Annotated in this window: 48 protein-coding genes, 1 tRNA gene and 1 pseudogene; 30 read left to right on the forward strand and 20 right to left on the reverse strand. The window is 69.0% G+C overall.

Annotated features, from left to right (window positions below):
- The coding region (locus GQ56_RS41090; RefSeq protein WP_152601723.1) for a transposase at positions 1-321 on the reverse strand (321 nt) is incomplete at its 3' end.
- On the opposite strand from GQ56_RS41090, the pseudogene GQ56_RS47035 reads away from it, so the two are divergent.
- The 3 genes and pseudogenes from GQ56_RS47035 to GQ56_RS39290 all read left to right on the forward strand — a co-directional run.
- Positions 282-962 (forward strand): annotated as a pseudogene (locus GQ56_RS47035) (RHS repeat-associated core domain-containing protein); the annotation flags it as partial. The gene GQ56_RS41090 and the pseudogene GQ56_RS47035 sit on opposite strands and share 40 nt — an antisense overlap.
- A 6-nt stretch (positions 963-968) precedes the next feature.
- A complete protein-coding gene (locus GQ56_RS44155; RefSeq protein ID WP_152601724.1) occupies positions 969-1,766 on the forward strand; it encodes a hypothetical protein in 798 nt (265 codons plus the stop codon).
- 921 nt (positions 1,767-2,687) lie between these two features.
- Positions 2,688-2,909 (forward strand): SymE family type I addiction module toxin, encoded by a 222-nt coding sequence (locus GQ56_RS39290; RefSeq protein ID WP_043301285.1) that lies wholly within the window; start codon positions 2,688-2,690, stop codon positions 2,907-2,909.
- 86 nt (positions 2,910-2,995) lie between these two features.
- Here the strand turns inward: GQ56_RS39290 and GQ56_RS41100 are convergent, their stop codons facing one another.
- Complete coding sequence (locus GQ56_RS41100) at positions 2,996-3,619, reverse strand: hypothetical protein (RefSeq protein ID WP_075122917.1); 624 nt, start codon at positions 3,617-3,619, stop codon at positions 2,996-2,998.
- A gap of 799 nt (positions 3,620-4,418) precedes the next feature.
- Between GQ56_RS41100 and GQ56_RS0111035 the strand changes: the two genes are divergently transcribed.
- The 5 genes from GQ56_RS0111035 (at position 4,419) to GQ56_RS0111055 (ending at position 9,402) form a co-directional block, all read left to right on the forward strand.
- Positions 4,419-5,537, forward strand: a complete 1,119-nt coding sequence (locus GQ56_RS0111035; protein ID WP_031398709.1) for a branched-chain amino acid ABC transporter substrate-binding protein — start codon at positions 4,419-4,421, stop codon at positions 5,535-5,537.
- Positions 5,538-5,721: 184 nt separating this feature from the next.
- On the forward strand, positions 5,722-6,648 hold the full coding sequence (gene livH, locus GQ56_RS0111040; protein WP_031398710.1) for a high-affinity branched-chain amino acid ABC transporter permease LivH: 927 nt from the start codon (positions 5,722-5,724) through the stop codon (positions 6,646-6,648).
- Positions 6,649-6,659: 11 nt separating this feature from the next.
- Complete coding sequence (locus GQ56_RS0111045; protein ID WP_031398711.1) at positions 6,660-7,931, forward strand: high-affinity branched-chain amino acid ABC transporter permease LivM; 1,272 nt, start codon at positions 6,660-6,662, stop codon at positions 7,929-7,931.
- Positions 7,928-8,701: a high-affinity branched-chain amino acid ABC transporter ATP-binding protein LivG gene (livG, locus tag GQ56_RS0111050; RefSeq protein ID WP_031398712.1), complete on the forward strand. Its 774-nt coding sequence runs from the start codon at positions 7,928-7,930 to the stop codon at positions 8,699-8,701. Before GQ56_RS0111045 ends, livG begins: the two co-directional genes overlap by 4 nt.
- Positions 8,701-9,402 carry an ABC transporter ATP-binding protein gene (locus GQ56_RS0111055; RefSeq protein WP_031398713.1) on the forward strand — a complete coding sequence of 234 codons (702 nt, stop codon included), beginning with the start codon at positions 8,701-8,703 and terminating at the stop codon, positions 9,400-9,402. Before livG ends, GQ56_RS0111055 begins: the two co-directional genes overlap by 1 nt.
- Before the next feature lie 85 nt (positions 9,403-9,487).
- Here GQ56_RS0111055 and GQ56_RS0111060 read toward each other — a convergent pair whose 3' ends face one another.
- Positions 9,488-10,339, reverse strand: a complete 852-nt coding sequence (locus GQ56_RS0111060) for a LysR family transcriptional regulator (protein ID WP_031398714.1) — start codon at positions 10,337-10,339, stop codon at positions 9,488-9,490.
- 133 nt (positions 10,340-10,472) lie between these two features.
- Here GQ56_RS0111060 and GQ56_RS0111065 point away from each other — a divergent pair, with 133 nt between their 5' ends.
- The 4 genes from GQ56_RS0111065 to GQ56_RS0111080 all read left to right on the forward strand — a co-directional run bounded on the left by GQ56_RS0111065 (position 10,473) and on the right by GQ56_RS0111080 (position 13,822).
- Positions 10,473-11,453: a hypothetical protein gene (locus GQ56_RS0111065; protein ID WP_031398715.1), complete on the forward strand. Its 981-nt coding sequence runs from the start codon at positions 10,473-10,475 to the stop codon at positions 11,451-11,453.
- 29 nt (positions 11,454-11,482) lie between these two features.
- Positions 11,483-12,469, forward strand: a complete 987-nt coding sequence (locus GQ56_RS0111070) for a 2OG-Fe(II) oxygenase (RefSeq protein WP_031398716.1) — start codon at positions 11,483-11,485, stop codon at positions 12,467-12,469.
- Between the two features lie 13 nt (positions 12,470-12,482).
- Entirely contained in the window at positions 12,483-13,406 is a 924-nt protein-coding gene (locus tag GQ56_RS0111075; protein ID WP_031398717.1) for a DMT family transporter, read from the forward strand.
- A 65-nt stretch (positions 13,407-13,471) separates the two neighbouring features.
- Entirely contained in the window at positions 13,472-13,822 is a 351-nt protein-coding gene (locus tag GQ56_RS0111080; protein ID WP_031398718.1) for a VOC family protein, read from the forward strand.
- Between the two features lie 27 nt (positions 13,823-13,849).
- Here GQ56_RS0111080 and GQ56_RS0111085 read toward each other — a convergent pair whose 3' ends face one another.
- Positions 13,850-14,257, reverse strand: a complete 408-nt coding sequence (locus GQ56_RS0111085) for a DUF2000 family protein (protein ID WP_031398719.1) — start codon at positions 14,255-14,257, stop codon at positions 13,850-13,852.
- A 44-nt stretch (positions 14,258-14,301) separates the two neighbouring features.
- Positions 14,302-15,162, reverse strand: coding sequence for an AraC family transcriptional regulator (locus GQ56_RS0111090; protein WP_031398720.1), 861 nt, complete (start codon positions 15,160-15,162; stop codon positions 14,302-14,304).
- Positions 15,163-15,361: 199 nt separating this feature from the next.
- Here GQ56_RS0111090 and GQ56_RS0111095 point away from each other — a divergent pair, with 199 nt between their 5' ends.
- Genes GQ56_RS0111095 through GQ56_RS0111105 form a run of 3 tightly spaced genes read left to right on the forward strand, consistent with a single transcriptional unit; the run spans position 15,362 to position 17,982 of the window.
- Positions 15,362-16,342, forward strand: a complete 981-nt coding sequence (locus GQ56_RS0111095; RefSeq protein ID WP_031398721.1) for an ABC transporter ATP-binding protein — start codon at positions 15,362-15,364, stop codon at positions 16,340-16,342.
- Positions 16,343-16,346: 4 nt separating this feature from the next.
- Complete coding sequence (locus tag GQ56_RS0111100) at positions 16,347-17,174, forward strand: ABC transporter permease (RefSeq protein WP_031398722.1); 828 nt, start codon at positions 16,347-16,349, stop codon at positions 17,172-17,174.
- 4 nt (positions 17,175-17,178) lie between these two features.
- Entirely contained in the window at positions 17,179-17,982 is an 804-nt protein-coding gene (locus GQ56_RS0111105; protein ID WP_031398723.1) for an ABC transporter permease, read from the forward strand.
- A gap of 150 nt (positions 17,983-18,132) precedes the next feature.
- Here GQ56_RS0111105 and GQ56_RS0111110 read toward each other — a convergent pair whose 3' ends face one another.
- Positions 18,133-19,434 (reverse strand): aspartate aminotransferase family protein, encoded by a 1,302-nt coding sequence (locus GQ56_RS0111110; RefSeq protein ID WP_031398724.1) that lies wholly within the window; start codon positions 19,432-19,434, stop codon positions 18,133-18,135.
- A gap of 77 nt (positions 19,435-19,511) precedes the next feature.
- Here GQ56_RS0111110 and GQ56_RS0111115 point away from each other — a divergent pair, with 77 nt between their 5' ends.
- Positions 19,512-20,396, forward strand: a complete 885-nt coding sequence (locus tag GQ56_RS0111115) for a LysR family transcriptional regulator (RefSeq protein WP_031398725.1) — start codon at positions 19,512-19,514, stop codon at positions 20,394-20,396.
- Positions 20,397-20,421: 25 nt separating this feature from the next.
- Here GQ56_RS0111115 and GQ56_RS0111120 read toward each other — a convergent pair whose 3' ends face one another.
- The 4 genes from GQ56_RS0111120 to GQ56_RS0111135 are packed head-to-tail and all read right to left on the reverse strand — an operon-like array spanning position 20,422 to position 24,576.
- Positions 20,422-21,855 (reverse strand): isochorismate synthase, encoded by a 1,434-nt coding sequence (locus GQ56_RS0111120; RefSeq protein WP_031398726.1) that lies wholly within the window; start codon positions 21,853-21,855, stop codon positions 20,422-20,424.
- On the reverse strand, positions 21,852-22,157 hold the full coding sequence (locus tag GQ56_RS0111125; protein ID WP_031398727.1) for an isochorismate lyase: 306 nt from the start codon (positions 22,155-22,157) through the stop codon (positions 21,852-21,854). Before GQ56_RS0111125 ends, GQ56_RS0111120 begins: the two co-directional genes overlap by 4 nt.
- Positions 22,154-22,927, reverse strand: coding sequence for a thioesterase II family protein (locus GQ56_RS0111130; RefSeq protein ID WP_031398728.1), 774 nt, complete (start codon positions 22,925-22,927; stop codon positions 22,154-22,156). Before GQ56_RS0111130 ends, GQ56_RS0111125 begins: the two co-directional genes overlap by 4 nt.
- The gene (locus GQ56_RS0111135; RefSeq protein ID WP_043301291.1) at positions 22,924-24,576 is read right to left on the reverse strand and encodes a (2,3-dihydroxybenzoyl)adenylate synthase; all 1,653 of its coding nucleotides are present in this window, start codon (positions 24,574-24,576) and stop codon (positions 22,924-22,926) included. Before GQ56_RS0111135 ends, GQ56_RS0111130 begins: the two co-directional genes overlap by 4 nt.
- 217 nt (positions 24,577-24,793) lie before the next feature.
- Here GQ56_RS0111135 and GQ56_RS0111140 point away from each other — a divergent pair, with 217 nt between their 5' ends.
- The 10 genes from GQ56_RS0111140 (at position 24,794) to GQ56_RS0111185 (ending at position 45,651) form a co-directional block, all read left to right on the forward strand.
- The gene (locus GQ56_RS0111140) at positions 24,794-25,735 is read left to right on the forward strand and encodes a helix-turn-helix transcriptional regulator (protein WP_052001392.1); all 942 of its coding nucleotides are present in this window, start codon (positions 24,794-24,796) and stop codon (positions 25,733-25,735) included.
- Positions 25,736-25,858: 123 nt separating this feature from the next.
- Positions 25,859-30,241 carry a non-ribosomal peptide synthetase gene (locus GQ56_RS0111145; protein ID WP_031398731.1) on the forward strand — a complete coding sequence of 1,461 codons (4,383 nt, stop codon included), beginning with the start codon at positions 25,859-25,861 and terminating at the stop codon, positions 30,239-30,241.
- Positions 30,238-35,733: a non-ribosomal peptide synthetase gene (locus GQ56_RS0111150; RefSeq protein ID WP_031398732.1), complete on the forward strand. Its 5,496-nt coding sequence runs from the start codon at positions 30,238-30,240 to the stop codon at positions 35,731-35,733. Before GQ56_RS0111145 ends, GQ56_RS0111150 begins: the two co-directional genes overlap by 4 nt.
- Complete coding sequence (locus tag GQ56_RS0111155; RefSeq protein ID WP_031398733.1) at positions 35,730-36,782, forward strand: Gfo/Idh/MocA family oxidoreductase; 1,053 nt, start codon at positions 35,730-35,732, stop codon at positions 36,780-36,782. The genes GQ56_RS0111150 and GQ56_RS0111155 overlap by 4 nt, the downstream gene beginning before the upstream one ends.
- Complete coding sequence (locus tag GQ56_RS0111160) at positions 36,779-38,503, forward strand: ABC transporter ATP-binding protein (RefSeq protein WP_031398734.1); 1,725 nt, start codon at positions 36,779-36,781, stop codon at positions 38,501-38,503. Before GQ56_RS0111155 ends, GQ56_RS0111160 begins: the two co-directional genes overlap by 4 nt.
- Positions 38,500-40,269 (forward strand): ABC transporter ATP-binding protein, encoded by a 1,770-nt coding sequence (locus GQ56_RS0111165; protein ID WP_031398735.1) that lies wholly within the window; start codon positions 38,500-38,502, stop codon positions 40,267-40,269. Before GQ56_RS0111160 ends, GQ56_RS0111165 begins: the two co-directional genes overlap by 4 nt.
- 113 nt (positions 40,270-40,382) lie before the next feature.
- On the forward strand, positions 40,383-42,605 hold the full coding sequence (locus tag GQ56_RS0111170) for a TonB-dependent siderophore receptor (RefSeq protein WP_043301293.1): 2,223 nt from the start codon (positions 40,383-40,385) through the stop codon (positions 42,603-42,605).
- Complete coding sequence (locus tag GQ56_RS0111175) at positions 42,605-42,868, forward strand: hypothetical protein (protein ID WP_031398737.1); 264 nt, start codon at positions 42,605-42,607, stop codon at positions 42,866-42,868. Before GQ56_RS0111170 ends, GQ56_RS0111175 begins: the two co-directional genes overlap by 1 nt.
- Position 42,869: 1 nt before the next feature.
- On the forward strand, positions 42,870-44,381 hold the full coding sequence (locus GQ56_RS0111180; RefSeq protein WP_031398738.1) for a PepSY-associated TM helix domain-containing protein: 1,512 nt from the start codon (positions 42,870-42,872) through the stop codon (positions 44,379-44,381).
- A 22-nt stretch (positions 44,382-44,403) separates the two neighbouring features.
- Positions 44,404-45,651 carry a RhtX/FptX family siderophore transporter gene (locus GQ56_RS0111185; protein WP_031398739.1) on the forward strand — a complete coding sequence of 416 codons (1,248 nt, stop codon included), beginning with the start codon at positions 44,404-44,406 and terminating at the stop codon, positions 45,649-45,651.
- Positions 45,652-45,842: 191 nt separating this feature from the next.
- Here GQ56_RS0111185 and GQ56_RS0111190 read toward each other — a convergent pair.
- A tRNA-Leu gene (locus GQ56_RS0111190) sits at positions 45,843-45,927 on the reverse strand.
- A 142-nt stretch (positions 45,928-46,069) separates the two neighbouring features.
- Here GQ56_RS0111190 and GQ56_RS0111195 point away from each other — a divergent pair.
- Complete coding sequence (locus tag GQ56_RS0111195; RefSeq protein WP_031398740.1) at positions 46,070-47,395, forward strand: leucine-rich repeat-containing protein kinase family protein; 1,326 nt, start codon at positions 46,070-46,072, stop codon at positions 47,393-47,395.
- Positions 47,396-47,410: 15 nt separating this feature from the next.
- Here the strand turns inward: GQ56_RS0111195 and GQ56_RS0111200 are convergent, their stop codons facing one another.
- The 7 genes from GQ56_RS0111200 to GQ56_RS0111230 all read right to left on the reverse strand — a co-directional run bounded on the left by GQ56_RS0111200 (position 47,411) and on the right by GQ56_RS0111230 (position 52,327).
- Entirely contained in the window at positions 47,411-48,040 is a 630-nt protein-coding gene (locus tag GQ56_RS0111200; protein WP_031398741.1) for a LysE family translocator, read from the reverse strand.
- Between the two features lie 95 nt (positions 48,041-48,135).
- Positions 48,136-48,309 (reverse strand): hypothetical protein, encoded by a 174-nt coding sequence (locus tag GQ56_RS46030; RefSeq protein WP_162836101.1) that lies wholly within the window; start codon positions 48,307-48,309, stop codon positions 48,136-48,138.
- 31 nt (positions 48,310-48,340) lie between these two features.
- Complete coding sequence (locus GQ56_RS0111210; RefSeq protein WP_031398742.1) at positions 48,341-48,787, reverse strand: copper chaperone PCu(A)C; 447 nt, start codon at positions 48,785-48,787, stop codon at positions 48,341-48,343.
- A 201-nt stretch (positions 48,788-48,988) separates the two neighbouring features.
- Entirely contained in the window at positions 48,989-49,363 is a 375-nt protein-coding gene (locus GQ56_RS0111215) for a DUF2946 domain-containing protein (RefSeq protein ID WP_031398743.1), read from the reverse strand.
- A 92-nt stretch (positions 49,364-49,455) separates the two neighbouring features.
- Entirely contained in the window at positions 49,456-49,950 is a 495-nt protein-coding gene (locus GQ56_RS0111220; protein WP_031398744.1) for an SRPBCC family protein, read from the reverse strand.
- Between the two features lie 73 nt (positions 49,951-50,023).
- Positions 50,024-50,326, reverse strand: coding sequence for a 2Fe-2S iron-sulfur cluster-binding protein (locus GQ56_RS0111225; RefSeq protein WP_031398745.1), 303 nt, complete (start codon positions 50,324-50,326; stop codon positions 50,024-50,026).
- Between the two features lie 84 nt (positions 50,327-50,410).
- The gene (locus GQ56_RS0111230; protein WP_031398746.1) at positions 50,411-52,327 is read right to left on the reverse strand and encodes a sigma-54-dependent Fis family transcriptional regulator; all 1,917 of its coding nucleotides are present in this window, start codon (positions 52,325-52,327) and stop codon (positions 50,411-50,413) included.
- Positions 52,328-52,821: 494 nt separating this feature from the next.
- On the opposite strand from GQ56_RS0111230, the gene GQ56_RS47040 reads away from it, so the two are divergent.
- On the forward strand, positions 52,822-53,097 hold the full coding sequence (locus GQ56_RS47040; protein ID WP_240674446.1) for a DUF2964 family protein: 276 nt from the start codon (positions 52,822-52,824) through the stop codon (positions 53,095-53,097).
- Between the two features lie 241 nt (positions 53,098-53,338).
- Positions 53,339-53,626, forward strand: a complete 288-nt coding sequence (locus GQ56_RS0111240; protein ID WP_006486743.1) for a DUF1488 family protein — start codon at positions 53,339-53,341, stop codon at positions 53,624-53,626.
- 238 nt (positions 53,627-53,864) lie between these two features.
- Here the strand turns inward: GQ56_RS0111240 and GQ56_RS0111245 are convergent, their stop codons facing one another.
- Complete coding sequence (locus GQ56_RS0111245) at positions 53,865-55,166, reverse strand: NCS2 family permease (RefSeq protein ID WP_031398748.1); 1,302 nt, start codon at positions 55,164-55,166, stop codon at positions 53,865-53,867.
- A gap of 759 nt (positions 55,167-55,925) precedes the next feature.
- Here GQ56_RS0111245 and GQ56_RS0111255 point away from each other — a divergent pair.
- Entirely contained in the window at positions 55,926-56,204 is a 279-nt protein-coding gene (locus tag GQ56_RS0111255) for a hypothetical protein (protein WP_011354312.1), read from the forward strand.
- Positions 56,205-56,364: 160 nt separating this feature from the next.
- Here GQ56_RS0111255 and GQ56_RS0111265 read toward each other — a convergent pair whose 3' ends face one another.
- Positions 56,365-56,739 (reverse strand): DUF2917 domain-containing protein, encoded by a 375-nt coding sequence (locus tag GQ56_RS0111265; RefSeq protein WP_031398749.1) that lies wholly within the window; start codon positions 56,737-56,739, stop codon positions 56,365-56,367.
- Positions 56,740-56,935 lie beyond the last annotated feature (196 nt).

Here is a 56,935-nt window from a genome sequence, read left to right on the forward strand (position 1 = left end):
CGACCCCTTCGCAAAGTACGCCGTTGCTTTTGAGAGAATTTCAATATCGAGTTTCGCGCTGGCCAATTCCTTGCGTAGCCGACCGTTCTCCGTTTCCAGTTCGCTAATCGGGCCGGTTGTTCGTGCCGCGACCGACTCATGACCACCAGCCTGACCAACGCCGTCGGCCCGGCGACTACGCCGCATCCAGTCCCCTAATGTCGCTACCGGTACCCCAAGCCGTCGCGCGGCCTCATGCTGACCGACTGATTTGGCAAGCTTGACGGCCTCGACTTTGAACTCGTCCGTGTATTGCCGTTTCGGTACTGACTTCTCTGACATGCAACCCTCCGTACATACAGGAAATTAACAAAATTCCTGCTGTACGCGAAATCGAGGCATGGTCACCGGGACAATGGTGCGACGAGGAATCGGGCCTGCACTACAACCTGCATCGCTATTACGACCCGGACTCAGCGCAGTACTTGAGTGTTGACCCCCTCGGCCTTGCAGGCGGATTCCGGACCCAGGGCTATGTTCATGATCCAAGCGAGTGGGTTGATCCGTTCGGATTGCAGCAATGCCCCGAACGGGAAGTCAATGGAACGAAGATATACGGCAAGGGGCAGAGGGACGGAACGCCGGGGCATGACCAGTTCTCAGAAGTGATCGCTAACAAGCTCGCGATGAGTGGGAAATTCAAGGAAATCTATCTGAATCGATCCTATAATTTCGCTATGGATAATGCTGTTTCAGCTCGTCGACCTGACATTATGGCGGTGGATATCAATGGCAGGGTGCATGCAATCGAAATGGCATCACGAACTGATATGGGGGCAAAATTGCGAACGCTGACGTCGAGAAACTATGACGCGATGCAAAATCTTCCTCCAAATGAGCGCGGAGATATCCTTGTGTTCGAGCATCCGTATGATGCGCAAACGATAAAAACTGATCTGGATAATTTGATATCAGGAATCTGAGAAGAGATGAACACTGGAATCGTAATTTACGGAACCGATCCGAATCAGGCTGCGCTCGCTCTGTCAATTGCTGAAAATCTGTTTCGTCAATTTGGTGGGGAAGCGACTAACGCATTTTTTTTGGAATTCGTTGTCCGGCGCGGAGAGAGGTTTGTAGATGATCATGAAACATCTCTCGCTGACTTAAGACGCAGGATTTCGGTCGGAGAGGTCGCCGCGTTCCAAGTATATAGCGAAGAGGAAAAAAATGGTGTGCCAGTTATTTCATTTGGTCACAATGTTCCGGAATTTGAGGGGCTGGCATTTGTCGATGTACAAATAGGAAGGTCGATTCAAGAAATAAATATAGAAGTAGAAGAGTTTCTAAAAAATATTGCGATTTACATGAATTTTAAGTATGCGATTGCTTACGAGGCTGAAAATTCGTCGATTGCATGCAAATATTCAACTGGTGTAAATTTAGTTAGAATTTTTCCTTTTGAAAATACGTCTCTTTTCACCAGGGATCTTCCTGGTAGGTCGCCGGGATCGGCCAGCTACGAGGGAAAAAAACTCAGGATGATTTATCCATTGAATGTTATCAATGAGGAGCACTTGGAAATTCGTTTCAACGATCTTTCGTTGAAGGAATGGATCGAGTCTGGTTCTTCTCGTGGATCCTTGGAAAAAATTCCAAACAACATGTGGCTTTGGTCAGTCAAGGCGACGGACTTGCCGGAAGTGAACAACGCTTGCGGAGAGGCAGGGATATTACTCGCCTGGCAAAAAGCGTCAGCGAATAAGCCGACGAGAAAACTGCCGTGATCTTGCTTCCAGAACGACGTAAATCGTAGGCGGCCCTGTTGGTTCCAAATTCGCGCGTAAGGACATGAGATGATCGCGTAGTGACGGCGGGGTTAACCGTTCGGAAATACTTGACATCAATCGCCACGAGCATCTGCTTATACTCGATCGTGAAGTCCAGTGGGTCTCGTCCACCAAGTTCTTTCACCGGGAACTCGAAGCGACCGAGCAAGTCGCCGATCCAACGCTCAAAACGATCAGCGTCGGACCGGTAAATTCTGTTCTGATTGCCATCCATTTTGCTTGCGCCTTCGTTCTTTTATGAAACCGGTGTCCGACCGGGTTACCTATTCCCAGCTATCGATACAGCATGTAAGCATCGGGGTCGCCGCTATCTTACGTCAGATGGATCGTAGACCGGGGCGGAGTCCGTTACTTGCTTCATAAGAAGCGATGGTTGAAGAGAGGCGAGCGTGAATAGCACCTGTGGGTTGAAAGTACGCCGTCGGCTTCCGTGAGACTCACCATTCTTGACCACTGAGGGGCGAAGGTCCGAAACCAGCTGCGGATTCAACCCGTCGATCCAATCGAACTGTTTCAAATCGTCAAGTTCTGTTTAATCGCTCACTGTGACAGATCGACGTTCGCCATCAGCTCTCGCAATGACCGTGAGCATTGACCTCATTGTCTGCCTATAACCAACGGCTAACGTGTGCCCAAGCAGCAAACGCTATCTAATAGGCAATGTCCAGCCGATGATGATCGCGCGCGCGGACGTGTACGTTGTACGTCCTGATCCACACGTCGAACCCTCATTTTCATCGAACCACCAATAAAGGAGGAATCCGAACCATCAAAATCACCGCAGTAAACGAGCGCGGGCCGCAAGTGCTACCAACACTCACGACCCGCTAACCACAGCCAACTACAGGAGAGTTGCCCATGGCTAAGTCGAATCATAAAGCACGACCACCAAAGACGGAACGTTTCGTCACGATCCAGGAAATGTGGGGTTCCCCGAAAAGAATGGAACCCAGGCCGGAAAAGTTCTACCCGTACATGAAGATTGGTGGGATGTGGCTGGTCAACGATGCGTGTTTTGTCCCGGGCCGCAAGGCGCAGATCGTGATCGAGCCCGGCAGGCTGATCATCACGCAACTGTAAAAGGCAACGCCGCAAGATGCGGCCGCGCTGCGCGAAGTCGCGCAGCGCGCCGGGTAGGGCAACCTAAGCCACTCGCGCCGAGAGCATCACCAGGCGATATTGCAAGAAGACCGCGACGTCCCCGCCCCGCCGGTAGCCGTGCAATGCGTGCCCGCACCGTTGTCATAGAACGTCCGCGTCTCCGGCTGCGGCACCGACGGATCGAACGGATTCGGCGCACCATGCGGACCGCGCGGCGCATCGTACGGCCGCTGCGCCGCATACGATCCGCCACTACCAGCCGGCCGCGAGCCGTTAGCCCGCAGGTATTCATTCCAGTTCTGCTCGCGCTGCTCATACCCAGGCACCGCGCGGCCAAAACTATCGCTCCCACCCGCGCCGAGCGCAACGCGGTTCGCGGGCAATACCAAATCGGGTTCGTGCTCCGGCGAAGGCGGCGGAGCCATAAGCGCATCGCCCGTCACACGCAACGGCCGCGTATCCGGCGTATCGAACGGACTACGCTCCACGGGCGCGGCGTACTGCATGCGGCGGCGATTCATACGTGCCGTATGCCCATCGTCGCGAATGGCAGCGCGCCGTTCGGAACGAAAGACATTGGCACCAGCCGACCGATCGGTCAGCGTATCGCGGCCAGCCGCATTGGCGGTAGAAACAGAAAGCGCGCAAGCGATCGCGGCGGCGGAAGAAAATCGAAACGAATGATTCATCAGCGATCCCAATCAGGTGATGTGCAATGAAAAAAACGGCAGATCACTGGCTGGCGGCTGTACGACGAAAGGGCGCGGAAGCGGCCCCGAGACGACTGCGAAGCGTGCTGGTCACGACGTGCAGGAAGGCTGGCTGGATTGCAGAGACGAATTCGTATTATTTCATATAAATAACTACGAGCTTTCCAATGTTCGAATCGGTAGGCAATTAGTAGGAATTGCCGCCTCGGCCGAGCGCCCCGTTCTGGTGCCTGCCGGTGCAATCCTCAGGCGATTGATTTTTGACGGTCGGACCCTCTGCAAGCGCCGAACATGCCGCACGCAACGGAAAACTTCCGAACGCCAATCCCGTCAAGGTACACCGCCCATCCACCCCTTGCGGCGCAACCCGATAGCACCGTCAGCAAACGTTCCACCTCTTGTCCGGTTGCGCCCCGGTCGCTGCCGCGCGTCTCCGTGTTTTCCCTCGGTCGACCGGCATTTTTGACAGACGATTTAAAAACGCTCATATAATTTCGACTGCCTTGCCAACGGCTGTCGGACCATCCCTCCGATCAAGCGGTTTGGCAAGCGGGGCAGGCGAAACGCTTGCGCAATGCAAGACGCATCACGATGTCTTTCCGAACCAGACGTCCCCTTCGGGGACTGCAAGAGCCGGGCCCCGCTACGCAACATTCCGCCGGAGTTCCGTCTTCTATGTGTCTCGGGCGCGTTCCATATCCGCGCCCCGGGTGCTGTTCGATTGCGCAAGTCATGCCGCCTTTGCCCGTATGACTAAACAACATCGAGGAGCTCCCAGATGACGCTGTCCCGTCTTACGTCCATTTCCGTCGCCGCCGTGCTGTTCGCCGCCGGCGCCGCCACCGCGCAAGCGGAAACCGTGAAGATCGCCATCGCTGGTCCGATGAGCGGCTCGGTCGCCCAGTACGGCGACATGGTGAAGGCCGGCGCGCTGACCGCGATCGAGCAGATCAACGCTGCGGGCGGTGCGGGCGGCAACAAGTTCGAAGTGGTGATGATGGACGACGCGTGCGAGCCGAAGCAGGCCGTCGCCGTCGCCAACAAGATCGTCAGCCAGAAGATCCAGTACGTGATCGGCCACGTGTGCTCGGGTTCGACGATCCCGGCCTCCGACATCTACGAGAACGAAGGCATCGTGATGGTCACGCCGTCGGCCACCGCGCCGCAGCTGACGGAAGGCAAGAAGCGTCACTTCATCTTCCGCACGATCGGTCGTGACGACCAGCAAGGCCCGGCGGCCGCTCACTTCATCATCAACAACGTGAAGCCGAAGAAGGTCGCGGTGCTGCACGACAAGCAGTCGTACGGCCAGGGCATCGCGTCGTCGGTGAAGAAGGACCTCGAAGCCGCGAAGATCCCGGTCGTGCTGTTCGAGGGCATCAACGCCGGCGATTCGGACTACTCGGCGATCATCACGAAGCTGAAGTCGCAAGGCGTCGACTTCGTCTACTTCGGCGGCTACCACCCGGAAATGGGCCTGCTGATGCGCCAGGCGCGCGAGCAGGGCGTGAAGGCCACCTTCATGGGGCCTGAAGGCGTGGGCAACAAGGACGTGACGGCGATCGCCGGCCCGGCCTCGGAAGGCATGCTCGTCACGCTGCCGGCCGACTTCTCGGCCGACCCGGCCAACGCGGCGCTCGTGAAGGCGTTCGCGGACAAGAAGCGCGATCCGAACGGCCCGTTCCAGATGCCTGCGTACGCAGCGGTGAAGATCATCGCCGACGCGATCGCCGGCGCGAAGACGACCGATCCGACCAAGGTCGCCGCGTACATGCACAAGACGACGTTCGACACGCCGATCGGCAAGGTCGCGTATGACGCGCAGGGCGACCTGAAGGCGTTCAAGTTCGTCGTGTACACGTGGCACAAGGACGCGACGAAGACCGCCGCCAAGTAATACGGAGTACCCGCCCACGCATCCGCCCCGTCCGAGACCCGGACGGGGCGGGTGTGCATTCGCGCCGCGCATGCCCCCAGTGCGCGGCCGGCGGGCGGCCCGAGACGACACCGTGCGTTGCGCGCGGCCGAACGCCGTGATCCGGCGCGGTACGCCACACAGCGCCAACGGGAGCTTCCCGCACATGACTGACTTCTTTCCGCAATTCGCCCAGCAGCTGGTCAACGGCCTGACGCTGGGTGCGATCTATGCGCTGATCGCCATCGGCTATTCGATGGTCTACGGCATCATCGGCATGATCAACTTCGCCCACGGCGAGATCTACATGATCGGCGCGTACGTGGGCCTCGTGACCCTCACGGCCATCGGCGTCTCCGCCGGCTATCCGCTGCCGCTCGTGCTCGGCGCCGCACTGATCGTGTCGGTGATCGTCACCGGGCTGTACGGCTTCGCGGTCGAGCGCGTCGCGTACCGGCCGCTGCGCGGCGGCCCGCGCCTCGTGCCGCTGATCTCCGCGATCGGCATGTCGATCTTCCTGCAGAACTACGTGCAGATCGGCCAGGGTGCGCGCGACGTGTCCGTGCCGGTGCTGATCTCCGGCGCATTCGACATCCATCTCGGCGGCGATTTCGACGTGACCGTTCCGTATTCGCGGCTGATGATCGTCTGCGTGACGGTCGTGCTGATGATCGCGCTCACGCTGTTCATCTCGCATTCGCGGATGGGCCGGGCGTGCCGCGCGTGCGCGGAGGACATGAAGATGGCGAACCTGCTCGGCATCGACACGAACCGCGTGATCTCGTTCACGTTCGTGCTCGGCGCGATGCTGGCCGCCGTCGGCGGCGTGCTGATCGGGCTGACGATCGGCAAGCTGAACCCGTATATCGGCTTCGTCGCGGGCATCAAGGCGTTTACCGCCGCGGTGCTCGGCGGGATCGGCAGCATCCCGGGCGCGATGCTCGGCGGCGTGCTGCTCGGCCTCGCGGAAACCTTCGCAGCGGGCTACATGCCGGCCGAGTACAAGGACGTCGTCGCGTTCGGCCTGCTCGTGCTGATCCTGCTCTTCCGCCCGACCGGCCTGCTCGGCAAGTCGGACATCGAAAAGGTTTGAGGGAGACGCAGATGAGTACAGTCATTTCCGTTCGCCGCCCGGCCGCCGACGCTTCGGTCGGCCAGGCGCTGAAAAATGCCGTGGCCGCCGCGTTCCTGACGGCAATCCTCACGATTCCGGTGCTCGGGCTGCAACTGAGGCTCGACGGTTATCAGGTGGTGCTCACGCCGCACTGGCGGCCGGTGTGGATCGCGGTCGCGGCCGTGTTCCTGTTCCAGCTATTCAAGCCGTGGCTCGTGCGCGCGAAATCGGCGGTGAAGCTGCCGGCGATGCCCGCGATGGGCGCGCAGCAGCAGCGCGTGGTCGTCTGGGCGCTGCTCGCGGTCGGGCTCGTGTGGCCGTTCTTCGGCTCGCGCGGCGCGGTGGACGTCGCGACGCTCGCGCTGATCTACGTGATCCTCGGCCTCGGGCTGAACATCGTGGTCGGGTTCGCGGGGCTGCTGGATCTCGGTTATGTCGGGTTCTACGCGGTCGGCGGCTATACGTACGCGATGCTGAACCAGTACTTCGGGCTGTCGTTCTGGGAGTGCCTGCCGCTCGCCGCGATCGCGGCCGCGACGTTCGGCTTCCTGCTCGGCTTCCCGGTGCTGCGGCTGCGCGGCGACTATCTCGCGATCGTCACGCTCGGCTTCGGTGAAATCATCCGCCTGCTTGCGAACAACCTGACGAGCCTCACCGGCGGCCCGGACGGCATCTCGGGCATCCCGAAGCCGACCGTGTTCGGCTACGAGATGGCGCGCAGCGCGAGCGTCGAAGGCGCGAAGACGTTCCACGAACTGATCGGGCTGGAATACAGCGGCGACCACGTGGTGATCTTCCTGTACCTGATCGCGCTCGTGCTGGTCGGCTTCACGCTGTTCGTCACGAGCCGCCTGATCCGCATGCCGATGGGCCGTGCGTGGGAAGCGCTGCGCGACGACGAGATCGCGTGCCGTTCGCTGGGCCTGAACCCGACGCGCATCAAACTGTCGGCGTTCACGCTCGGCGCGGCGTTCGCGGGCATCGGCGGCGCGTTCTTCGCGGCGCGCCAGGGCCTCGTGAATCCGGAATCGTTCACCTTCATCGAATCGGCGCTGATCCTCGCGATCGTCGTGCTCGGCGGGATGGGTTCGCAGCTCGGCGTGATTCTCGCGGCGATCCTGCTGACCGTGCTGCCGGAAGTCGCGCGCGGCTTCGCCGAGTACCGGATGCTGATCTTCGGTCTGGTGATGGTGTTGATGATGATGTGGCGTCCGCAGGGCCTGCTGCCCGCGAGCCGTCCCCACGTGGAGTTGCCGCAATGAGCGCGAATGCAGAACTGTTGAAGGTCGCCGGGCTGCAGATGCGCTTCGGCGGGTTGCTCGCGGTGGACGGGATCGATTTCGACGTGCGCCGTGATGAAGTGTTCGCGATCATCGGGCCGAACGGTGCGGGCAAGACCACCGTGTTCAACTGCGTCGGCGGTTTCTACAAGCCGACCGGCGGCGACGTCGTGCTCGACGGCCACGCGATTGGCGGGCTGCCCAGCCACAAGATCGCATTGAAGGGCCTCGTGCGGACGTTCCAGAACATCCGCCTGTTCAAGTCGCTGACGGTCGTCGAGAACCTGCTCGTCGCGCAGCACCGCAAGGTGAAGGCGGGACTGCTGCACGGCCTGTTCGCGACGCCCGCGTATCGTCACGCCGAGAAGGAAGCGCTCGAGCGCGCGGCGGTGTGGCTCGACCGGATGGGGCTGACGTCGGTCGCCAACCGGCCGGCGGGCACGCTGTCGTACGGGCACCAGCGGCGCCTGGAGATCGCGCGCTGCATGATCACCGAGCCGCGTCTGCTGATGCTCGACGAGCCGGCGGCCGGCCTCAACCCGCAGGAGAAGGTCGAACTGCAGCACCTGATCGACAAGCTGCGCCGCGAGTTCGGCGTATCGGTGCTGCTGATCGAACACGACATGAGCCTCGTGATGGGCGTATCGGACCGCATCCTCGTGATGGAGCACGGCCGGCCGATCGTGATCGGCACGCCGGAAGCGGTCCGCAACGACCCGCGCGTGATCAAGGCGTATCTGGGGGAAGAGTGATGCTGAAGCTGGAACAGGTCCATACGCACTACGGCGCGGTCGAGGCGCTCGCGGGCGTGTCGATCGAGGTGAACAAGGGCGAGATCGTCACGCTGATCGGCAGCAACGGCGCCGGCAAGACGACATTGATGATGACCGTGTGCGGCACGCCGCGCGCATCGTCGGGCCGCGTGCTGTTCGAGGGCAACGACATCACCGCGATGTCGACGCACCAGATCATGCGGCAGGGGATGGCGATCTCGCCGGAAGGGCGGCGCGTGTTCCCGAGCCTGACGGTGCTCGAGAACCTGAAGATGGGCGGCTTCTTCGCGAGCCGTCACGAGATCGACGACGGCATCGAGCACGTGTTCAAGCTGTTTCCGCGCCTGAAGGAGCGCGCGACGCAGCGGGCCGGCACGATGTCGGGCGGCGAGCAGCAGATGCTGGCGATCGGCCGCGCGCTGATGAGCAAGCCGCGCCTGCTGCTGCTCGACGAGCCGACGCTCGGCCTCGCGCCGCTCGTGATCGCGCAGATCTTCGACATCATCCGCACGATCCGCGAAGAAGGCGTCACGGTGTTCCTCGTCGAGCAGAACGCGAACAAGGCGCTCGGCGTGGCCGATCGCGGCTACGTGCTCGAAACGGGGCGCGTGGTGCTGGCCGATACGGGCGCGAACCTGCTCGCGAACGACCGGATCAAGCAGGCTTACCTCGGCGGCTGATGCCGGACGCCGCCGGCCCGCGACGGGCCGGCGGCGGCATCGCGATCGCCTTCTCATGCAGGGCCGGTTCCCGGCCCTGTCTTCCCTATCCGATCCTGAAGGTGCTTTTCAGCACGTCGCGCAGATGCAGCGCGGCGCGATTGCTGTCGTCCGTCAGGATGGTGATCAGGTGCGGCGGGAGATCGGGCAGCACGATGCCGGCGACATGGCTGGTCAGGTTGCCGGACACGCGATCGTGCTCGATCAGGCCGACCGCGAGGCCGTTCGCGATGCAGGCCTCGACCGCCGGCGAACTGGCGCTCTCGAGCAGCATCCGGTGCGCGATCTTCGCCTTCTTCAGCGCGTTCAGCGCGGTGTCGCGGTACGGGCAGCCCTGCAGCTGCACGGCGATCGGCAGCGGGGCGTCGGGATTGAACTTGAAGGTGCGCGCGGCGACCCACACCGGATGGGTCTTGCTGAGCAGCTCGGCGCGCGGCGGCGCTTTCGGGACCACGGCGATCGTGATGTCGAGCTGGCCGCGCGCGAACAGTTGCTGCAACTCCTCGCTCGAGCGCGCCTCGACCGTCAGTTCGAGCAACGGCCGGTCGGCGGCGAAGCGCGGCAGGAATTCCGCCATGAAGTGCGCCGCGTAGGAATCGGGAATGCCGAGCCGCAACTTGCCGGTCAGCATCTGCGGCGACAGCGATTCGACGAGCCGGTCGTGGCTGAGCAGGAATTCCGTGGTGTCGCTCAGCAGCTTGTGGCCGAACTGCGTGAGTTCGACGGCCTGGTTGTTGCGCGTAAACAGGCGCTGCGCGACCATCTCCTCCAGCTTCTGGATCTGCGCGGTGACCGACGACGGGCTGCGATTCACATGGGCGGCCGCATCCTTGAAGCGGCCGAGCTTCGCGACGGCGTGGAAGGTACGCAGCAGGTCGACGTCCAGGGTGCGCGGCATGATTTTGAATTTCCGAATCAGTGATTCAGGTAATGTCGATTGACGGAATTATTGAGCATCCCATATTCTCGGGTCAACAGGCAGACAACGGCAGGCAGCCGGTCGGGCGTCGCACGTATCCGGGGAACGATTCATGTCGATCAATGATTTCGTTGTAGATGCGCTGGTGCGGGACAGGAAGCTGAAGGCGGATTCGGTATGGACGGTCGAGAATCACGAAAAGTATTCGACGCTGGCGCGCACCGACGATGAGGCGCGGCGCAGGGAGGCGGGGCGCGAGGTGTTTTCGCTGATGCGCAACCTGAACGAGCTGGGGGTGCGGAGCCCGGCGCTGTGCGCGGACCGCGACGGCAACGGTTCGTTGCGCGAAGCGATCGGCGCATTGAGCGAGCGGCTCGCCACGCTGTCGCGCGGCCGCCATGTTCACTACATCGAGCTCGGGCCGGAGCCGGTCAAGACGACCGAACTCGTGAAGGCCGTCAGCGGCGGCGGCCCGAACCATCTGCGCTACACGGCCGTCGACATCAACGAGTCGTCGGAAGACGCGATGCGGCACGCGATCATGCCGTTCCTGAAGACGCCCGGCTGTTTCAACTACATCGCCGACGATTACCGCAACGTGCAGTGGGACCATATCGACCTCGGCCAGGACGTGACGTTCATCACGATGCTCGGGTTCCAGGAAGGCAACGAACTGCCGGTGACGATCGGCCGGCTGATCCGCACGCTCGGCGGCAAGTCGACCTACGTCGTGTCGGAAATGCAGCTGCTGGTCGAGGGGCGTGAAGAACCCATCTACGCGTTCTACAAGAACGAGAACATGGTGCGGTTCTCCGAAATCGTCAGCCGGCAGCAGGGCTTCGAGCCGCTCGGCGAACATCACGTGTCGATCGTGCGGCTCGACCTGCTCGGCGATCAGTTCCACGTGGCGGTAACGCTGCAGCCGGTATCGAAAGCCGGAGCCGACGGGCATCTGATCACCAATGTCTGCCTGAAATACACGCCGGAGCAGTTCCGCCACGTCCGCCACAGTCATGCCAATTGCCGCGTGATCGACGAACTGCGCAGCGGGGACGGCAGCGTCGTGTACCAGATCGCGCAGTTCAAGGGCTGAATGCCGACACGACCACAGCGAGGCACGCGATGAACAAGGGAAATGCTTTGCCGGTGTTTGCGCGAGGGTTCGACCGGGTGAGGCTCGCGCTGCAGACGTCGCTGTCCGGCGGCGCGAATGTCGACGGCGCGCTGGACGCGTCGACGGAGCCGATGCGCTGGAGCGGCGCGTGCCTGCGCGACGGCTACGAGGTGCGATACCGGCGCAATCTCGACGATCTCGGCTATCGCGACGTGCCGATGCGCGGCACGCGCTCCGATGCGCTCAACGCGGTGTGCCATCTGCGCGGGCTGTTCTCCGCCGAAGCGGTCGATGCGCTGCGCGAGATCGGCCGGGCGCTGGAGCGCAGCGCGTCGAGCAGCAACTGGATCATCTCGAAGCGCGTGCGCGCGGTGACGGAGCGCTCGCGGTTCATCGACGACATGATGCACGACCGCGCATTCCTGTTGCGGGTGTCGCGTCTGGCCGGTGTGCCGCTGATCCCGTATCCGATGGTCAATGCGCGGTCGCAGTTCAACTACTACTATCCGGCCGGCCCGCGCGACGGCAACGCGCAGTTGGGCATGTGGCACACCGACGGCACGAGCTTCGTGCTGAACGTCGTGCTGTCTGACCGCGACGATTATGAAGGCGGAAACTTTCTGTTTTACGAATCGAGGGCGGAGACGTTCGACCGCCACGATCGCGAGCGCCGGCACGTGAAGACCGCGAACCTGGATCGCGCGGGCGACGCGCTGCTCATCTACGGCAGCAAGCTGTTCCATGGCGTCGAGCCGGTCGAGGCGGGGCGGCGCATGTCGCTCGTGCTGTCGTTTCATTGCCCGTACACGCGCGAGGACGACAACGGCTTCTGGCATCTCGCATCGGACGACGGGATTCCGCGCACAATCGTCAACTGGCTGGCGCTGCGGCGCGCGCTCGGGGACGACGCAGAACTGCAGTACCGCCGGCTCGGGCTCGAACCGATTCGCCCCGAGGATCTCGCCGACCAGCGCCTGTTTCCGGCCACCTTCTGAGAGCCGTCGCCCCATGCCGCTCGTCCTGCTCCAGCTCGTCTTCGTGTTGTCGTGGAGTTCCGGTTTCATCGGCGCCAAGCTCGGCGCGGAGACGGCTGGCGCGTTCAACCTGCTGTTCTGGCGCTTCCTGCTCGTCACGCTGTGCCTGGCGATCGTTCTGAACCGGCGGCTCGGGCGCCTGACGTGGGAGAAACTCCGCTATCACGCGGTGATCGGCTTTCTGTCGCAGTTTCTCTATCTGGCCTGCGTCTATGTCGCGATTCAGCATGGCCTGCCGCCCGGCATCGCCGCGATCGTCGCCGCACTGCAGCCGCTCATCACGGCCGCGATGACGGCGCTGGAAGGCAGCGAGCGCAGCGGGGCGCGCCAGTGGGCGGGCCTCGTCGTCGGCTTCGTCGGCGTGGGCATCGTGATCGGCGGGCAATATGCGCTGCCGGCCGGGTCGGTCGGGCTCGTCATGTACCTGCTGCCGCTGGTGTCCGCGCTGGGGCTGTCGATCGCGACGATCTACCAGCGGCGCCGCGCGCTGACGGCCGCGCGCAGCAATGAGGACGGGCTGTTCCTGCCGCTGTTCGTGCAAGGCTGCGTGAGCCTGGTGCTGTTCGCGGCGTGCGGGATCGTCACGGGCGATCTGCACGTGCCTACTCAGCCGAATGTGTGGCTGTCCGTCGTGTGGTTGACGGTGTTCTCGACCTTCATCGCCTACCTGTCGTTGTGGGCGCTGCTCAAGCGTATGCCCGCGACGCGCGTGGCGACGCTCGTCTATCTCGAACCGCCCGTGACGCTGGCCTGGGCCGCGTGGATGTTCGGCGACAGCATCGCGGTGTCGACCTATCTCGGCATCGTCGTCGTCGCGATCGGCGTGTGGCTAGCCAGCAAGCACGACGAGCGGCCCGCGCGGGCACGGCGTGCGGACATGGAGACGGCCGGGCGCTGAGGCACGGGTTGCGCGCACGATTCCGGTGTAGCGTCGCGGTACTGCCCGTCCCGCGAAGGAAACCGATGAAAGTCAAACGTATCGTCGCCAATATCGACACGCGCTCGGTCGACGAAGCGAAGCGCTTCTACCAGCGGATCTTCGGCCTCGACCTGCTGATGGACCACGGCTGGATCGCGACCTACGGCAACGGCGAGCAGATGGATGTGCAGATCAGCTTCGCGTCGCAGGGCGGGGCGGGCACGCCGACGCCCGATCTGTCGATCGAGGTCGACGACGTCGATGAAGCGCTCGCGCGCGTGCATGCCGCGGGGATTCCCGTCGAATACGGCCCGGCTGACGAGCCTTGGGGCGTGCGGCGGTTTTACGTGCGCGATCCGTTCGGCAAGCTCGTCAACGTGCTCGCGCATCGCTGATCGGGCACGTTGGGCCGGCTGCGACGTTTACGCATGCAGCGCCAGCCCCTTCACCGCCTTGTCGACCGCCTTTTTCGGCCCGCGCAACGCCAGCCCGACGAGGTCGAGATGCTCCGCATCGCCGGCGCGAAAGACTTCGCGGTTGGCCGCGTCGTGCCCGGTCGAAAACATCGCGTGCACGTAGGGCACGATCGTGAGTTCGCGCGACAGCGCCTGCCGGTGCGCGGCCTGCAGGCCGTCGAGGTCGGACGCGAACACCAGCATCGGCTGGCCCAGCATGCGGCCGTAGCGACGCCCCGCCGCATCCTCGTAAGGCTCGCCGAGCGCGTCGGGCGCTTCGGCCGCGACACCCGTCGCGAGAAACGCGACCACGTTGAGTTTCTGCCACGCCGCGAGATCGTCGCGCACGATCAGCGCCACCTTGGTATCGAACATGATTGCTCCTCGTTGAAGCGCTCATGATCGGATGCCGCGCGCGATCAGTCTGGAACGTTTGTGCACATTTGCCGGTACGCGGCCGGCGTGATCCGGTATGCGCGGCGGAACCAGCGACCCAGGTGGCTCTGGTCGGCGAAGCCGACGTCCGCGGCCGCCTGCGCGGGCGTGCGGCCTGCCGCCAGCAGCCGGCGCGCGGCGCGCAGCCGCAAGCGCACCAGGTATGCGTGCGGCGACGTGCCGTACGCGCGCTGGAACAGCCGCGTCAGCCGGAAGCGGTCGATCCCGGTGAGCTCGACGAGTGCGTCGAGGCCGATGTCGTCGCTCATGCGCGCATGCAGCAGATCGCGTGCGCGGGCAATCGCGGGCGCGACGGCCTTGCCGTCCGTCGCGAGCGGGGCGCGCAACTCGCCGCCGAGCCGCATCAGCAGGCGGTCGAGCGCCTGGTCGCGCGCGAGCTTGCCCTCGCTGCCGTGGAGCGCGACGAACGCCTGCCGGATCGTGTCGACGAGGCCGCGATCGTCGACCAGCGTATGGCCGAACGATGCCTCGATGCCGCCGAGGCCCGGCAGATCGAGCCGGCGCGCCGCGCGTTCGACCCATGCCTGCGGCAGGTACAGCATCCCGTAGGTGAAACCGCCTGCTTCGGGGGCATGCCCGTCGTGCAGCGCGCCCGGCTCGATCAGGATCGCGCGCCCCGGCACACTCGTATGCACCGACCGGTGGCACTGGAATTGCTGCACGCCCTGTTCGGTGAAGCCGACCAGCATGTCGTCGTGATCGTGCGCATCGTACGCATGGCCCTTGAAATGTGCGTGCAGGCTTTCGATGCAGGTGTCCGGATCGCGCCGCGCGACGAGCCAGTGGTCGGGGGCGCCGGCAGGTTGAATCGCTGTCGTCGTCATGGCTCGCCTCGCCTCGCTGGTCGTCGTTGCCCACCCGCCAGTGTACGCAGGTCGCGGGCTGCGTACACTGGCGGGCCGGTCGGCCACGCGGCTGCATCCTGCCGATCGTTCGTCCCACCCCGTGATAAGATCGCGCGCTTTCCGCGCCGGCGCCGTCTGCCCGACGGCCGCGGGCGGCCAACGAACCAGCGAGGATGGCATGGCCCAGATCGTCGTCGAAGGCCTGGCAAAGACCTACCGCGTCGCGGAGCGGCAGCCCGGCATGCTCGGCCTGCTGCGCCGCCGCTGGCGCGAGGTCGAAGCGCTCAAGGACGTCAGCTTCAGCCTGCGGCAAGGCGAACTGCTCGGGTTCATCGGCCCCAACGGGGCCGGCAAGTCGACCACCATCAAGATCCTGTCCGGCATCCTGCGCCCGACGTCCGGCAAGGTGATCATCGACGGCCGCGTGCCGTTCGACGACCGCATCGCGCACGTCGCGCGCATCGGCGCGGTGTTCGGGCAACGCAGCCAGCTGTGGTGGGACCTGCCCGTCATCGACGGCTTCGACCTGCTGCGCGACATCTATCGCGTCGATCCCGGCGCCTACCGCCGCACGCGCGACGCGCTCGTCGCGATGCTGCGCCTCGACGGCCTGCTCCATCAGCCGGTGCGCCAGTTGTCGCTGGGGCAACGGATGCGCGCCGAAATCGCCGCGGCGCTGCTGCACGAACCGCCGATCCTGTTTCTCGACGAACCGACCATCGGCCTCGATGCGCCGTCGAAGCTCGCGGTGCGCGACTTCGTCAGGACGCTGAACCGCGAGCGCGGCGTGACCGTGCTGCTGACGACGCACGACATGCACGACATCGAGGCGCTCGCGGAGCGCGTGATCGTCATCGGCCACGGCCGGGTGCTGGCCGACCAGCCGTTCGACGCGCTGCGCGCCGGGGTGCTGTCCGACCGCCGCATCCTGGTCGATTTCGCGGACGAAGCGCCGGCGCTCGACATCGCCGGCACGCAGTTGCTGCGGCGCGAGGGGCGCACGGTCGAACTGGCGTTCGATCCGGGCGTGATTAGCGCGCCGGCGCTCGTCGCGCGTATCGCGGCCGAGCATGCGGTCGAGGATATCCGCGTCGAGCAGCCGGCGATCGAGGAGGTCATCGCGCGCTTCTATCGCCTGCACGGCGCGACGGAAGCGTGAGCCGATGAACGTCCTGCGCCCGTACACCGCGGCCTTCTCGGCACGCTTCAGGGTCCTGCTCCAGTATCGCGCGGCCGCGCTCGCGGGTTTCACGACGCAATGCTGGTGGGGGGCGCTCAAGGTGATGATCTACGCGGCGTTCTACCGTCACGCGACGCACGCGCAGGCGTCGATGACGCTCGAGCAGGTGACGATCTACACGTGGATCTCGCAGGCGCTGTTCGCGCTGCTGCCGTGGGCCGGCGACCCCGACGTCGCGGCGGCGGTGCGGACCGGCGCGGTCAGCTATGACCGGTTGCGCCCGGTCGACACCTACACGTGGTGGTATGTGCGGGCAATGGCGTGGATGAGCGCGCGGGCGCTGCCGCGCGTCGTGCTGATGTTCGTCGCGGCGGCGATCGTGCTGCCGCTCGCCGGCTTCGGCGAATGGGCGTGGCAGCCGCCGGCGGACGCCGCGCGGGCCGCGCTGTTCGTCGTGTCGGTGCTGCTGCTGATCGGCCTTGCCGCCGCGTTCGTGATGCTGCTGAACCTGTGCATCGCGGCGACGCTGACCGATCGCGGGATCAACACGCTCGCGCCCGCGTTCGTGATCCTGTTCTCGGGCAACCTGATTCCGCTCGGCCTGTTTCCGGACCGGCTGCAGCCGCTGCTGATCGCCCAGCCGTTTGCCGGCATGCTCGACATTCCGTCGCGGATCTACATCGGCACGCTGAACGGCGCCGCCGCATGGGCCGGGCTCGCGCTGCAGGCGTTCTGGATCGTCGCGCTCGTCGGGCTGGGGCGCTTCGCGATGCGCCGCGTGATGGCGCGGCTTCACCTGCAGGGAGGCTGAACCGATGGATGCCGTGCGCCTGCTGTCGCGCTACTTCGCGACCTCGATCCGAGCGCAGCTCCAGTATCCGGCGTCGAGCCTGATGCTCTGCGCGGGCACCTTCCTGACGACCGTCATCGAGCTGGTCGGCATCTGGGCGCTGTTCGACCGGTTCGGCAACGTGCAGGGCTGGCGTTTCGGCGACATCTGCATGTTCTTCGGGATGGTCAGCGTCAGCTTCGCGATCGCCGATTTCATCAGCCGCGGGTTCGACGTGTTCGGCAGCGATTTCATCCGGACGGGCGACTTCGACCGCCTGCTGCTGCGCCCGCGCACGGCCACGCTGCAACTGATCGGCCATGACTTCCGGCTGCGCGTGATCGGGCGATTGCTGCAGGGGATCGTCGTGCTGGTCGTCGCGACGCGCGCGCTCGAATTCGACTGGAACGCCACGGCGATCGCGCTGGCCGTGTGGACGATCGCCGGCGGCGTCGCATTGTTCTTCGGGCTGATGGTGCTGCAGGCGACGCTCGCGTTCTGGACCGTCGAAAGCCTGGAAGTCGTCAACGTCGTCACGTACGGCGGCGTGCAGGCCGCGCAATTCCCGATCAGCCTCTATGCGGGCTGGCTGCGCCATTTCCTGACCTTCGTCGTGCCGATCGCGTGCATCGCGTATTTCCCGGTGCTGGCGATCCTCGGCAAGCCCGACCCGCTCGGCGCGCCGCGCTGGTTTCTGCCGCTCGCGCCGGCGGTCGCGTTCGTGTTCCTGGGCGCATGCTTCGTCGCGTGGCGGTTCGGCGTACGCAAATATACGTCGACGGGGACCTGAGACGCCGCCGCCGGTTCGTCCCGCGCCGGGCGCCGGGGCGGCCCGCGGCGTGCCGATCGAGCGGCGTCCGGATGCCGGTTTTCGTCGCGAGGGTGCGTCGAAGCGGCGAGACGGACCGGGCGGGGCGCGCAAAGGGGTTGCCGCGCACCGTTACAGCGCGCGTGCAATCGCCTGTTCCAGCAGCGACAGGCCGAGGTCGATCTCTTCGTCGCTGACGGTCAGCGGCGGCGCGATCCGGAACACGCCGCCCATCCCGGGCAACTGCACGATGTTCATGCTGAGCCCGAGGTTCATGCACTCGCGCGTGATTTTCGCGCCGAGCCCGTCCGCCGGCTCTTTGGTGCGGCGATCCTTGACGATCTCGACGCCGAGCAGCAGCCCGCGTCCGCGCACGTCGCCGATGCAGTCGAACCGTTCCATCAGGTCGAGCAGGCCGCGTCGGAGCCGGTCGCCCATTGCGTTCGCCCGTGCGACGAGCCCGTCGCGCTGCACGACGTCCAGGACGCGCAGGCCGACTGCCGCGGGCAGCGGGTCGGATACGTGCGTCGTGTAGAACAGGTAGCCGAGCGCGTGCGCGCGTTCCTCGATCTGCGCGGACGTGACGACGGCCGCGAGCGGCAACCCGGCGCCCAGCGTCTTCGACAGCGTCAGGATGTCGGGCGTCACGCCGTCGCGCTCGCACGCGAACATCGTGCCGGTGCGCCCGACGCCGGTCTGCGCCTCGTCGAGGATCAGCAGCATGCCGCGGGCCTCGCACTTGCGCTTGAGCGCCGCCATGTAGCCTTCCGGCAGCTCGATGATCCCGCCCGAACTGAGGATCGGCTCCGCGATGAAGGCCGCGAGGCTGCCGCTCGACTGGCGATCGATCAGGTCGAACGCGTAGTCGAGTTCGGCGAGCGGATCGTACGCGCCGTTGTGCTCGAAGCGGGGCCGGTACGCGAACGGCGCGGGGATCGCGAACGAGCCGACGGCGGCCGGGCCGACGCCCTTGCGGCCGGCGCTGTAGGTGGCCGACGCGGCCGCGCCGGTCATGCCGTGCCAGGATTGCGCGAAACCGACGATCTCGTACTTGCCGGTGACGAGCTTCGCCATCCGGATCGCGGCTTCGTTCGATTCCGCGCCGGTACTCAGCAGGAGCGCGCGATCGAGCCCGGCGGGCGTGATGTCGGCGAGGCGCGTCGCGAGATCGACGACCGGCCGCGACAGCATCCCGCTGAACAGGTGGTCGAGCTTGCCCGCGTATTCGCCGATGACGGACACGATCTCCGGATGGCTGTGGCCGAGCACCGCGCTCATCTGGCCCGACGTGAAATCGAGGATCGCGCGGCCGTCCGCGTCGTACACGAAGCTGCCTTGCGCGCGCTCGACGATGATCGGCTCGAACGTGCCGCCGTAGCGGACCAGGTGCTGCCTGGCGTTGCGCCAGAAGGTCGGGTCGTCGTTCAGGGACATCGGGCGTCTCCGGGCAGGGGGCAGGGTTCGCTTGCAGTCTAGGCGCGCGTCTGGTTTGATGGAAACGAATAGTTCTTATGCAAGGTAGAAAAGGAGCTGATACCTTGGGACGTTCGCTCGACATCGACCTGCTGCGCTCGTTCGTCGCGATCGCGGAGGCGCGGGCCCTCAGCCGCGCGTCCGCGCGCGTCGGGCGGACCCAGTCCGCGCTCAGCCAGCAGATGAAGCGGCTCGAGGAAGCCGTCGACCAGCCGCTGTTCCAGCGTACCGGCCGCGGCGTGGTGCTGACCCACCCGGGCGAGCGGCTGCTCGTGCACGCGCAGCGCATCCTGCGGCTGCACGACGAGGCGATGGCCGACCTGTGCGGTACGGGATTGTCGGGAACGATCCGGTTCGGGTGCCCGGACGATTACGCGGCGGCCTGGCTGCCGGCGCTGCTGCGGCAGTTTTCGAGCCTGCATCCGCAGGCGATCGTCGAAGTCGTGTGCGGGCCGACGCCGCGGCTGCTCGAACAGCTCGAGAAGCGCGCGGTCGATCTGGCGATGATTTCGTTGCCCGACGACGCGGCGCACGACGACGTCATCCGCCGCGAGCAACTGGTCTGGATCGGCGCGCCGGGGCTGACGCCCGCGCATTTCGATCCGTTGCCGCTCGCGCTGTCCGACCGCGACACGCTCGATCACGTCGCGGCCCGCGACGCGCTGGATCGCGCCGGCCGCGATTACCGCATCGCGTATGCGAGCAGCAGTCTCGCCGGGCTGATCGCGCTGGTGCGCTCCGGGCAGGCGTTCGCGGTGATGACGCAGACGGCGGTGCCGGCCGATCTCGCGATCGTCAACGGCGATCCGCGCTTGCCGCCGTTGCCGGCCGTGGGTATTGCGCTGCGGTTCGATCGCAAGCGGCCGTCGCATCTGACGGCGGCGTTCGCCGAGCATATCCGGCTCACGCTGCCGCAGTTGTGATCGGCGTGGCCGCGGCGCTGCTGCGTCACTCGACCGTCGACGAAGCCGACACCCGCGAGCGGCCGTGCGGATCGACCGCCGCATCGCGCAGGCGGATCGCGGCCTGCATGCCCGACAGCTTGAGTTCGGTCTCCTGATATTCGTTGACCGGCTCGGAATCGGCGACGATGCCGCAGCCCGCGAACAGCCGGCACGCGCCGCCGTCGACCAGCGCGGAGCGCAGCGCGACGATGAAATCGCCGTTGCCGTGCGCGTCGATCCAGCCGATCGGCGCCGCATACCAGCCGCGATCGAATCCTTCGTGCGCGCGGATGTGGTCGAGCGCCGCGTCGCGCGGGTGGCCGGCCACCGCCGGCGTCGGATGCAGCGCCGCGACGACCTGCAGCAGCGTCGCGTCCGCCTTCAGCGTCGCGCGGATCGGCGTGCTCAGGTGCTGCAGCTTCGGCAGCCGGTGCAGCGAAGGTTGCCCGGGCACGTCGAGCGCGTGCGACAGCGGCGCCAGCGCCGCACGGATCGCATCGACGACGAGCGCGTGTTCGAGCCGCTCCTTCGCGGAGGCCATCAGCGCCGCGCCGAGCGCGCGATCGTCGTCGGGCGTGGCGCCGCGCCGGATCGTCCCGGCCAGCGCGTGCGTGCGCACGTCGCCGGCCGCGACGCGGGCGAGGCGCTCCGGCGTGGCGCCGGCGAAGCAGGCGCCGTCGCGGCGAACCGCGAACAGGTGCGCATGCGCGTCGCGCTGCCTGAGCCGGCGCAGCAGCGGCGCGATCGCGACGGGCCGCGCGTATTGTTCGAGCACGTCGCGCGCGAGCACGACCTTGCCGAACGCGCCGCCGTGGATCGCATCCACCGCGCGCCGGACTTCGTGCTGCCATTCGCTCGCCTGCAGCGCCTGCGTGTGCAGCAGATGCGGTGCGTCGTCGTCGCGGGCGGCGGCGAGCGCGCCGAGCGACTCGATGCGGTCGAGGCACGCATGCGCGAGCGCGGCCGGATCGTCGTGCGCGGCGACGACGTGCTGGCAGACGGCCCAGTGCGCATCGCCCTCGCGCACGATCAGCAGCTTCGCGACCGTCATGCTCGCGTCGGGAAACGGCGCCCAGTGCGTGCTGCGCGCGCCGCGCGAATCGAACCGGAAGCCGCCGACCAGGCGCGGCGGCTGCGGGCCGGCCGTCACCGCCTCGCGCGCCAGCGTGCGCCAGCGCGCGTCGATCTGCGCGAAGCGCGAGTCGCCGGCGGCGCTCAGTTCGAGCGCGCAGTCCCAGCCGAACAGCGCGACCGAGGCGTCGCCGGCTTCGTGGAAGAACCACGGCGTCGCGCCGTCGTCCCACGCGGCGATCAGGTCGAAGAAGTCGAGCGGCCGCAGCGGCACCGACACCGATGCGAGCGTCGGCTCGCCGGTGGCGGCGGCGCGGCGGGCCGCGCGTGCGAACGTGTCGTGCAGCAGCGGGAGGCCGGCGTTCATGCGAGCCCCCGTTGGCGGCGCCAGTGCTGGGTCTGCTGCGCGATGTACCACGCGATCAGGTTGGCGAACAGCGTCTCGACGTAGTCGGCGTCGAGGCCGGCCTGTTCGGCCCAGCGGCGCCGGTCGGGCAGCATCGCGGCCACCCGTTCCGGCGCGGCGATGCTCGCCTCGTCCGGCTTGAAGCGCGACGCGGCCTTCACGTACTGCATGCGCCGGCCGAGCGCTTCGATGATGTCGGCGTCCAGCCGATCGATGGCTTCGCGAACGTCGGGAAGGCCCGTGCAGGCGTCCGGTGTCTTCATGTGTACTCCTTTCCGTAACGAAGGGATTGGTCGATCCGTTCGACCAGATGTGCGATCACCGCCGGGTATTGGTGCCGCAGGTAGAAGTGGTCGCCGCTGAACGTCTCGATGCGGATCGGGCGCGCCGCGACGTCCTGCCACGCCCGCGCCTCGTCGTCGTCGAGCTCGGAATCGGCGAGCGGCAGCATCACGCCGAGCGGCGTGTCGAGCCGCGGCGGCCGGTTGCGTCGATAGGTCTCGATCGCGCGGTAGTCGTGGCGGATCATCGGCAGGTAGATCGCGCGCATTTCCGGATCGGCGAGCAGCGCGGCATGCTCGCCGGACAGCCGCGCGACGTCGCCCACGAGCGCGTCGTCGGACTGGAGGTGCAGATCCGACATGCGCTGACGATGCGGCGGCGGCAGCGCGGAGACGGCGACGTAGAGCGGCGCCGCGCCGCGCGCCTCGAGCCGCAGCGCCACCTCGTACGCGAGCGCCGCGCCGAGGCTGTGCCCGAACAGCACGAGCGGCGCGTGCGCATAGCGCGACAGCGCGTCGGCGGCGGGGCCGGCGAGCGCATCGATCGTCGCCAGGCACGACTCGCCGAAGCGTTCCTCGCGGCCCGGGTACTGCAGCGCGAGCAGGTCGATGTCCCACGGCAGCGCGCGGCTCCAGCCGCGAAAGAAGCTCGCGGTGCCGCCGGCGTGCGGGAAGCAGACGAGCTGCGCGCGCGGGCACGGCGACAGGCGCAACTCGCGGATCCAGTTCGAATCGGTCGGGCGCGCGGTCATGCGGCCGCCGCCTGGAACTGGCGGCGCAGCAGGTCGCGCAGCGATTTCTTGCTGGTCTTGCCGATGCCGGTTTCCGGAAAGCGCGGCATGAACTCGATCCGATCGGGAATCTTGAACGCCGCGAGCCCGCAGTCGCGCAGGTAGCGCTTCAGCGTCAACCGCGTCGGCGCGGGCGCACGCGCGACGACGAAGGCGCAGGTGCGCTCGCCGAGCATCGGGTCGGGCATCGCGACCACCGCCGCGTCGTGCACCTGCGGATGCGCGAGCAACAGGTTCTCCACCTCCTCGGCGGAGACCTTCTCGCCGCCGCGATTGATCTGGTCCTTGTCGCGTCCCTCGACGACGAGATCGCCGTCCGCGGTGCGCCGCACGCGATCGCCGCTGCGATAGAAGCCGTCGGCGGTGAACGCCGTCGCGTCATGGTCGGCGAGCCGGTAGTAGCCGCGTATCGTGTACGGGCCGCGCACCTGCAACTCGCCGATCTCGCCGGGCGGGACCGGCGCGCCGGTTTCGTCGACGACGCGCACTTCGTCGCCGTCCGACACGGGGCGGCCCTGCGTGTGCGCGATGCGTTCGGGCGAATCGTCGAGCCGCGTGCAGCAGATGAGCCCTTCGGCCATCCCGAACACCTGCTGCAGCCGGCAGCCGAGCACGGGCGTCACGCGCTCGGCCGCGTGGTCCATGAGCCGCGCGCCGCCGACCTGCAGCACCCGCAGGCTCGACAGGTCGGCCTGCCGTTGCGGCTGTTCGTCGAGCCACAGCAGCGCGAGCGGCGGCACGAGCGCGGTATGCGTGACGCGTTCCTGCGCGATCAGCGCGAAGCTTTGCTCGGGCTCGGGCCGCCCGGTCGTGACCACGCGCCCGCCCGCGAGCAACGCGCCGATCGTGCCGGGGCAGCACAGCGTGAAGTTGTGCGCCATCGGCAGCGCGGCGAGATAGACGGTGCCGGCGTCGACGCCGCTCGCGGTGCTGCAGGCGCGCACGTTGTACAGGTACTCGCGATGGCGGCGCGGAATCAGCTTCGGCGTGCCGGTCGTGCCGCCCGACAGCTGGAAGCAGGCGATGTCGTCGGCGCGGGCCGCGCATTCCTGCATCGGCGGCGTGTCGTACAGGGCGTCGAACGGCGTGAACGCGTGATCGTCGCCGTCCATCACGACGTGCTCGAGCGACGGGCAGTCGGCCTGCAGCGCGGCCGCGAGTGGCCGGCAGTCGAAGTCGCCGAGTTGCGACGCGCACAGATACGCGCGCGCGCCGGCGAAGCGGCAGAACGCGCCGATCTCGTAGTGCCGGTGAGCGGGCAGGGCGAGCACCGGCCGCACGCCGAGCTGGAACAGCGCGAAGCACGTCTCGATGAAACGCACACCGTTCGGCAGATGCACGACGACCGCGTCGCCGCGCGTCAGGCCGAGGCGCGCGAGGCCGCCCGCGAGACGGCGGATGCGCGCCAGCAGGTCGCGATAGCCGAGCCGGCACGCGCCGTCGACGACGGCGAGCGCATCGGGATCGCGCCGCGCGCTCGCGTCGAGTGCATCGAAGAAAGTCGTGTCCTGCCAATAGCCAGCGTCGCGATAGCGGTGCGCGAAGTCGTCGGGCCAGTCGGGGGCATCGGCCGGGAAGGCCGGCGCCACGGAGGAAAGGGAGGATTGCATGCGCTGACCTTGGGTTCGGGCAAGTTGTCAGAAAATGTAAATGAGAGGTATTATCATTTGTAACAAGTGCCGCGATCGCGTCGTTTCTTTCGATATCGCGGCAATTTCATTCGATCGGGCGCCTGTCGCGCGGCGCCCGCCCGGCCCGGCCGGACAATCGGCCGGTTGTCGCCGGCGCGCGCCGGGCCGCGCGTGCCGCCTAACCAACGGACCTCCGATGAGCTCGACCACCTTCGCTTCGTCACGACGTCACCCGCCGGTGCTCGTGCCCGGCAACCATCCGGGCGTGGTGCACATCGACGCTGGCATGAAACTCATGAGCGGCACGCTGTGCTCGGACAGCCGCGACTGGTACGAGGAGCCGCTCGAAAAAGGGCTGAAGCTCGTCCTCGTGCAGAGCGGGCAGTTGCGCTGCCGCGTACCGGGCCAGCCCGAGCAGTGCATCAAGGGGCCGGGCCTGTGCGTGATCGCCAACGACGGCGAATTCACGACGCACCAGATCTACGATCGCGACGTCCCGCTGCGCTACACGATCGTGCAGCTCGGCCTCGACGCGCTCGACCGCAACCTGAGCCTGCTGCCGGAGAAGATGCTCGCGCCGACGGGCGGCGATCCGCGCATCGTCAGTTGCCCGGCGTCCAAGGCGCTGCAGGCGCTTGCCGTGCAGATCGCGACGTGTCCGTTCGAGGGCGCGGTGCGCGAGTACTACCTGAAGGCGAAGGCGTTCGAGCTGACCGCGCTGAGCGCGCAGTTGCTGGCGACGCAGCGGCAGTTCGCGCCGGCCGACGTGCGCGTCACGTCGTCGGACGTCGAGCGCGTGTACGCGGCGAGCGACATCCTGACGCGCGAGCTGCAGCAGCCGCCGACGCTCGATGCGCTCGCGGGCCGTGTCGGGATGAATTCGCGCAAGCTCACCGCCGGTTTCCGCAAGGTGTTCGGCACGAGCGTGTATGCGTACCTGCAGGAATACCGGCTGCGGACCGCGCACGCGATGCTGTGCGCGGAGGACGCGAACGTGTCGACCGTCGCGTACCGCGTCGGCTACAGCCCCGCGCATTTCTCGATCGCATTCCGCAAGCGCTACGGCATTTCGCCGAGCGACATCCGGGCGTCGTCGAACGCCATCGACGACGCCGAACTGGCGGGGGCGGCGATCTAAAACAACTGACCGGCTGCCTAAAGCAATCGACCGGGCTCATGGGTGTGAATGAGATAGATTCTCATTCACGGGTGGCCGCCGCCGCGCGGATCCGCCATCTAACGACCCATACAAGGCGTGCCCATGAGCCAGACCGCTGTCGATTCCAGGATCGACCATTCCGATCCTTCCCGTTCTTCTCCCATTGCCTTGCGCTCGCGGCTCGTCGCGCTGATCGCCGAGCTGCTCGACGAGCCCGTCGACGAAGTCGCGTTGCTCGACGACGACGAGGACCTGCTGAGCTGCGGCCTCGATTCGATCCGGCTGATGTACCTGCAGACGCGCGTGAACCGGCTCGGTTACGCGCTGACGTTCGATGCGTTCGCACGCTCGCCGACGCTCGGCGCGTGGGCCGCGCTGCTCGCGAACGCGCCGCGCGTCGCGCGCGCGACGCCTGACGCCGGCGCGGCCGACCTCGACGTCGACGTGCATGCGCCGTTCGACCTGTCGGCGGTGCAGCAGGCGTACTGGCTCGGCCGCGGCGACGGCGAAGTGCTCGGCAACGTGAGCTGCCATGCGTTCCTCGAGTTCCGCAGCCGCGCGATCGATCCCGTTCGTCTGGACGCGGCATGCCGGCTCGTGCGCGAGCGTCACCCGATGCTGCGGGCGCGTTTCGCCGGCGGCCGGCAGCAGATCGTCGCGACGCCGGATTCGCCGGTGTTCGAGCACGCGGACTGGCGCGACAGGACGCCCGCCGACGCGGAAAGCGGCTGGGCGTCGCTGCGCGCGTTCCGGTCGCACGAATGTCTCGACGTCGAGCGTGCGCAGGTCTTCATGACGGGGCTCGTGCAGATGCCCGGCGGCGAGGATCGCGTGTGGCTGAGCGTCGACCTGCTCGCGGCCGACGTGGACAGCGTGCGGCTGCTGATGCAGGAGATCGGCGCGGCGTATGCCGAGCCGTCGGCATTGCCCGACGCGCCGTCGACGTGGTTCCCGGCCTGGCTCGCGCGTCGCGCGGCCGATACGCGCGACGCGCGGGCCGCGGCGCGCGACGCCTGGCACGCGCGGCTCGCCGCGCTGCCGGAAGGGCCGGCGCTGCCGCTCGCCCGCGCGCCGGAAACGATCCGCGCGCCGCGCTTCAGCCGCGTCGCGCATACGCTCGGCACGGCCGAACTCGCGCGCCTGCAGGCGCGGGCCGCGCAGCACGGCGTCACGCTGTCGTCGGTGTTCGGCGCGGCATTCGCCGCGGTGCTCGCGCGCTGGAGCGACCGGCAGGCGTTCCTGCTCAACGTGCCGCTGTTCGACCGGCACGGCGATGCGCCCGATCTCGGCCGCGTGATCGCGGATTTCACGACGCTGCTGCTCGTCGAGTGCGACGTGCGCGCCGACGCGAGCGCGGCCGACGCGGTGCGCGCCTTTCAGCAGCGGCTGCACGGCGCGATCGCGCAGGCCGCGTATCCGGCGCTCGACGTGCTGCGCGATGCGCGCCGGCAGGGTGCGCCGCGCGCGGCGCCCGTCGTGTTCTCGTGCAATCTCGGCGACGCGCCGTTCGTGCCCGACGCGTTCGCGCGCGTGTTCGGCGATCTGCACGACATGATTTCGCAGACGCCGCAGGTATGGCTCGATCACCAGCTCTATCGCGTGCCGGACGGCGCGCTGCTCGCGTGGGACAGCGTCGACGGCCTCTTTCCCGACGGAATGCTCGATGCGATGTTCGGCGCGTACGTCGCGCTCGTGCAGGCGTTGTGCGATCGCGACTGGCGGCTGCCGATCGCGGTCGAACTGCCGTCCGCGCAACGTCGCGTGCGCGATGCGCTCAACGCGGCGCCCGCACCGGGGCGGCCGCGCACGTTGCACGACGATTTCTTCGCGTTGGCCGCACGCGAGCCGGCGGCCGTCGCGCTGCGTTGCGGCGAGCGCGCCGTGACGCGCGGCGAACTGGCCGCGCAGGCGCTCGCGATCGCGGGCGGCCTGCGCGCGGCCGGCATCGGCCATGGCGATGCGGTCGAGATCAGCCTGCCGCGCGGGCCCGCGCAGGTGGCCGCGGTGTTCGGCGTACTGGCCGCCGGCGCGTGCTACGTGCCGCTCGACATCGCGCAGCCGGTGGCGCGCAAGGCGCTGATCGAGCGCGCGGCCGGCGTGAAGGCCGCGATCGGCGACGCGGCGCTCGCCGATGCGCCGCTGCCGCAGTTTTCCGTCGCGGCGCTGATGCGCCATGCGCCGCTGGCCGCTCCGGCGGCGGTGCCGCCGCAGGCCTCCGCGTACGTGATCTACACGTCCGGTTCGACGGGCGTGCCGAAGGGCGTCGAGATGACGCACGCGGCGGCGCTCAACACGATCGACGCGATCGGCGCGCTGCTCGGCGTGAACGCGGACGACCGGCTGCTCGCCGTGTCGGCGCTCGACTTCGACCTGTCGGTGTACGACCTGTTCGGTGCGCTGGGCGCCGGCGCCGAACTCGTGCTGCCGACCCAGGACGACGCGCGCGACGCGGCCCGCTGGATCGACCTGATCGCGCAGCATCGCGTGACGCTGTGGAATTCGGCGCCCGCACTGCTGGAAATGGCGCTGGCGGTGCCGGCCGCGGCCGACGCGTGCCGCAGCGTGCGCGCGGCGCTGCTGTCCGGCGACTGGATCGCGCTCGACCTGCCGGCGCGCCTGCGCGAGCGCTGTGGCGCCGCGTGCGCGTTCCATGCGCTCGGCGGGGCGACCGAGGCCGGCATCTGGTCGAACGTGCAGACGGTGCATGACGTGCCGCCGCACTGGCGTTCGATTCCGTACGGCCGGCCGCTGCCGGGGCAGGCCTATCGCGTCGTCGACGCCGACGGCCGCGACGCGCCCGACTACGTGCCGGGCGAACTGCTGATCGGCGGCGACAGTCTCGCGCGCGGCTACCGGAACGATCCGGAGCTGACCGTGCAGCGTTTCGTGCAGCATGCGTCGGGCCGCTGGTATCGCACGGGCGACCGTGGCCGCTACTGGCCTGACGGCACGCTCGAATTCCTCGGGCGCGAGGATCGCCAGGTGAAGGTGCGCGGGCACCGGATCGAACTCGGCGAAATCGAGGCCGCGCTGGCCGCGCATCCGCAGATCGACGGTGCGTGCGCGAGCGTCGCCGGCGGCGAGGCCGCGCGCATCGTCGCGGCGTTCGTGCCGGCCGATTGCGCGCCGGGCGCGGACCCTTCGTCGCCCGCGCTCGCGGAAGCCGGCCTTGCCGACACGGTGCACGCTGAAGCGGCCGTCGCGCGCGCGGTGGCCGACCGGCTGCTCGACGGCGATGCGGGCTTGCCGCCTGCGCTGCGCGGGCCGGGCCACGCGAAGGGCGACGCCCCCGTCGCCATCGACGGCGCGCTCGACCGGCTCGACTGGTATGCGGCCGATCTCGACGATCTGACCGCTTCGCTGCGCGCGCTCGCCGCCGATCCGGAGGGCGCCGCGCAACGCGTGCCGCTCGACGCGCGGGTGGCGCCGCTTGCGTTCGCGACGCGGTTGCCCGACGGCGCTCGCGCGCTGCGCCAGTTCGGCGATGCGCTGCGGGCGCAGGCCGACGCGCAGGCGACGCCGCCGCGGGTCGCGGTGCTCGACGCCCGTGCCGGGCAGTGGCTCGATGCGGGGCTCGGCGTGCTCGACGATCCGCGTTTCGACGTGACGCTGTTCGACGCGTCGCCGGGCCTGCTGCGCAGTGCGCAGGCGCGCTTCGCGCAGACGACGCCGACGCTGCAGACGATGCAGGACGGCCTGCTGCCCGCACGCCATCTCGGCCGGTTCGATTGCGTGATCAGCTTCGCGGCGGCGCACCTGCGCGACGATCCGCGCGACACGTTCCGGATCGCGGCCGCGTTGCTGGCGCAGCATGGCCGCTTGCTGCTCGCCGACGTGCTGCGCGATTCGCCGCTGCGCGAACTCGTCGCGGGCGTGACGGGCGACACGTCGGCGCCGCGGCCGTTCGGGCATGCCGCGCTGGCCGCGGCGGCGCACATCTGCGGCTTCGCGGTCGATGCCGGGAGCTGGCGCTCGAGCGCGTTCGCGTGCATCGACGCGCGCCGGGCCGGCGAGCCGGTCGCGCAGGCGGCGCTGGCCGACTGGCTGCGCGACCGGTTGCCCGACGCGATGCGTCCCGATGCGCTGTGGTGCGTGCCGCGCTGGCCGCTCAACGCGAACGGCAAGATCGACCGGCGGGCGGTGGGCGATGCGCTCGCGCGGGCGCTCGGCGACGCGCCGGCCGCGCACGAGGCGTTCGTGCCGGCAAACGAACGGCAGGCAACGCTGCTCGCGTGCTGGGAACACGCGCTCGGCCGTCCGGCGAATGCGCGCGAGGCGACGTTCTTCGCGCTCGGCGGCGACAGCCTGCTCGCGACGCGTCTGCTCGCGCAACTGCGCGAGCGGCTCGGCGTGCGGATCGGCATGGCGGCGTTCTACCGGCAGCCGACGCTTGCGGGGCTCGCCGCGCGGCTCGACGAGTCGGCGCCGTCCGCACCGGCCGACGGTGATACGCCGGTCGCCGCGATCGAGGAGGGCGTGCTGTGAGCTTCGACGACGTACTCGACCTCTGCCGCGAACGCCGGATCGAACTGTGGTGCGACGACGGCGGACAGTTGCGCTATCGCGCGCCGGCCGGCGCGCTCGACGCGGATCTGGCCGCGCGCATCAAGGCCGAACGCGACGCGTTCGTCCGTTTCCTGCAGGCCGGCGCGTGGCGCGGCGATCCGGCGGCCCGGCACGAGCGCTTCGCGCTGACGCCGGTGCAGGCCGCGTATGTGCTCGGCCGTCACGAATCGTTCGAGTTCGGCGGCCATGCGTGCCATCTGTACGTCGAATACGACGAACCCGCGAATCTCGACTGCGTGCGCTTCGAGGCGGCGTGGAACGCGTGCGTCGCGCGGCATCCGATGCTGCGCGCGATCGTCGAGGACAACGCGTGGCAGCGCGTGCTGCCCGACGTGCCGTGGCAGCCGCTCACGGTGCACGACCTGCGCGACGCCGATGCGAACGCATTCGACGCACACCTGCGGCGCGTGCGCGAGCGTCTCGACCATGCGGTGCATGCGCTCGACCGCTGGCCGGTGCTGCAGCCGGAAGTGAGCCTCGGGCCGGACGGCGCGGTGCTGCACCTGTCGGTCGATTTCACGTTGATCGACTACGCGAGCCTGCAACTGCTGCTCGCCGAATGGCGGCGCCGTTACGATGCGCCGCACTGGCAGCCCGCGCCGCTCGACGCGACGTTCCGCGACTACGTCGTCAATGAAGCCCATGCCGGCACGCGCGCCGATCATGCGCGCGACAAGGCATGGTGGCTCGCGCGCATCGACGATCTGCCCGCACGGCCGGACCTGCCGGTGTTGCCCGCGCTGCGCGCCGACGCGCGGCCGCGCTTCACGCACCGGCATGCGCGGCTCGACCGCGCGCAATGGGCCGCGCTGAGCGCCCAGGCGAGCCGCTTCGGGCTGAGCGCGGCGAGCGTCGCGCTGGCCGCGTTCGCCGAGGTCGTCGGCCGCTGGAGCCAGTCGCCGGCGTTCTGCCTGAACCTGACGGTGCTGAACCGGCCGCCGGTGCATCCGCACATCGATGCGGTGCTCGGCGATTTCACCGCGCTGAGCCTGCTCTCGGTGGACGCGACGCACGGGCGCGATTTCGTCGAGCGTGCGCGCACGCTTGGCGCGCGGATGTTCGACGATCTCGACCATCGCGCGTTTACCGGCGTCGACGTGATGCGCGAACTCGCGCGGCGGCGCGGCAAGGAGGCGGCGCTGATGCCGGTGGTGTTCACGAGCGGCATCGGCAGCGTCGAGCGGCTGCTCGGCGAGCAACCGGCCCGCGCGGCGCCGCCGCGCTACATGATCAGCCAGACGCCGCAGGTCTGGCTCGACTGCCAGGTGACCGACCAGTTCGGCGGGCTGGAAATCGGCTGGGACGTGCGCGACGATCTGTTTCCGGACGGCATGCCCGCGGCGATGTTCGACGCATACGTCGCGTTGCTCGGGCGGCTCGCCGGCGACGCCGAATGGTGGTCGCGCGTGGGCGACATCGTGCTGCCGGCCGACGCGCCGGCCGCCGACGCGCATCCGGATGCGGACACGCATATCGCGGCCGGCTTCGCCGCGCAGGCGTTGCGTACGCCCGATGCGCCGGTGGTGATCGATGCGCAGGGCGCACGCACGTACCGCGACGTCGCGCAACACGCAGCGGCGCTGCGGACCGCGCTCGAACAGGCCGGCGTCGGCGCGGGCGATACCGTCGCGGTGCTGATGCCGAAGTGCGCGCACCAGCTCGCGGCCGTGCTCGCGATCGTCCAGGCGGGGGCCGCGTACGTGCCGGTCGACAGCCGCCAGCCGGCGCTGCGGCAACAGGCGATCCTGCGCAATGCGCGGGTGCGCGCCGTCGTCAGCGTGCAGGCGCTCGACTTCGCGCACGACGGGTGCGTGCGCATCGATCTCGATGCGTTGCCGATCGATCCGCAATGGCCGCCGCGCGCCGCGCACGACATCGGCGGCGATGCGCTGGCGTACGTGATCTACACGTCGGGCTCCACCGGCGAACCGAAGGGCGTGATGCTGAGCCACGCGGCGGTGTGCAACACGCTCGCCGACATCAGCGCGCGCCACGCGGTCGGCGCCGGCGACGTGGTGCTCGGGCTTGCCGAGCTGAGCTTCGACCTGTCCGTCTACGACTTCTTCGGCGCGACCGCGCGCGGCGCGTGCATCGTGCTGCCCGATCCGGCGCGCGGCAACGATCCGTCGCATTGGGCCGAGCTGATGGCGCGTCATCGCGTGACGCTGTGGAATTCGGTGCCCGCGCAAGGGCAGATGCTGATCGACTACCTCGAAGGCGAGCCGGCGCTCGACGTGCCGGGCCCGCGCCGCGTGCTGTGGTCGGGCGACTGGATTCCGGTGACGCTGCCGGCGCGCTGGTGGCGGCGCTGGCCCGACAGTGCGCTGTTCAGCCTCGGCGGCGCGACCGAAGCGTCGATCTGGTCGATCGAGCATCCGATCCTGCCGGCGGACACGCAGCTCGCCAGCATTCCCTACGGCCGCGCACTGACGGGCCAGACCATGGAAGTGCTCGACGCACTCGGCCGGCCGTGCCCGCCCGGCGTGCGCGGCGAAATCCATATCGGCGGCGTCGGGCTCGCGACGGGCTACGCGAACGATCCGGTGAGGACGGACGAACGCTTCATCCGTCATCGCGACGGGCGCAGGCTCTACCGCACCGGCGATCTCGGCCGAGTGCGCGCCGACGGTTCGCTCGAATTCCTCGGGCGTCAGGACGATCAGGTGAAGATCCGCGGCTACCGGATCGAGCTGGCCGAGATCGATGCGGCGCTGGCCGCGCATCCGCAGGTCGGCGCGGCCGCGACGATCGTGCTCGGCGAAGGGGCGGAGCGCCGGCTCGCGAGCTTCGTGTCGTTGCACGGCGCGGAGCCGGCTACGCCGCCGGAGCCGGCGTTGGCGGCGCGGGAAGACGCACTGCATGAGATCGCGACGCACGTGCGCGCGGCGTTCGACGCCGCACGCTGGCCCGCGCACGCGGACGTGTCGCGCTCGGTCGCCCGGCTCGAGGCGGCGTGCGTCGCGTCGCTGGCGGCCTGGATCGTGCCGGCCGGCGGGCTGGGCGACGAGGCGCCGACCGATTTCGACACGCTGTGCGAGCGGCTGCGCGTGCCGGCGGCGCGGCGGCATCTGCTGCGCCACTGGCTCGCGATGCTCGACGGGCACGGCGTGCTGGATGCGAGCGTCGAGGGCGGCTGGCGCGTGCGGCCCGACGCCGATCGCGCCGACGCGCACGCGTGCTGGGATGCGTTCGCGCAGGATGCGTCGCCCGATCTGTGGCCGGCCGTACTGGTCGACTACTTCCGCGACAGCGCGGGGTGCATCGACGTGCAGGTGGACGGCAGCGTGTCGCCGGCCGGCCTGATGTTTCCGGAAGGCGCGTCGCATATCGCCGATGCGATGTACAGCGACGGCGAACATGCGCGTGCGCTGCATCGCGGGATGGCGCAGGCCGTGCGTGCGATCGTCGCGCGCGAACCGCGGCGCCCGTGGCGGATGCTCGAGATCGGCGCGGGCACGGCCGCGGCGACGCGGGCGATCGTCGACGCGCTCGCGCCGCTGGTGGAGGCGGGCGCGCGGATCGACTATCTGTTCAGCGACGTGTCGAGCTACTTCCTCGCGGCGGCGCGCGAGCGTTTCGCCGCGTATCCGTGGATGCGCTTCGTGCGGTTCGACATGAACGCGCCGTTCGACGCGCAGGGCATCGCGCCGCATTCGATCGACGTCGCGATCAGCTCCGGCGCGCTGAACAATGCGCGCGACACGGTCGCGCTGATCGCCGGGTTGCGGACGCTGGCGGCGGCCGATGCGTGGTGGGTGATCCAGGAACTGACGGCCGAGCATCCGGAAATCAGCATCAGCCAGGGGCTGATGATGGAAACGCCGGACGACGCGCGCGCCGCCGACGCGCGCCTGTTCGTGCCGCGCGCGCAGTGGCTCGAATGGCTGCAGGCGGACGGCGGCGATCGCGCGCTCGGGTGCGTGGCGCCGGGCACGCCGCTCGACGCGCTCGGCTACGACATCCTGGTCGCGCACGTGAAGCGCGGCGCGCCGCGCATCGCGACCGACGCGCTGCTGGCGTTCGTCGCGGAGCGCGTGCCGGGCTACATGGTGCCGTCGCAATTGCGCGTGCTCGACCGGTTGCCCGTGACCGCGAACGGCAAGATCGACCGCCGTACGCTGGCCGGCATCGCCGAGATTCGCGAGCCGGAGCCGGCGGCCGCTCGGCCGGCCCGGGCGCAGGCCGATGCCGATCCGCTGCTGGCGCGGCTGATCGGCCTGTGGGAAGCGGTGCTCGATACGCGCGACGTCGCGCCGGACCAGGACTTTTTCGCCGCGGGCGGCGATTCGCTGCTGATCGCGCAACTCGTGTCGCGACTGCGCGGCGAGGAGCCGCTCGCGCACGCGCATCCGTTCGACCGGCTGCTGCGCTGGGTGCTCGCGCAGCCGACGCCGGCCGCGTTCGCGCAATGCCTGCGCGACGCGCACGCGCAGCCGCCGGGCGCCGCATCGCCGGCGCCGGCCGTCGCGCGCGCGCCGCAGGCGTCGGCCGTCGTCCATGCGCCGGCGCCCCGCGTGCGCGCCGACGTGCGGCCGATTCCGCTGGCGCCGGGCGACGGTGTGCCGCGCGTGATCGTGCACGAGGGGCTCGGCACCGTGCATGCCTATCGTCCGGCGATGCCGGCGCTCGCGCGGCTCGGCCCGGTGCTCGGCTTCGCGGTGCGCGACGCGCAGGACTATCTCGACCTGCCGGCGCGCCACCTGAATGCGACGCTCGGCAGGCGTTACGCGGACGCGCTGTGGCGCGCCGGCGTGCGCGAGGTCGACGTGCTCGGCTACTGCTCGGGCGGGCTGGTCGCGCTCGAAATGGCGAAGTCGCTCGTGCAGCTCGGCGTTGACGTGCGCACGCTCGACATCGTGTCGAGCTACCGGATTCCGTACCTGATCGAGGATGAACGGCTCGTGCTGTTCAACTTCGCGGCGACGCTCGGGCTGCCGCTCGACGCGCTGGGGTTCCCGGAAACGTATGTGCTGGCCGACGCGCTCGCCGATGCGCTGAAGGCCGACCCCGCGCGGCTCGCATCCGGCAGCCTGCAGGCGCAGCTGGAGATCTTCGGCGATCGCTGCGAGCCGCTCGATGCGCTGCGCGGCCGCGTGCTGCGCGCCGCCGCGGGATTGTCGATGCAGGACGCGGTTGCGCATCCGCTGCTCGACGAGCGCGAACGGCTGTACCGGCTCTTCACGCATTCGGTGCAGGCGAGCCATTGGGCCGGCGATGCGCCGTACGCGGGCGCGCTGCGGCTGTTCGTGCCGGAGCGCTGCAACCCGCTGATCCCGCAGCAGCGCGCGGCGCTCACCGACTACTGGACGGCGCAGGCGCTCGGCGGCATCACGTCCGTCGACATCCCCGGCGGTCATTTCGACTGCCTGAACGCCGCGTTCGTCGACACCCGCCTGAAGGAGGCGCAATGAAGGACCATCCGCTGCCGGTCGTCGTGGCCGGCTCCCGCTTCGGCCAGTTCTACGCGGCGGGCCTCGCCGCATCCGGCACGTACCGTGTCGCCGGCATGCTCGGCCGGGGCAGCGCGCGCACGGCCGCACTCGCCGCGCGTGTCGGCGCGCCCGTGTTCGACAGCCCGGAAGCGCTGCCCGACGACGTGCGCGTGGCATGCGTGGCCGTCGGCGGCGCGGCGCGCGGCGAGCAAGGCGCGGCGCTCGCGTGCCGGCTGCTCGAACGCGGGATCGACGTCGTGATCGAGCATCCGCTGCTGCCCGACGAATGGGACACGGTGCTGCGCACCGCGTCGCGTCACGGCCGCCGCTGCCTGCTCAACACCTTCTATCCGAACCTGCCGGTCGTCTCCCGCTTCATCGCGGTCGCGCGGCGGCTGCGCGAGACGTGCGCGCCCGTGCATGCGGATGTCGTGTGCTCGGTGCAGGCCAGCTACGCGGCGCTCGACGTGCTCGCGGCCGCGCTGCAGGGCGTGGGCCCGTGGTCGGTCGAGCCGGTCGGGCCGGCGCTGTCGTCGATGCGCGAATGCGCGATGGTGCTCGCGGAAACGCCGGTCTCGCTGCGCGTGCACAACGAGATGGCGGCGGCCGACGACGGCCGGATGAGCGTGCTGTTCGGCATCACGCTGACGACGGAAGCCGGCACCTGGACGCTCGCGTCGCCGCACGGCCCGCTGTGGTGGGCGCCCGCGCTGCGCGAACCGGCGGCGGACGAGGACGGGCTGTTCCCGATCTTCGGCGACACGGCCGGCGACGACCTGCCGAGCATCCAGCTGTGCGACGAGGCGCGCGATACGTGGGGGACGATCCACGCGCACAGCTGGCCGCAGGCGGCCGTGCGTGCGGTCGATCGCCTCGTGTCGGGCGACGGGTTGCAGGCGTGCAACCAGCGCAGCATCGACGTCACGCGCGTCTGGCAGCAACTGACCATGCAGCTCGGCTTTCCGGAACAGCCGCCGGGCGATGCACGCACGGCGACCCTCGGCATGCTGCTGGAGCGTGCCGCATGAAGGGGCCGCTGCTTTCGATGTTGCGGCCGTTCGCGGCGCCGCTCGCGGCGGCGGTCGTGCTGCAGGCGCTGGCGGGTGTCGCGTCGCTCGTGCCGTGGCTCGCGCTCGGCCGCGTCGCCGACGCATGGCGCGCGACCGCGCAGCTCGACGCGACGGCGCGCGGCTGGCTCGTCGCGGCCGTGGTGGCCGGCGCGGGCTGGCTGGGCGGCCAGACGATCGCGCTGCACCTGACGCACCGCGTCGACGCGGCTCTTTCCGACCGCTTGCGCAAGCGCCTCGCCGATCATCTGCAACGCTTGCCGCTCGGCTGGTTCGCGCGCGCGGGCGGCGATCGCGTCGCGCGCCACGTCGACCAGGACGTGCGCGCGCTGCACCAGCTCGTCGCGCACGCGCCGGCCGACGTCACGCAGCTCATCGTCGTGCCGTGCGCGGCGCTCGCGTGCCTGCTGTACGTGAATCCCGTCCTGCTCGCGTTCGCGCTCGTGCCGCTCGTCGCGGGCGTCGCGCTGTTTCGCTGGATGCGCTCGGCGCGGTTCGCGCCGGCCGTCGCCGCGCGCAACGCGGCGCTCGAGCAATTGATGGGCGATTACGCGCAGCTCGCGCAGAATCCGGCGCTCGTGCGGCAGTATCCGGGCGCGGGCATCGAGGCGGCCGCGCTGGCGTCGACCGGGCGCTTCGGTCAGGCGTTCTTCGCGTGGGTCGGCCGCATCGGCGGGGCGGGGGCGTGCTCGCAGGTGCTGCTCGGCACGCCGTTCCTGCTCGCGTGGGTCGTGTTCGGTGCGAACTGGCTCACGGCCGGCCGCCTGCCGGTCGGCGAATTGTGCGTGTTCGCGCTGCTGATCTGGGCGGTCGCGGCGCCGGTGCGCGCGCTCGGCCACGGCGCCGACGCGTTGCGCGAGGCGCGCGCGGCCGCTGTGCGCCTCGATGCGCTGCTCGCGCAGCCGGGCTTGCCCGAGCCCGCCGACGGCGCGGCGAAGGTGCCGCGCGATGCATCGGTCGAGCTGAAGGGCGTGAGCGTCGATATCGACGGCGTACGGATCCTGCACGACATCGACGCGACGGTCGCGGCCGGCACGACGACCGCGATCGTCGGGCCGTCGGGCGCGGGCAAGAGCACGCTGTTGATGCTGCTCGCGCGCTTCATGGATCCGGATCGCGGCACGGTGGCGCTCGGCGGCGTCGACCTGCGCCTGCTCGCATCGCACACGCGGCGCGAGCAGGTCGCGATGGTGTTCCAGCAGGCCGCCGCGCTCGACGTGTCGATTGCCGCGAACATCGCGCTTTACCGGCCCGACGCCGAGCGCGGCGAGATTCGCGCGGCCGCGCGCGCGGCCTGCCTCGACGAACGGATCGACGCGTTGCCGGGCGGCTACGACTGCGTGTGCGGACGCGACGTGCGCCTGTCCGGCGGCGAGCTGCAGCGCCTGGCGATCGCGCGGGCGCTGTTGTCCGCGGCGCCGCTGCTGCTGCTCGACGAGCCGGCGTCGGCGCTCGACCCGCAAACCGGGCGCGCGTTGCGCAACGCATTGCGCGGCGACCCGCGCACGCGCGTGATCGTCAGTCACGATCTCGATGCGATTCGGCATGCGGACCAGATTCTCGTGATGGATCGCGGCCGCATCGTCGAGCGCGGCACGCATGCGGCGCTGCTGGCCGCGCACGGGCTGTATGCGCGGCTATGGGCCGAACGCGGCGCGGCCGCCGGGGAGGGAGCACGATGATGCAATCGCTCAAACGTTTGCAATGCCTGCCGCGCGACACGCGCGGCGCGCTGTGGCGCGGAGTCGGCTGGGCGGTGGCCGCCGCGCTGCTCGACGGCGCATGCGGGTTGCTGCTCGTGCCGCTGATCCGCGCGTGGTTTGCCGGCGCGCACGCGGCCGCGCTGCACTGGACGATCGCGCTCGGCGCGCTGACGCTATGCCACGCGCTCGTGCTGTATGTCGCGCAACTCGGCGGCTATCGCGCGGGTGGCGCGCTGGCCGTCGGCCTCGTCGAGCGCCTCGTGCAGCATTTGCCGCGCATTGCGTCGTGGCAGGCCGTGCGCGACCGTCATCCGGCGGGGCTGCTGCGCGGGCCCGTCATGCAGGCGATGAGCATTCCCGCGCACCTGCTCGGGCCGCTGATCGGCGCGGTCGTCACGCCGCTCGCGGTTGTCGCGGGGCTCGCGTGGATCGACTGGCGCATCGCACTCTGCCTCGCGGCCGCGGCCGTGCTGCTGTTCGCGCTGCTCGAACGCGGCGGCGCACGCACGCTCGCATCCGAGCAGGCGCGCGCGGCCGGCGATCGCGAGATGGCCGTGCAGTTGCAGACCTTCGCCGCGCATCAGGGGCTGTTGCGCTTCGCGGGCCAGGAAGGCGACGCGCGCGCGGCGCTGCAGCGCGCGTTCGACGAGCAGCATCGCCGCACGCGCACGCTGATGCGGCGCTCGCTGCCGATCGAGCTCGGCTTCGCGGGGGCGGTGCAGGGCGTGTTCGTCGCGATGCTGGTCGGCGGCGCGTGGGCGGTCGCGGCGGGCCGGCTCGATGCCGCGACGGCCGTGGCGGTGCTGGTGCTGCTCGTGCGCTTCATCGAGCCGCTCGCGCAACTCACGCAGTTGGACCAGGCGCTGCGCGGCGGCTGGCGCGCGCTCGATACGGTGCTCGCCGTGCTGCATGCGCCGCGTTTCGACAGCCCCGAGCGCGGCACGCCGGTACACGATGCGAGCGTCGACGCGGTGCGGGTCGGCTATCGATCGGGCGCCGGCGCGACGCTGCTCGACGGCGTCGACCTGCAGTGTCCGGCGGGCGGCTTCGTCGCGATCGTCGGCCCCACGGGCGCCGGCAAGAGCACGCTGCTGGGGCTGCTCGCGCGGCTCGACGATCCGTGCGCCGGGCGCGTGCTGCTCGGCCGCTCCGACGTGCGGCACCTGAGCGAGGCGACGCTCGCGGCGACCCGCAACCTCGTGTTCCAGGACAACGGGCTGTTTCGCGGCAGCCTCGCCTGGAACGTCCGGATGGGGCGGCCGGACGCGACCGATGCCGAGCTGCGCGACGCGCTGGACGCGGTCGGCCTGCTGCGCGACGTGGAGCGGATGCCCGACGGGCTCGAGTCCGACGTGGGGCCGGGCGGCCAGTTGCTGTCGGGCGGGCAGCGCCAGCGTGCGTGCCTCGCCCGCGCGCTGCTGGCGCGGGCGCCGGTGCTGATGTTCGACGAGCCGACCGCGAGCCTCGACGAGCTGAGCGCGCGGCGCGTGCGCGACAGCCTCGTCGCGCTGCGCGGGCAGCGTACGCGCATCGTCGTCACGCACCAGCCGGCGCTCGCGGCGGCCGCCGACACGATCGTCGTGCTCGACGCGGGCCGGGTGCGGGCGACCGGCACGCATGCGCAGCTTGTCGAAACCGATGCGTGGTATGCGACGTTCGCCCGGGCCGGGCGGCCGCCCGAAGGGCCGGCGCCCGCCCCGGCGGGCGCGGACGCCGATGTCCGGGCGGCCGAATCCGAACAATGACGTGAACAATGTATGCCGGCGTGCCCGGAATCGATAGGAAAAGGCCCTCGATCGAAAAATCCCCGGCCGGTTCTATTTGATAATGAGAATGATTATCAAATACGGGGGCGTGAATGCGGTACGAGGTACTGGAACCTGAGAGATCAAAGACGAAGGGCGCGCGAGTCGCCCGTTTCGGGCGGGCGCGCTGGCGTCCGTCGCTGTATCTCGGCCTGCTGATCGCCGCGCATCCGGCGGCGGCGTTCGCCGAGGCGGTGCCGGCGGCCGGCACGGAAGTCCGGAAGGAGGACGCGGTCGCCGTGAAGCCCGCCGCGGGCGAGCTGAAGGCGATTTCGGTGACCGCGGCGCGCGGCGCGACCGACGATCCGTCGGTGGCGACGGTCGGCAAGATGCCGCTTGCGTTGCGGGAGATTCCGCAGTCGGTCAGCGTGACGACGCGCGAACGGATCGACCAGCAGAACCTGTTCTCGCTCGACGAGGTGATGCAGCAGTCGGCGGGCGTGACCGTGCAGCCGTACGTGCTGCTCACCACCGCGTATTTCGTGCGGGGCTTCAAGGTCGATTCGTTCGAGCTCGACGGCGTGCCGGTCGTGATCGGCGACATGGCGAGCGCGCCGCAGGACATGTCGGTGTACGAGCGCGTGGAAATCCTGCGCGGCGCGAACGGCCTGCTGCACGGCTCGGGCAACCCGGCCGCGACGGTCAACCTCGTGCGCAAGCGGCCGCAGTACCAGTTCGCCGCGAACGCGAGCCTGAGCGTCGGCAGCTGGGACCGCTACCGCGCGGAGGCCGATATCGGCGGGCCGCTCAATGCGGCCGGCACGGTGCGCAGCCGGCTCGTGGCCGCGTACGAGGATCGCCATTTCTTCTACGACCATGCGAAGCAGGACACGCGTTCGATCTACGGCGTCACGGAAGTCGACGTGACGCGCGACACGCTGCTCACGTTCGGCGCGCAGTACCAGACGACCTCGTCGATACCCGACATGTCCGGCGTGCCGATGGCGCGCGACGGGTCGAGCCTCGGCCTGCCGCGCTCGACGTTCCTCGACACCGCATGGGGCCGTTTCAACTGGGACACGACGCGCGCGTTCGCTTCGGTCGAGCAGAAGCTCGGCGCAGGCTGGAAGGCGAAGGTGAGCGGCGAGTACCAGGGCGTGCAGTCCGACCTGAAGTACGCGGGCTCGTTCGGCGCGATCGACCCGGCGACGGGCGCGGGCGGCGCGCTGACGGGCGGCGCGTACCGGTTCAGCAGCTATAGCCGCAGCATCGATGCGAACGTGCAGGGCCCGGTGCATGCGTTCGGGCTCACGCACGAACTGCTGTTCGGGATGACCTATGCGAACAGCAGCAGCGGGCAGATGTCCGCGCAGCCGCTCGGCAACCTGTCCGGCACGCCGGTGAACGTGTACCGCTGGAACCCGAGCAGCGTGCCCGATCCGGGCTTCGGGCCGTACCAGCAATCGCAGCAGAACGACATCGAGCAGAAAGGCGTCTACGGGCTCGGCCGCATCAAGCTCGCGGAACCCGTCACGCTCGTGCTCGGCGGCCGGATGAGCTGGTGGAACCAGGACAGCCTCGGCGCGCACTACAACACCGGTGGCCAGTTGACGCCGTACGGCGGGCTGATCTGGGATTTCGCGCGCGACTGGTCGTGGTACGCGAGCTATGCGGAAGTGTTCCAGCCGCAGACCAAGTCGATGTGGGGCGGCGGCATCCTGACGCCGGTCAAGGGGCGCACCTACGAGACGGGCGTGAAGGGCGAACTGGCGGGCGGCAAGCTCGACGTGTCGCTCGCGGCGTTCCGCATCGATCTCGACAACAACCCGCAGGTCGACATCGCGCATCCGTGCGCGGGGCCGAACTGCTATTACGTGAACGGCGGCAGCGTGCGCAGCCAGGGCTTCGAGTTCGAGGCGAACGGCCATATCACGCCGTGGTGGAGCGTGTGGGCGAGCTACACGTACGACACGATGCGCTATGCGGACAACCTCGCGAACTCGGGCTCGTTCGCGCCGCTGCTGAATCCGCGCCACCTGTTCCGGTTGTGGACCAACTACGACCTGCCGTGGCAGGAGCGGCGCTGGAGCGTCGGCGGCGGCTTGCAGGTGCAGAGCAGCTACTCGGCGCAGGCAAACGGCGTCACGCTCAACCAGGGCGGCTACGCGCTCGCGAGCGTGCGGCTCGGCTATCGCTACGACAAGCACTGGAGCGCGGCGGTCAACGTCAACAACCTGTTCGACCGCAAGTATTACCTGAGCCTCAGCCAGCCGGGCTGGAACAACCGTTACGGGGAGCCGCGCAACGTGATGCTGACCGTGCGCGGGCAGTTCTGATGGCGGGCGGCTGGGGCACGCGCACGGCGCTCGCGATCGGCGGCGTACTGCCGGGCGCGGTCGCGCTCGCGATCACGCTGGCGCGTCATTACCCGGCCGACGGCCTGAACCGGCTCTATGCGGCCGTGCTGCTGTCGCTGGTCGCGAGCGTCGCCGCGCTGCTGTGGGTGCTCGTCGCGCCCGGGCGGCGGCAGGCCGCGTGGCGCGTGCTCGCGTGGCTCGCGGTGCTCGTGCCGTGCGCGGCGTTGTGGGGAGGGCGCTGACATGGACACTGCATCGCGTTCGCGCTGGCGGGCGCTGCATCGCGGGGCCGGCGCGCTGTTCGGCGTGGTCCTGTTCGTCGTGCTGTTCAGCGGCACCTGGAGCCTCGCGACCGATTCGATGCAGGGCTGGTGGCGGCCGCCGCCGGTTGCCGTCGCGCGGCCGGCGCTGCCGCTCGACGCGCTCGTCGCGCGCGCGGCGGCGCTCGGCGTGTCGCTGCGCGACGTGCGCATCGTGCTGCCGCGGCCGGACGATCCGGCGATCCGTTTCTGCGACGCGCGCCAGACATGCACGCTGGCGCTCGATCCGGCAACCGGCGCGCCGCTGGCCGACGGCGGACGGGCGGCGGTGCTCGTCACGCTGCACAAGACGCTGTTCGCCGGCTTTCCCGGGCGCATCTTCGTGAGCCTGTGGGGCATCGTGCTGCTCGTGCTCATCGTCGCGGGCGTGATCGTGCATCGCCGGCGCTGGCCCGACGCGGCGCGCATCCGGCGCGGCAGCGGCCTGCGCGTCGCGCTGTTCGACCTGCACGCGTGGATCGGCCTGTGGGGGACGCCGTGGCTCGTGCTGTTCGCATTGACCGGCGCGTTGTCGGGGCTCGGCGCGCTCGGCACGGTGGCGCTCGCGGGCGTCGCCTATCCGGGGCAGCCGCAGCGCGCGTTCGCCGAACTGCTCGGCGGGCCGCCGCCCGCCGCGGCCGGCGGCGCGTGGCGCGGTCAGCCCGATCTCGACGCGCTGCTGCGGCGCGACGCGGCGCGCATGCCGGATTTCCGCCGCGAGGCCGTCACGCTGCATCGCTGGGGCGACGCGAACGCGCGCGTCGAGATCGCCGGCACGACCACCGGCCTGCCGAGTACCGCCGTGTTCGAACGTCACCTGTATCGCGCGGCGGACGGGCAATGGCTCGCGGATGCCACCTCGCGTGGCCGTGGCTTCTGGCTGCGCACGTTCATCGCGGTGCAGCCGCTGCATTTCGCGCAATACGGCTGGGTTGGCGCGGGCGGCGGCGTGCTGCGCGTGCTGCACTTCCTGATGGGGCTGGCAGCGTGCGTGCTGTGCGCGACGGGGCTGCATCTGTGGATCGAGCGGCGGCGTGCACAACGCGATCGGGCGGCGGGCGTGCTGGCCGCCGTCGCGGTCGGCGCATGCGGCGGGCTCGTGCTCGCGGGCGGCGTGCTGCTGCTGGCCGGGCGCGCATTGCCCGACGGCGCGCGCGCCGATCACGCAGTCGCGATGCTGTTCTGGGCCGTGTGGGGCGGCACGCTCGTGCTGTCGGCCGGCTTGGCCGATCGCGCGGCGCTGGTGCGCACGCTGATGCGCGCGTCCGGTCTCGCCTACGCGCTCGCCGGTGCGGTGCATTGCGCGATCGCGCTGCTCGGCGCGCGCGAACCCGTGTACTGGCCGATCGACGCGGCGCTCGTCGCGTTCGGCGCCGTGCTGCTGCGTGCCGCGAGCCGTCCGCGCCGCGATGCGATGCGGCCCGCGCGCATGCCGGCCGGCGCCGAACCTTTTTAATGTCATGCAACTGGAGACTTCGATGCGCGATCTGCTCGAACATCGCCGCCTGGTCATCACGATCACGCTGCTTTACCTGTCACAAGGCATCCCCATCGGCATTGCGATGGACGCGATGCCGACGCTGCTGCGCCACGACGGCGCGCCGCTTCACGCGCTTGCGTTCCTGCCGCTCGTCGGGCTGCCGTGGGTCGTGAAATTCCTGTGGGCGCCCGTCGTCGACAACCGCTGGTCGCCGCGTATCGGCCGGCGCCGCAGCTGGATGCTGCCGATGCAGACGATCGTCGTGCTGTGCCTCGGCAGTCTCGCGCAGATCGGGATGACGGTCGCAACAGCCGGGTGGGCGGTCGGCCTGCTGGCCGTCGCCTCGCTCGCGAGCGCGACGCAGGACATCGCGAACGACGGGATGGCCGCCGAGCATTTCAGCGGCGATACGCTCGCAAAGATCAATGCGATTCAGATCGCCTGCGTGATGATCGGCTTCTTCGGCGGCGGCGCCGGCACGTTGACGCTGATCGGCCTGTTCGGCCAGCCAGCCGCGTTCCTCGCGCTGACCGCCGTGCCGCTCGCGAGCTTGGTGTGCGTGCTGTGGGTGCTGCCGCGCGACGCGGATCGTGGCCGCGCCCGGGCCGAACACCATGCGAGCCTCGTGCGCTTCGCGAAGCGGCCGCGCTCGTGGTCGCTGCTGTCGCTCGCGCTGCTGTCGGCGATGACGGCCGTCTCGGGCTTCGGCCTGTCGAAGCTGTTCCTCAACGACGCAGGCTGGACGCTCGACGCGATCGGCAAGCTCGGGATGGCCGGCGGCGTCGTGACGGTGGTGCTCGGGTGCGGCGGCGGCGCGTGGCTCGTCAGGCGGCTCGGCCTGTGGCGCGCGTTCACGGCCGGCGTGACGTTCGCGGGGGCGGGGGCGGCGCTGTGGTTTGCGCAGGCGAGCGGGTGGCTGCCGGTGTCGCCGTCGTGGGCCTGGCTGTGCACGGTGCTCGGTTCGCTCGCGACGGGGATCACGTCGGTGTCGATCATGACGGCCGGCATGCGTTTCGCGGGCGGCAGCGACCAGGCCGGCACCGACGTGACGGCCGTGCAGAGCACGCGCGATCTCGGCGAGCTGATCGCATCGTCGTCGATCCTGTCGCTGACCGCGAAGGTCGGTTATACGGGCGGGTTTCTCGCTGGTGTCGCGCTGGCGGTGTTCGCCGCGTCGATCGCGATGCGGTTGCGGCGACGGGAGGCGGCGTATGCGGTGAAGGGCGACGACATGCTGGCGTCGTGACGGACGTGGCGCGTGCGATTCCGGCTGCCCGCGCGGCAGTCGGGCGCGCGCGAATCCGCCGTCCGGTGGCGCCGGGGCGAAGCCTGGATATCGGGGAATCGGAAACGGAGGTGCGCGATGGCGCAGGATGATCGTCGATCGTTGCCGGCATGCGTGTGTCGCATGCGATGCAAGGACGCGAAGAGAGCGTCTGGTGCCGACGGCGAGACTCGAACTCGCACAGCTTTCGCCACTACCCCCTCAAGATAGCGTGTCTACCAATTTCACCACGTCGGCACTGCAAGGGGCGCAATTCTAGCGCGGCATCGCGCGTTTGTGAAGGGGGGGTGACACGGCGCGCGATGCACGCGAAGGCGATCCCGGTAGAATTCGGGCGATCGGCCCGACGATCATCGCAACCGCAACGCGCTTTCTTCCCGTGACACACACCCTCGAACAACTGCAGGCCGGACAATTGTCGGGCGCGCGGCAGCTCAAGCTTGCCGGCGGACTGACCGAATTCCCCCGCGAGATCTTCGATCTCGCCGACACGCTCGAAGTGCTCGACCTGACCGGCAACGCGCTGTCCGCGCTGCCGGACGACCTGCCGCGGCTGCACCGCCTGCGCATCCTGTTCGCGTCGGGCAACCGTTTCACCGCATTCCCCGACGTGCTCGGCGCGTGCGGCCAGCTCGACATGATCGGTTTCAAGGCGAACCGGATCCGCACGGTGCCGCGCGGTTCGCTGCCGCGCGCGCTGCGCTGGCTGATTCTCACCGACAACGCGATCGACGCGCTTCCCGCCGATATTGGCGACTGTTCGCGGCTGCAGAAGCTGATGCTCGCCGGCAACCAGCTGCGCGCGCTGCCCGCGGAAATGGCCGCATGCCGTGCGCTGGAACTGGTGCGCCTGTCGGCGAACCGGCTCGACGCATTGCCCGACTGGCTGCTGCGCCTGCCGCGCCTCGCGTGGCTTGCCGCGGCAGGCAACCCGTTCGGCGCCGCGACGGAGGCCGCGGCATCGGCCGGGCCGGAGGTCGCGGACATCGACTGGGCGTCGCTGGCATGCGGGCCGAAGCTGGGCGAGGGCGCGTCGGGCGTGATCTACCGCGCGCAATGGCAGGCGCACGGGCATGCGCCACGGGCGGTCGCGGTCAAGCTGTTCAAGGGCGCGGTGACGAGCGACGGCCTCCCCGATTGCGAAATGGCGGCGTGCCTGCACGCCGGCCGCCATCCGCACGTGATCCCGGTGATCGGCAAGGTGAGCAGGCATCCGGACGGCGCCCACGGACTCGTGATGGAGCTGGTCGATCCCGCGCTGACCAACCTCGCCGGGCCGCCGAGCTTCGCGTCCTGCACGCGCGACGTGTATGCGGCCGACGCGCGCTTCGAGCCGGCGGCGGCGGTGCGGATCGCTCACGGCATCGCGTCGGCCGCGGGCCATCTGCATGCGCGCGGCATCATGCACGGCGACCTGTACGCGCACAACATCCTGCACGATGGCAGCGGCGGCGCGCTGCTCGGGGATTTCGGCGCGGCGTCGCTCTACGATGTGAACGACCGCACGCGCGGCGCCAGGTTCGAGCGGATCGAGGTGCGGGCGTTCGGCCATCTGCTCGGTGAGTTGCTCGCGCGATGCGAACCGCCCGTCCGGGCGGATGGGGCGGCGCTCGATGCGCTGGCGGCGGCCTGCGTGAACGAGGAGGTCGACGCGCGGCCGTCGTTCGGCGAGATCGCGGCCGTGCTGGCCGCGCACAGGCACTGACGGGTTCGCGGCGGCTTATGCCTGCCGCGCGGTCAGCAGCTTGATTCCGAGCCCGACGAACAGCAGCCCGCTGGCGCGCTTGAGCGCCTGCACGGTGCGGCTCATGCCGAAGCCGCGATGGAACCGGCGCACGCCGGCCGAATAGACGCTGTGAACGACCACGACGGTGCACGCGATCGTCGCGTACATCACGACGAACTGCAGCGCGAGTGGGCGGTCGTGCGCGATGAACTGCGGCATGAACGCCGACAGGAAGATCATCGTCTTCGGGTTGCTGCCCGACACGAACAGCGCTTCGCGGAACAGCTTCCCGCGGTCGGGCACGGCGCCGGCCGTCGCGCCGGTGGACGCGGCGGGCTTGCGGTCGCCGCGCAGTTGCCGGACGCCCAGCCACATCAGGTATGCGGCGCCGACCACCTTCATCGTGACGAACAGCGGCGGCATCGCGGCCAGCACCGCGCCGACGCCGAGTGCGACGAGCAGCACGACCACGCCTTGCGCGACGAGGTTGCCCGCGATCGTCGCGGCCGTGCCGCGCGAACCGTAGCGCACCGTGTTGCGGATCACGAGCAGCACGTTCGGCCCCGGCGACAGCGTCGTGGCGAGATAGGCTGCGGCAAACAGCATCCAGGTCTGAATGGACATGCGGGGTTCGGGAAACGGTTCCGGCGGTCGGGATGACACGATGGTGCCACGCCAAAAAAGAGCAGCGTGGCCCGGAACCGCGCCGTCGCGGCGCGTCAGCGCGCGTCGCGCACGCAGTACGCGGGGCTCGACGGCGACGTGTCGATCGCGGCGGGCCGCGTCATCCACGCGATCCACCCGGCCCAGATCCCGCAGACGATCAGCACCGCGACATTCAACGGCGTCCGGTAGCGGACGATCAGGTCGGCCAGCGGCAGGCGGTCTTTCATGTGAGTCTCCTTCGACGAGGGGCGGGTGGCGTTACTGGCCGGCGTAGGTCGGCGCCTTGGCGTCGCAGGTCACGGACACCGTCGAGCCGTCCGCGAAATGCAGCCGGAACGGCACCTTCGCGCCGGGCGCGACGGCCTGGCGCGGTTGCTCCAGCATCACGTGATAGCTTTTCGGCTTGAACGTCACCGTGCCGTGCGCGGGCACCTCGACCGCGTCGACGTGAACCATCTTCGCGGTGCTGCCATTCGTCTGCGTTTCATGCAGCATCGCCATGCCGTACGCGGGCGTGTCGATGCCCGTCAGCGTGACGGGCGCGTCGCCGTCGTTCTTCAGCGTGAAATAGCCGGACGACGGCACCGTCGCCGGCATCGCGCGGATCCAGCAGGCGTCGGCCTGCACGGCCGGCGCGGCGAATGTGGCGGGCGCCTGCAGCGCCAGCAGTGCGAACAGCAGGCAGGTCGGAATCGGGCGTTTCATGGTGGGTTCTCCTGATGAGGGTGCAGCGGGTATCGGTGACGATGCGGCCGGCGCGACCTGCCGCGCGCATCGCGGACACGGTTTCAGCGCGCCGCGCGCGATGCGACGGCGGTTGATCGTCCTTCGAAACGTGGCAGGTCGCGCCCGCAGACGGCGTGCGCGGGCCGCGCGATGCGTAGCGGCATCGCGCGGAACGGCGGGTCAGGACGCGAGCGGAGGCGCGCGCGGTTGCGCGGCCGTCAGCGGCAGCGCGCGGCGCAGGCTGTCGAAGCGCGCGGCTTCGCGATGCGGGAGTGCGTGCGGGTCGGCCGCGAACGTCAGTTCGGGCGCGGGCAGGGCGGGGGAATGGGCCAGCAGGCTGCAATAGCCGCACGCGTGGAGGTGCGCTTGCAGGCTCTTCGACGGCGCATCGGCAGAGTGGCCGGCGGCCGGCGCGGCCGAGCAGTAGCCGGCCAGCAGCGCATCGACGCGCTGCTGCGTCGTCAGCGCCTGCGAGATCGTCGGCGCGAGCGCCGTCAGCAGGATGGCGAGCATCCCGATCAGACTGCCGATCTTCCGGAGGCGACGACTCAGCATGCGATGCGTGGCGGCGTGTGGACGACGATGGAGCGGATTATGCCACGCACGTCGTTGCGCAAGGCGTGCAGGACGTGCGACGTGGCGGCGCGCTATGCGTGCTGCGCCAGGTATTTCGCGATCAGCGTCATCTGGGCGGCCCAGCCCCGATCGTTCATCTCGTGCGCCTGTGCGCGGCGCGCCTCGATCAACCGGTCGAAGCCCGTTTCGGTGACGGTGAGCAGCGTGCCGCCGGCCTGGGCGGCGAGCGCGAACGTGACGAGCGTCATCAGCTCGGACGTGTAATCGGTATTCGGATCGATGGCGAACGGATGCCAGCGGAACGAGAACAGCTGCTTCGGCTCGACGCGATCGACGACGATTTCGAACACGGTGCCTGCGTAGGGCTCCTGCGTTTTCGCGACGTCGTCGTCGACGCGCGTCGGCGTGATGCGGCCGAACAACGGCTGGCCGGCCGCGAACGGCCCGTCGAACGTGACGCCGAACCACTGGCCGAATTCGCCGGCGTTGCTGACGGCTTCCCACACGCGGTCGGGCGATGCGGCGAGCAGGGCCTGCTTTTCGATGCGGCCGGTTTGCCGGGGCATGACCATGACGTTCTCCTCGCAGGATCGACCGTTGCCGGACGGCACGCGCGAGTGCGCGCGCCATGAACGGCCGCTAGTCGAGCATGACCGCGTCGGGCACGTCGAGCACGAGGTCCGACGTCGCGACGGCCACGCATGGCAGCGTATAGCCGTCGGCCTTTTCCTCGCGGCTCAACCCGGGCCATTCGATCGTGTAGCGTACGCTGCCGCTGACGATTCGGCAAAGGCAGCTTCGGCACGTGCCGTTGCGGCACGAGCGCGGCAGCGACACGCGCGCGAAGGCGGCGGCTTCGAGCAGCGTCAGCGAATCGGGCGCATCGAAGGTCGCGCCGAGCGGCTCGATGCGCACGAGGGGAGGGTGTTCCGGATCGGTCATGACGGAGGCGGGCGGCGGTTCGGCGGGGCAACGCGCCAAGCATACCCGAACGCGCCGGCGGCCGGCGTCGGCCGGCCGCGAGCGTCAATGCCGGCGCAGGTGCCGATAGACGGTGTTGCGCGCGAGACCCAGCTCGCGCGCGGCCGCCGACACGTTGCCGCGATGGCGCGCGAGCGCGGCGTCGATCACCGCGGCCTGGTGGCTTTGCAGCGTCGTTCCGTCGTGCGTGCCGGCCGACGCGGCGGGCGTTGCGGCGGGCAACGCGGCCGGTGCGCCGTCACGGTCGCCGTCGCAGTCGAGCCAGAAATCGTCGGGCAAATGCGCGAGCGTGATCTCGGCTTCGTCTTCGGCGAGCATGCCGGCCGTGCGCAGCACGTTGGTCATCTGTCGCAGGTTGCCGGGCCAGCGGTGGCGCGTGAACGCGTCGAGCACGTCGGCCGCGATGCGGCGCGGCATCGGTTCGCTGCGCGCGAGCCGCGCGAGGATCCGCTCGACGAGCGCGGGCAGGTCGGTGCGCGCGGCGAGCGCCGGCAGCGTGACCGCGAGCCCGTTGATCCGGTAGAACAGGTCTTCGCGGAACGTGCCTTCCGCGATCATCGCGCGCAGGTCGCGATGGGTCGCGCAGACCACGCGCACGTCGACCGGCACCGCACGGGCGCTGCCGAGCGGCATCACCGCGCGTTCCTGCAGCACGCGCATCAGCCTGACCTGCTGGGCGAGCGGCATGTCGCCGATTTCGTCGAGAAACAGCGTGCCGCCGTCGGCCTGCACGATCTTGCCGGGGCTGCCGCGCTTGCGTGCGCCGGTGAACGCGCCGTCCTCGTAGCCGAACAGTTCCGCCTCGATCAGCGAATCGGGCAGCGCCGCGCAGTTGACCGCGACGAACGGGCCGTCCGCGCGCGGCGACGCCTGGTGCAGCGCGCGGGCGAGCCATTCCTTGCCGGTGCCGGTCTGGCCGAGGATCAGGAGCGGCAGGTCGCGCCCGCGGATCTTCGCGACGCGTTCGAGCACGGCGGCCATGCGCGCGTCGCCGGTATCGAGCGTCGCGAACGTGATCGCATCGGGGTCGGGCGCGCGCATGCGCGCCGCCGGCGCGGGCGGCGTGACGGCGACGGTCGCCTTCTGCGCTTCCGGGAATTCGCAGCGGGCGAGCACCCGCACGCCGGTCGACAGCGTGAGGCGGAACGTGGCTCCCGGCGAGCGGGCGGCCTGCTGCGCGAGCTGGCCGAAGCGCATCCCGAACAGGGCGTCGCTCGCCTGATGCCGCAGTGCGTCGAACGATGCACCGAGCTGGAATTGCGCGCTGCGGTTCGCGGCGATCAATCCGCCATCGGGGCCGAACGCGACGAGCCCGGCGAACAGCGAATCGACGCAATCCTCGTGCGCGTGAAAGCGCAGCCGCAGTGCTTCGCCGCACTGGTTCGCGAACAGGTGGTTCTCGATCAGTTGCGCGGACATGCGCACGAGCGCGAGCGTATGCGGGCTGGAGCCGCGCGGGTCGCCGCTGACATCGAGCGTGCCGAGCGTGCGGCCGAACGGATCGACGATCGGTGCGCACGCGCAGGTGAGGATGTGGTTGGCGCGCAGGAAATGTTCGGAGCCGTGCACGACGACGGCCTGGCCCGCCGCGAGCGCGGTGCCGATCGCGTTGGTGCCGCGCGCGCCTTCGGCCCACGACACGCCGGTGCACAGCGCGACGCGGTTGGCTTTTTCGATGAAGTCGGCGTCGCCGATGCTGTGCAGGATCACGCCGTCGGCGTCGGTCAGCAGCACGAGGCTTTGCGTATCGGCGATTTGCGCGTGGAGATCTTCCATCACCGGGCGCGCATGCGAGAACAGCGTGTGATTCGTGTCGAGCAGCTCGCGCAGCGCGATGTGCGACAGCGGAGCGAAATCCGGGCGTTCGTGCGCGCGCAGGCCGACCGCGGTCGAACGGGCATGCGCCTGCGCGAGCAGGTCGGTGCGACCCGCGGTGGCGGGCAGCACGAAGGGTTGCGGCATGACTTGTCTCCTGTCGGCCCCAGTTAGCGCTTCAGCGCTTACTGGGGCCCCATGCTTCGCGGTCGGCGCCCAGTTAGCGCTTCAGCGCTTGCTGGGGCCCCATGCTTCGCGGTCGGCCCCGGTTGGCGCTTCAGCGCTTGCAGGGGCCCCATGCTTCGCGGTCGGTCCCGGTTGGCGCTTCAGCGCTTGCTGGGGCCCCATGCTTCGCGGTCGGCCCCGGTAAGTGCATTAGCGCTTGCAGGGCCCCACGCTTCACGGTCGGCCCCGGCTGGCACCCTGGCGCTTGCCGGAATCCCATGCGTCTCGATCGGCACAGTTCGTGCCCCGGTGTGTTCGACGCCGCTTTGCCGAAACCGTCTGCGGATTCGATGCGCCGCTTGCGACGTGGCGTCGACGTGCGAAATTCCACCCTCCGGGTACGCATCATCATACAAGCGCCGCGCCCGGCGCGCGACCGCGTACAAAATCCCCTTGCTTTTAAATACCCGCCTGCAATGATGGAAATGGAGCACGCACGCGCCGTGTTCCGCATTGCAACATGCATGCGACGCGACATGCATCCGTTCGGGAGACGCATCATGGTTCGGACGGAACTGAGAGTCGTGCTGGCGGCCATCGCCACCTTCATCATGCTGGGCGGCATCGCCGTGGCGATCCACGGGCTGCTGTTCGATCTGACCGACGCGGTGCGATACGGGGCGGCCGCGATCGCGGTAGGCGCCACGACGGCTGCGATCGCGCTCAACGTCTGGCCGACCGATCCGCACTGACGCCGCTTTCCGAATCGGTGCCGGATGCCGCGCTGATCTGATGAAATGCGCGTCGGAACGCCGCACGCCGGAAATTTTGTCTCCTGCGCGAAACCGTCTAAAGTGGAAATCAACCGGCATGCACGTCCCGCGCCATCACCCCGCGGGCCGGGCCTCCGCCGGCGAGCCCGCGTACGTTTCGTCCGGCCGGCAGCGGACGACGGACGCGGTCATTCGTTTTCCACCGGTCGAGGCGGCTCCCATGCAGATCCATTTCACGAACGAGAAGCCCGAGTATTCGGGGCGCGACCTGATGCTCGGATTCACGGCATTGGTCAATGGCGAGCGCGTTCAATGTCAGATCACCGCCGAGGCGCTGGAAGACCACTTCGGTGCGGCGTCGCCGCGCTTCGAGGACATGGTCGGCGCATTCGACCAGCACCGCGAGCGCATCGAGGCGGCCGCACGGCGCTTGCTGTCCGAGACGCGCGCGCAATGCGTGACGCTGCGCAGCGGCTACGTCCGCTTCTACGAGGCGAACTGGCGCTGACGACGGCACGACGTCCGTCTTCCGGCGCGCCGCCGGGCGCCGCGCCTGCGAAGACCCTGGCTTGCACGCGATGCCGTTCGGCGGGGCCGGGCGGCATTTTCACATGCGCGCCGTGCGGGCGCGCGGCATGACCGACGCCGCCGGCTCGCGAGGAGCGCACGCAACGGACATCGTCCGGAAACGACGACGCCACCCGAAGGTGGCGTCGTTTCATCGTGGGTTGCGCGACGCGCAGCCGTCACTCGCTGCCGAGATAGAAGAAGCGGAACAGGAACACGGCCGCGATGATCCACACGATCGGCTTGACCGTGCGAGCCTGGCCCGTCAGCAGCTTGAGGCCGCCGTACGAGATGAAGCCGAACGCGACGCCGTTCGCGATCGAGTACGTGAACGGCATCAGCAGCGCGGTGAGCGCGGCCGGCACGGCTTCGGTCGCATCGTCCCAGGGCACGTCGACCATCTCGCGCAGCATCAGGCACGACACGTACAGCAGTGCCGGCGCGGTTGCGTAGGCCGGCACGACGCCGGCGAGCGGCGCGATGAACAGGCACGCGAGGAACAGCACCGCGACGGTGACGGCCGTCATGCCGGTGCGGCCGCCGGCCTGCACGCCGGATGCGCTTTCGATGTACGCGGTGGTCGACGACGTGCCGAGCACCGAGCCCGCGACGATCGCCGTGCTGTCGGCGAGCAGCGCCTTGTTCAGGCGGTTCATCTTGCCTTCGACGAGCAGGCCCGCGCGGTTCGCGACGCCCATCAGCGTGCCGGTCGCATCGAACAGCTCGACCAGGAAGAACACGAGGATCACGTTGATGATGCCGGTCGACAGCGCGGCGCCGATGTCGAGCTTGAACAGCGTCGCGTCGATCGACGGCGGCGCGGAGAACACGCCGTGGAACTGGTTGTCGCCGAAGAAGAACGACAGGACGGTGACGCCGATGATGCCGATCAGGATCGCGCCGCGCACGCGCAGGTGGTCGAGCGTGACGATCGTGAAGAAGCCGACGATCGCGAGGATCGTGTCGTGCTTGTGCAGGTTGCCGAGCGTGACGAGCGTGGCCGGGTTGCCGACGATCACGCCCGACGTCTTCAGCGAGATGATGCCGAGGAACAGGCCGATCCCCGCGGTGATGGAGATCCGCAGCGATTTCGGAATGCCGTTGACGATCGCCTCGCGCACGCGGAACAGCGTGACGAGCAGGAACAGGCAGCCGGAGATGAACACCGCGCCCAGCGCGGCCTGCCACGTGAAGCCCATGCCCTTGACGACCGTGTACGCGAAATACGCGTTCAGGCCCATGCCGGGCGCGCAGGCGATCGGGTAGTTCGCGTACAGCCCCATGATGATCGACGCCAGCGCCGCGACGAGGCAGGTCGCGACGAACACGGATTCCTTCGGCATGCCGGCGTCGCCGAGGATCGCGGGGTTGACGAAGATGATGTAGGCCATCGTCAGGAACGTGGTGACGCCCGCGAGTATTTCGGTGCGGAAGTCGGTGCCGGCTTCAGCGAAGCCGAAATACCGCTTGATGGATTCCATGAAGGCGTTTCTCCGGTCGGGTTGTCGTGTTGCTTGTTGTGCCGAATTGTTGTAAAGGCAGTGCGCGGCCGGCCTACTGTAACCAGCCACTATTGCCCGGCTATCGGCGGATTGTAATAGCGCGGATAGCTCGGACGATATAGTTGAAGGGTACGATCGCGCAGCCCGGCTGCCTGCGCGCGAACGGTCTGGCAGCCCGGCCGCGCGGCGAAGGCGCGCATTTTACCGGTTCGGGCGAAGCGGGCCGGAGGAAATGGCGGATTGGACGAAAAGGCGGGGCACGCGAACGCAACGTGCCGATGCGTGCGCAACGGCACGCCGGCCGCGGTGCGCGTGACGGATGCGCGATGACATCCGGGTGAAACGGAGCGACCTCAAGCTGAACGGACACGGTGCGCGCCGTGCGCGTGCGGCGCACCTGTGCATGGCCGCGGCGGGCGCGGCCATTCGTCAGTCCAGACGGTTGCAGGCATCGGGCTATCCTGCTCCGAAGCCGTTCCGTCCGCAACTGTCATGTTGCGATACGGGAGCGACTGTGGTTTCTGTGTAAAAGATTGCAAGACCCCATCGCATAAACCGGCAAGTCTTTCTAGGATAGATACACCGCACATGCACACGCCGGCCGGTCATTGCCGACGCGGGGGAGTCGCAGTCCGTGCAGGCAGGCGGTGAAGTGCGGTCAAGGCCGTTGCGCGTTCGGGCAGGCACGGCCGATTGCGATTGCCCGATGCGGGTTCGTCCGTAATCACGGAGGTCAGCATGTTGAACTGGATCAGCCGTTGGGCGATGCGACACGCCCCCACGCCGGAAAAAACCGCTGCATCGATGCTCGTGACGGCGCGCATGGAACTGTTCGCAGCCGAACAGCGCGTCATCGATGCGAAATTACAGGCGGATTACTGGCGCACACGTGTGTCATTCCTCGAAGAGGTGCAGAAACAGGGCATCGATCCGTGGGTGACCTCGCAGGCCGCGCAGCGCCCCGACCTCGAATCCACTCCCCGAAGCACGGGCCCGCGTCTCGCCGCCAGCACCTGATGCACCTGCTGCATCCGGTCGCTGCGCACGGCGCGCGATCGCTCGCGGCACGCAGGCGCGTGCCGCGTCATTCGATGCGCACCTGCGGCGCGTAACGCCGCGGGTGCGTCCGTTTCCTGTCGCGGCCGTTCCGCGCGAGACGTGCCTGACGGCGCGTCGTTCATCCGCTGTTTCTCCCTGCGCCGAAAAGCAAACGTTGCACTTGCGCGAGCGTGCGTCTGAACCGCTCGCCGCGCGTCACCCACGCCGTCGTGATCGACGCTTCGGCGGCGACGTCGCCCTCCGTGCCGAGCCAGATGCGTTCGCCGCGCGCGATGCGCAGCACGTCGCCCGGCCGCACCCGGTAATCGTCGACGGCGGGCGGGCGCGTGATCCACAGCGCCGCGCCGTGCGCGCGGATCTCCGCGTCGCGCGGGGCGCGCCACGTCATCGTCGTGCGCGGCGCGACCGCGAAACGGATCACGACGGTCGGTAATGCGATCGCGCCGGCGCGGCGCCGGTCGGGACGGTCAAACAGCGGGCTTGCGTGGTCCATCGTCTTCTCCATTCAGTGAGCCGGATGGACGACGGGCACGACAACAAAAAGGCCTCGTCCGTTTCCGGCGAGGCCTCGTGTGACATGCGGTACTGCTCGATCGCTAACGCACAAGCGCCTCCCGTGAACCATTCTTTCGAATGTTCATCGAGCAATGAATCGCGATCGCGACGGGCTTGAACGTAGGCATGCGAAC

The sequence above is a fragment of the Burkholderia paludis genome (genome assembly GCF_000732615.1).
Classification (GTDB): domain Bacteria; phylum Pseudomonadota; class Gammaproteobacteria; order Burkholderiales; family Burkholderiaceae; genus Burkholderia; species Burkholderia paludis.

Coding starts and splice junctions, on each gene's coding strand:
- GQ56_RS44155 (WP_152601724.1), top strand. CDS start 969: ATGAACACTGGAATCGTAATTTACGGAACCGATCCGAATCAGGCTGCG.
- GQ56_RS39290 (WP_043301285.1), top strand. CDS start 2,688: ATGGCTAAGTCGAATCATAAAGCACGACCACCAAAGACGGAACGTTTC.
- GQ56_RS41100 (WP_075122917.1), bottom strand. CDS start 3,619: ATGAATCATTCGTTTCGATTTTCTTCCGCCGCCGCGATCGCTTGCGCG.
- GQ56_RS0111035 (WP_031398709.1), top strand. CDS start 4,419: ATGACGCTGTCCCGTCTTACGTCCATTTCCGTCGCCGCCGTGCTGTTC.
- livH (WP_031398710.1), top strand. CDS start 5,722: ATGACTGACTTCTTTCCGCAATTCGCCCAGCAGCTGGTCAACGGCCTG.
- GQ56_RS0111045 (WP_031398711.1), top strand. CDS start 6,660: ATGAGTACAGTCATTTCCGTTCGCCGCCCGGCCGCCGACGCTTCGGTC.
- livG (WP_031398712.1), top strand. CDS start 7,928: ATGAGCGCGAATGCAGAACTGTTGAAGGTCGCCGGGCTGCAGATGCGC.
- GQ56_RS0111055 (WP_031398713.1), top strand. CDS start 8,701: ATGCTGAAGCTGGAACAGGTCCATACGCACTACGGCGCGGTCGAGGCG.
- GQ56_RS0111060 (WP_031398714.1), bottom strand. CDS start 10,339: ATGCCGCGCACCCTGGACGTCGACCTGCTGCGTACCTTCCACGCCGTC.
- GQ56_RS0111065 (WP_031398715.1), top strand. CDS start 10,473: ATGTCGATCAATGATTTCGTTGTAGATGCGCTGGTGCGGGACAGGAAG.
- GQ56_RS0111070 (WP_031398716.1), top strand. CDS start 11,483: ATGAACAAGGGAAATGCTTTGCCGGTGTTTGCGCGAGGGTTCGACCGG.
- GQ56_RS0111075 (WP_031398717.1), top strand. CDS start 12,483: ATGCCGCTCGTCCTGCTCCAGCTCGTCTTCGTGTTGTCGTGGAGTTCC.
- GQ56_RS0111080 (WP_031398718.1), top strand. CDS start 13,472: ATGAAAGTCAAACGTATCGTCGCCAATATCGACACGCGCTCGGTCGAC.
- GQ56_RS0111085 (WP_031398719.1), bottom strand. CDS start 14,257: ATGTTCGATACCAAGGTGGCGCTGATCGTGCGCGACGATCTCGCGGCG.
- GQ56_RS0111090 (WP_031398720.1), bottom strand. CDS start 15,162: ATGACGACGACAGCGATTCAACCTGCCGGCGCCCCCGACCACTGGCTC.
- GQ56_RS0111095 (WP_031398721.1), top strand. CDS start 15,362: ATGGCCCAGATCGTCGTCGAAGGCCTGGCAAAGACCTACCGCGTCGCG.
- GQ56_RS0111100 (WP_031398722.1), top strand. CDS start 16,347: ATGAACGTCCTGCGCCCGTACACCGCGGCCTTCTCGGCACGCTTCAGG.
- GQ56_RS0111105 (WP_031398723.1), top strand. CDS start 17,179: ATGGATGCCGTGCGCCTGCTGTCGCGCTACTTCGCGACCTCGATCCGA.
- GQ56_RS0111110 (WP_031398724.1), bottom strand. CDS start 19,434: ATGTCCCTGAACGACGACCCGACCTTCTGGCGCAACGCCAGGCAGCAC.
- GQ56_RS0111115 (WP_031398725.1), top strand. CDS start 19,512: ATGCAAGGTAGAAAAGGAGCTGATACCTTGGGACGTTCGCTCGACATC.
- GQ56_RS0111120 (WP_031398726.1), bottom strand. CDS start 21,855: ATGAACGCCGGCCTCCCGCTGCTGCACGACACGTTCGCACGCGCGGCC.
- GQ56_RS0111125 (WP_031398727.1), bottom strand. CDS start 22,157: ATGAAGACACCGGACGCCTGCACGGGCCTTCCCGACGTTCGCGAAGCC.
- GQ56_RS0111130 (WP_031398728.1), bottom strand. CDS start 22,927: ATGACCGCGCGCCCGACCGATTCGAACTGGATCCGCGAGTTGCGCCTG.
- GQ56_RS0111135 (WP_043301291.1), bottom strand. CDS start 24,576: ATGCAATCCTCCCTTTCCTCCGTGGCGCCGGCCTTCCCGGCCGATGCC.
- GQ56_RS0111140 (WP_052001392.1), top strand. CDS start 24,794: ATGAGCTCGACCACCTTCGCTTCGTCACGACGTCACCCGCCGGTGCTC.
- GQ56_RS0111145 (WP_031398731.1), top strand. CDS start 25,859: ATGAGCCAGACCGCTGTCGATTCCAGGATCGACCATTCCGATCCTTCC.
- GQ56_RS0111155 (WP_031398733.1), top strand. CDS start 35,730: ATGAAGGACCATCCGCTGCCGGTCGTCGTGGCCGGCTCCCGCTTCGGC.
- GQ56_RS0111160 (WP_031398734.1), top strand. CDS start 36,779: ATGAAGGGGCCGCTGCTTTCGATGTTGCGGCCGTTCGCGGCGCCGCTC.
- GQ56_RS0111165 (WP_031398735.1), top strand. CDS start 38,500: ATGATGCAATCGCTCAAACGTTTGCAATGCCTGCCGCGCGACACGCGC.
- GQ56_RS0111170 (WP_043301293.1), top strand. CDS start 40,383: ATGCGGTACGAGGTACTGGAACCTGAGAGATCAAAGACGAAGGGCGCG.
- GQ56_RS0111175 (WP_031398737.1), top strand. CDS start 42,605: ATGGCGGGCGGCTGGGGCACGCGCACGGCGCTCGCGATCGGCGGCGTA.
- GQ56_RS0111180 (WP_031398738.1), top strand. CDS start 42,870: ATGGACACTGCATCGCGTTCGCGCTGGCGGGCGCTGCATCGCGGGGCC.
- GQ56_RS0111185 (WP_031398739.1), top strand. CDS start 44,404: ATGCGCGATCTGCTCGAACATCGCCGCCTGGTCATCACGATCACGCTG.
- GQ56_RS0111200 (WP_031398741.1), bottom strand. CDS start 48,040: ATGTCCATTCAGACCTGGATGCTGTTTGCCGCAGCCTATCTCGCCACG.
- GQ56_RS46030 (WP_162836101.1), bottom strand. CDS start 48,309: ATGAAAGACCGCCTGCCGCTGGCCGACCTGATCGTCCGCTACCGGACG.
- GQ56_RS0111210 (WP_031398742.1), bottom strand. CDS start 48,787: ATGAAACGCCCGATTCCGACCTGCCTGCTGTTCGCACTGCTGGCGCTG.
- GQ56_RS0111215 (WP_031398743.1), bottom strand. CDS start 49,363: ATGCTGAGTCGTCGCCTCCGGAAGATCGGCAGTCTGATCGGGATGCTC.
- GQ56_RS0111220 (WP_031398744.1), bottom strand. CDS start 49,950: ATGCCCCGGCAAACCGGCCGCATCGAAAAGCAGGCCCTGCTCGCCGCA.
- GQ56_RS0111225 (WP_031398745.1), bottom strand. CDS start 50,326: ATGACCGATCCGGAACACCCTCCCCTCGTGCGCATCGAGCCGCTCGGC.
- GQ56_RS0111230 (WP_031398746.1), bottom strand. CDS start 52,327: ATGCCGCAACCCTTCGTGCTGCCCGCCACCGCGGGTCGCACCGACCTG.
- GQ56_RS47040 (WP_240674446.1), top strand. CDS start 52,822: ATGATGGAAATGGAGCACGCACGCGCCGTGTTCCGCATTGCAACATGC.
- GQ56_RS0111240 (WP_006486743.1), top strand. CDS start 53,339: ATGCAGATCCATTTCACGAACGAGAAGCCCGAGTATTCGGGGCGCGAC.
- GQ56_RS0111245 (WP_031398748.1), bottom strand. CDS start 55,166: ATGGAATCCATCAAGCGGTATTTCGGCTTCGCTGAAGCCGGCACCGAC.
- GQ56_RS0111255 (WP_011354312.1), top strand. CDS start 55,926: ATGTTGAACTGGATCAGCCGTTGGGCGATGCGACACGCCCCCACGCCG.
- GQ56_RS0111265 (WP_031398749.1), bottom strand. CDS start 56,739: ATGGACCACGCAAGCCCGCTGTTTGACCGTCCCGACCGGCGCCGCGCC.